48 protein-coding genes and 1 tRNA gene (2 of these 49 running past the window's edge) are annotated in these 57,671 nt (G+C 40.8%); 25 read left to right on the top strand and 24 right to left on the bottom strand.

The genetic code is table 11. The annotated features are described in order from the left end of the window. A protein-coding gene (locus tag ACP69Y_RS01085; protein WP_425915391.1) for a hemolysin family protein crosses the window boundary here: on the bottom strand, positions 1–604 show its 5' portion. 725 nt of this gene lie to the left of the window's left edge; the window shows 604 of its 1,329 coding nt (coding positions 1–604); its start codon is at positions 602–604; its stop codon lies off the left edge, out of view. A 128-nt stretch (positions 605–732) separates the two neighbouring features. Further along, positions 733–1,722: a LysR family transcriptional regulator gene (locus tag ACP69Y_RS01080; protein WP_131215443.1), complete on the bottom strand. Its 990-nt coding sequence runs from the start codon at positions 1,720–1,722 to the stop codon at positions 733–735. 799 nt (positions 1,723–2,521) lie between these two features. On the opposite strand from ACP69Y_RS01080, the gene ACP69Y_RS01075 reads away from it, so the two are divergent. Next, a complete protein-coding gene (locus tag ACP69Y_RS01075) occupies positions 2,522–4,123 on the top strand; it encodes an isocitrate lyase (RefSeq protein WP_425915389.1) in 1,602 nt (533 codons plus the stop codon). A gap of 155 nt (positions 4,124–4,278) precedes the next feature. On the opposite strand, the gene ACP69Y_RS01070 is transcribed toward ACP69Y_RS01075, so the two are convergent. Continuing rightward, positions 4,279–4,653, bottom strand: a complete 375-nt coding sequence (locus ACP69Y_RS01070; protein ID WP_425915387.1) for a diacylglycerol kinase — start codon at positions 4,651–4,653, stop codon at positions 4,279–4,281. Between the two features lie 543 nt (positions 4,654–5,196). Between ACP69Y_RS01070 and ACP69Y_RS01065 the strand changes: the two genes are divergently transcribed. The 3 genes from ACP69Y_RS01065 to ACP69Y_RS01055 all read left to right on the top strand — a co-directional run bounded on the left by ACP69Y_RS01065 (position 5,197) and on the right by ACP69Y_RS01055 (position 9,511). Next, the gene (locus ACP69Y_RS01065) at positions 5,197–8,298 is read left to right on the top strand and encodes a multidrug efflux RND transporter permease subunit (protein WP_425915385.1); all 3,102 of its coding nucleotides are present in this window, start codon (positions 5,197–5,199) and stop codon (positions 8,296–8,298) included. A gap of 252 nt (positions 8,299–8,550) precedes the next feature. Beyond that, positions 8,551–9,141 (top strand): DUF4112 domain-containing protein, encoded by a 591-nt coding sequence (locus ACP69Y_RS01060; protein ID WP_425915383.1) that lies wholly within the window; start codon positions 8,551–8,553, stop codon positions 9,139–9,141. Between the two features lie 19 nt (positions 9,142–9,160). Next, positions 9,161–9,511: a hypothetical protein gene (locus ACP69Y_RS01055; RefSeq protein WP_425915381.1), complete on the top strand. Its 351-nt coding sequence runs from the start codon at positions 9,161–9,163 to the stop codon at positions 9,509–9,511. 65 nt (positions 9,512–9,576) lie between these two features. Here the strand turns inward: ACP69Y_RS01055 and htpX are convergent, their stop codons facing one another. Then, positions 9,577–10,482, bottom strand: a complete 906-nt coding sequence (gene htpX, locus ACP69Y_RS01050; protein ID WP_425915379.1) for a protease HtpX — start codon at positions 10,480–10,482, stop codon at positions 9,577–9,579. A 142-nt stretch (positions 10,483–10,624) separates the two neighbouring features. Further along, on the bottom strand, positions 10,625–11,458 hold the full coding sequence (locus ACP69Y_RS01045) for a lytic transglycosylase domain-containing protein (RefSeq protein ID WP_425916048.1): 834 nt from the start codon (positions 11,456–11,458) through the stop codon (positions 10,625–10,627). A 532-nt stretch (positions 11,459–11,990) separates the two neighbouring features. On the opposite strand from ACP69Y_RS01045, the gene ttcA reads away from it, so the two are divergent. After that, positions 11,991–12,911 (top strand): tRNA 2-thiocytidine(32) synthetase TtcA, encoded by a 921-nt coding sequence (gene ttcA / locus ACP69Y_RS01040; RefSeq protein ID WP_425915377.1) that lies wholly within the window; start codon positions 11,991–11,993, stop codon positions 12,909–12,911. A gap of 214 nt (positions 12,912–13,125) precedes the next feature. Continuing rightward, on the top strand, positions 13,126–13,509 hold the full coding sequence (locus ACP69Y_RS01035; RefSeq protein WP_425915375.1) for an SCP2 sterol-binding domain-containing protein: 384 nt from the start codon (positions 13,126–13,128) through the stop codon (positions 13,507–13,509). 63 nt (positions 13,510–13,572) lie between these two features. Here ACP69Y_RS01035 and ACP69Y_RS01030 read toward each other — a convergent pair whose 3' ends face one another. Then, entirely contained in the window at positions 13,573–14,682 is a 1,110-nt protein-coding gene (locus tag ACP69Y_RS01030; protein WP_425915373.1) for a transglycosylase SLT domain-containing protein, read from the bottom strand. A gap of 365 nt (positions 14,683–15,047) precedes the next feature. On the opposite strand from ACP69Y_RS01030, the gene greB reads away from it, so the two are divergent. Beyond that, the gene (gene greB / locus ACP69Y_RS01025; protein ID WP_425915371.1) at positions 15,048–15,542 is read left to right on the top strand and encodes a transcription elongation factor GreB; all 495 of its coding nucleotides are present in this window, start codon (positions 15,048–15,050) and stop codon (positions 15,540–15,542) included. 90 nt (positions 15,543–15,632) lie between these two features. Continuing rightward, positions 15,633–15,722 (top strand) — tRNA-Ser (locus ACP69Y_RS01020). Positions 15,723–16,057: 335 nt separating this feature from the next. Here ACP69Y_RS01020 and ACP69Y_RS01015 read toward each other — a convergent pair. Then, complete coding sequence (locus tag ACP69Y_RS01015; RefSeq protein ID WP_425915369.1) at positions 16,058–17,023, bottom strand: LysR substrate-binding domain-containing protein; 966 nt, start codon at positions 17,021–17,023, stop codon at positions 16,058–16,060. 248 nt (positions 17,024–17,271) lie between these two features. Here ACP69Y_RS01015 and ACP69Y_RS01010 point away from each other — a divergent pair, with 248 nt between their 5' ends. The 5 genes from ACP69Y_RS01010 (at position 17,272) to epmA (ending at position 23,703) form a co-directional block, all read left to right on the top strand. Beyond that, entirely contained in the window at positions 17,272–18,495 is a 1,224-nt protein-coding gene (locus ACP69Y_RS01010) for an acyl-CoA dehydrogenase (RefSeq protein WP_425915367.1), read from the top strand. Positions 18,496–18,729: 234 nt separating this feature from the next. Continuing rightward, positions 18,730–20,133 (top strand): MFS transporter, encoded by a 1,404-nt coding sequence (locus ACP69Y_RS01005; protein ID WP_425915365.1) that lies wholly within the window; start codon positions 18,730–18,732, stop codon positions 20,131–20,133. Between the two features lie 47 nt (positions 20,134–20,180). Further along, entirely contained in the window at positions 20,181–21,410 is a 1,230-nt protein-coding gene (locus tag ACP69Y_RS01000) for a CaiB/BaiF CoA transferase family protein (RefSeq protein WP_425915363.1), read from the top strand. 236 nt (positions 21,411–21,646) lie between these two features. Next, on the top strand, positions 21,647–22,714 hold the full coding sequence (locus ACP69Y_RS00995; RefSeq protein ID WP_425915361.1) for a 4-phosphoerythronate dehydrogenase: 1,068 nt from the start codon (positions 21,647–21,649) through the stop codon (positions 22,712–22,714). A gap of 2 nt (positions 22,715–22,716) precedes the next feature. Then, the gene (epmA, locus tag ACP69Y_RS00990) at positions 22,717–23,703 is read left to right on the top strand and encodes an EF-P lysine aminoacylase EpmA (RefSeq protein ID WP_425916046.1); all 987 of its coding nucleotides are present in this window, start codon (positions 22,717–22,719) and stop codon (positions 23,701–23,703) included. Positions 23,704–23,852: 149 nt separating this feature from the next. On the opposite strand, the gene ACP69Y_RS00985 is transcribed toward epmA, so the two are convergent. The 6 genes from ACP69Y_RS00985 to ahcY form a co-directional block, all read right to left on the bottom strand. Further along, on the bottom strand, positions 23,853–25,088 hold the full coding sequence (locus ACP69Y_RS00985) for a multifunctional CCA addition/repair protein (protein WP_425915359.1): 1,236 nt from the start codon (positions 25,086–25,088) through the stop codon (positions 23,853–23,855). Positions 25,089–25,175: 87 nt separating this feature from the next. Next, positions 25,176–27,449 (bottom strand): NADP-dependent malic enzyme, encoded by a 2,274-nt coding sequence (locus ACP69Y_RS00980; RefSeq protein ID WP_425915357.1) that lies wholly within the window; start codon positions 27,447–27,449, stop codon positions 25,176–25,178. Positions 27,450–27,598: 149 nt separating this feature from the next. Continuing rightward, on the bottom strand, positions 27,599–30,460 hold the full coding sequence (locus ACP69Y_RS00975) for a bifunctional diguanylate cyclase/phosphodiesterase (RefSeq protein ID WP_425915355.1): 2,862 nt from the start codon (positions 30,458–30,460) through the stop codon (positions 27,599–27,601). Between the two features lie 150 nt (positions 30,461–30,610). Further along, positions 30,611–31,327: a 16S rRNA (uracil(1498)-N(3))-methyltransferase gene (locus tag ACP69Y_RS00970; protein WP_425915353.1), complete on the bottom strand. Its 717-nt coding sequence runs from the start codon at positions 31,325–31,327 to the stop codon at positions 30,611–30,613. A gap of 30 nt (positions 31,328–31,357) precedes the next feature. Next, positions 31,358–32,194 carry a methylenetetrahydrofolate reductase [NAD(P)H] gene (gene metF, locus ACP69Y_RS00965; RefSeq protein ID WP_425915351.1) on the bottom strand — a complete coding sequence of 279 codons (837 nt, stop codon included), beginning with the start codon at positions 32,192–32,194 and terminating at the stop codon, positions 31,358–31,360. 174 nt (positions 32,195–32,368) lie between these two features. After that, positions 32,369–33,751: an adenosylhomocysteinase gene (gene ahcY / locus ACP69Y_RS00960; RefSeq protein WP_425915349.1), complete on the bottom strand. Its 1,383-nt coding sequence runs from the start codon at positions 33,749–33,751 to the stop codon at positions 32,369–32,371. 236 nt (positions 33,752–33,987) lie between these two features. On the opposite strand from ahcY, the gene ACP69Y_RS00955 reads away from it, so the two are divergent. Next, positions 33,988–34,512 (top strand): cysteine peptidase family C39 domain-containing protein, encoded by a 525-nt coding sequence (locus tag ACP69Y_RS00955; protein ID WP_425915347.1) that lies wholly within the window; start codon positions 33,988–33,990, stop codon positions 34,510–34,512. Between the two features lie 420 nt (positions 34,513–34,932). Here ACP69Y_RS00955 and ACP69Y_RS00950 read toward each other — a convergent pair whose 3' ends face one another. From ACP69Y_RS00950 to radA, 6 genes are all read right to left on the bottom strand, one after another. Next, a complete protein-coding gene (locus tag ACP69Y_RS00950; protein ID WP_425915345.1) occupies positions 34,933–35,445 on the bottom strand; it encodes a tetratricopeptide repeat protein in 513 nt (170 codons plus the stop codon). Between the two features lie 89 nt (positions 35,446–35,534). Then, positions 35,535–35,873: a DUF3325 domain-containing protein gene (locus tag ACP69Y_RS00945; RefSeq protein ID WP_425915343.1), complete on the bottom strand. Its 339-nt coding sequence runs from the start codon at positions 35,871–35,873 to the stop codon at positions 35,535–35,537. Next, positions 35,870–37,684, bottom strand: coding sequence for a PepSY domain-containing protein (locus ACP69Y_RS00940; protein WP_425915341.1), 1,815 nt, complete (start codon positions 37,682–37,684; stop codon positions 35,870–35,872). Before ACP69Y_RS00940 ends, ACP69Y_RS00945 begins: the two co-directional genes overlap by 4 nt. Position 37,685: 1 nt before the next feature. Continuing rightward, entirely contained in the window at positions 37,686–38,039 is a 354-nt protein-coding gene (locus ACP69Y_RS00935) for a hypothetical protein (protein WP_425915340.1), read from the bottom strand. A gap of 418 nt (positions 38,040–38,457) precedes the next feature. After that, complete coding sequence (locus ACP69Y_RS00930) at positions 38,458–39,429, bottom strand: Tim44 domain-containing protein (RefSeq protein ID WP_425915338.1); 972 nt, start codon at positions 39,427–39,429, stop codon at positions 38,458–38,460. A gap of 114 nt (positions 39,430–39,543) precedes the next feature. Further along, positions 39,544–40,932, bottom strand: a complete 1,389-nt coding sequence (gene radA, locus ACP69Y_RS00925) for a DNA repair protein RadA (RefSeq protein WP_425915336.1) — start codon at positions 40,930–40,932, stop codon at positions 39,544–39,546. 283 nt (positions 40,933–41,215) lie between these two features. Between radA and ACP69Y_RS00920 the strand changes: the two genes are divergently transcribed. The 6 genes from ACP69Y_RS00920 (at position 41,216) to ACP69Y_RS00895 (ending at position 46,913) form a co-directional block, all read left to right on the top strand. Further along, entirely contained in the window at positions 41,216–42,619 is a 1,404-nt protein-coding gene (locus ACP69Y_RS00920) for an amino acid permease (protein WP_425915334.1), read from the top strand. 132 nt (positions 42,620–42,751) lie between these two features. Next, positions 42,752–42,970: an LPS translocon maturation chaperone LptM gene (gene lptM, locus ACP69Y_RS00915; RefSeq protein WP_425915332.1), complete on the top strand. Its 219-nt coding sequence runs from the start codon at positions 42,752–42,754 to the stop codon at positions 42,968–42,970. A 38-nt stretch (positions 42,971–43,008) separates the two neighbouring features. Next, positions 43,009–44,253: a diaminopimelate decarboxylase gene (gene lysA / locus ACP69Y_RS00910; protein ID WP_425915331.1), complete on the top strand. Its 1,245-nt coding sequence runs from the start codon at positions 43,009–43,011 to the stop codon at positions 44,251–44,253. Positions 44,254–44,266: 13 nt separating this feature from the next. Further along, positions 44,267–45,112, top strand: coding sequence for a diaminopimelate epimerase (gene dapF / locus ACP69Y_RS00905; RefSeq protein WP_425915329.1), 846 nt, complete (start codon positions 44,267–44,269; stop codon positions 45,110–45,112). Between the two features lie 257 nt (positions 45,113–45,369). After that, complete coding sequence (xerA, locus tag ACP69Y_RS00900) at positions 45,370–46,263, top strand: site-specific tyrosine recombinase/integron integrase (RefSeq protein ID WP_425916044.1); 894 nt, start codon at positions 45,370–45,372, stop codon at positions 46,261–46,263. 278 nt (positions 46,264–46,541) lie between these two features. After that, a complete protein-coding gene (locus ACP69Y_RS00895) occupies positions 46,542–46,913 on the top strand; it encodes a hypothetical protein (RefSeq protein ID WP_425915327.1) in 372 nt (123 codons plus the stop codon). Positions 46,914–47,097: 184 nt separating this feature from the next. On the opposite strand, the gene ACP69Y_RS00890 is transcribed toward ACP69Y_RS00895, so the two are convergent. The 3 genes from ACP69Y_RS00890 to ACP69Y_RS00880 are packed head-to-tail and all read right to left on the bottom strand — an operon-like array spanning position 47,098 to position 47,971. Then, positions 47,098–47,190: a GNAT family N-acetyltransferase gene (locus tag ACP69Y_RS00890; protein ID WP_425916042.1), complete on the bottom strand. Its 93-nt coding sequence runs from the start codon at positions 47,188–47,190 to the stop codon at positions 47,098–47,100. Further along, positions 47,168–47,467, bottom strand: coding sequence for a GNAT family N-acetyltransferase (locus tag ACP69Y_RS00885; RefSeq protein WP_425916040.1), 300 nt, complete (start codon positions 47,465–47,467; stop codon positions 47,168–47,170). The genes ACP69Y_RS00890 and ACP69Y_RS00885 overlap by 23 nt, the downstream gene beginning before the upstream one ends. 9 nt (positions 47,468–47,476) lie before the next feature. Then, positions 47,477–47,971, bottom strand: a complete 495-nt coding sequence (locus ACP69Y_RS00880; protein WP_086193624.1) for an Lrp/AsnC family transcriptional regulator — start codon at positions 47,969–47,971, stop codon at positions 47,477–47,479. Positions 47,972–48,085: 114 nt separating this feature from the next. Here ACP69Y_RS00880 and ACP69Y_RS00875 point away from each other — a divergent pair, with 114 nt between their 5' ends. The 5 genes from ACP69Y_RS00875 (at position 48,086) to ACP69Y_RS00855 (ending at position 55,448) form a co-directional block, all read left to right on the top strand. After that, the gene (locus ACP69Y_RS00875; protein WP_425915325.1) at positions 48,086–48,691 is read left to right on the top strand and encodes a LysE family translocator; all 606 of its coding nucleotides are present in this window, start codon (positions 48,086–48,088) and stop codon (positions 48,689–48,691) included. Between the two features lie 497 nt (positions 48,692–49,188). Then, positions 49,189–49,938: an electron transfer flavoprotein subunit beta/FixA family protein gene (locus tag ACP69Y_RS00870; RefSeq protein WP_131214952.1), complete on the top strand. Its 750-nt coding sequence runs from the start codon at positions 49,189–49,191 to the stop codon at positions 49,936–49,938. 17 nt (positions 49,939–49,955) lie between these two features. Beyond that, the gene (locus ACP69Y_RS00865; protein WP_425915323.1) at positions 49,956–50,888 is read left to right on the top strand and encodes an FAD-binding protein; all 933 of its coding nucleotides are present in this window, start codon (positions 49,956–49,958) and stop codon (positions 50,886–50,888) included. Positions 50,889–51,511: 623 nt separating this feature from the next. Further along, entirely contained in the window at positions 51,512–54,520 is a 3,009-nt protein-coding gene (gene gyrA, locus ACP69Y_RS00860) for a DNA gyrase subunit A (RefSeq protein WP_425915321.1), read from the top strand. A gap of 229 nt (positions 54,521–54,749) precedes the next feature. Beyond that, positions 54,750–55,448, top strand: coding sequence for a hypothetical protein (locus ACP69Y_RS00855; protein WP_425915319.1), 699 nt, complete (start codon positions 54,750–54,752; stop codon positions 55,446–55,448). Between the two features lie 38 nt (positions 55,449–55,486). Here the strand turns inward: ACP69Y_RS00855 and gltP are convergent, their stop codons facing one another. Together gltP and ACP69Y_RS00845 are read right to left on the bottom strand one after the other, a co-directional pair. Further along, on the bottom strand, positions 55,487–56,782 hold the full coding sequence (gene gltP / locus ACP69Y_RS00850) for a glutamate/aspartate:proton symporter GltP (RefSeq protein WP_425915317.1): 1,296 nt from the start codon (positions 56,780–56,782) through the stop codon (positions 55,487–55,489). Between the two features lie 271 nt (positions 56,783–57,053). Further along, on the bottom strand, positions 57,054–57,671 hold the 3' portion of the coding sequence (locus ACP69Y_RS00845) for an ABC transporter permease (RefSeq protein WP_425915315.1). The gene runs 495 nt beyond the window's last position; the window shows 618 of its 1,113 coding nt (coding positions 496–1,113); its start codon lies off the right edge, out of view; the stop codon is at positions 57,054–57,056.

Below are 57,671 nucleotides of genomic sequence, written 5' to 3'. Positions count from 1 at the left end.
AATGATGTTCTTGCTTTTGCAATACACCGGCTTGTGCACCAGCATCCATCACTGCAGAAATATCTGCAAAGGTAATGTTGTCGTCACGGATAGTATTAATTTTAAACAAGCGAAACAATAAATTAGCGATGGCATTGATAACCCAAGCCAGCGGTTTGCAAATTTTAATAAAAATTTGAATTGGGTTAATTACTGAAACCGCAATTTTCTCTGGTGCAATCATGGCCATGCGTTTCGGCATTAAATCTGCAAAAAGAATAAAAAGCGAGGTAACTAAACTAAAGGAGAGGATAAAGCCAATGTTTTCAGTCCATGGACCTTGATAAATGCGATTCACAAAATTTACGATATAAGGGCGAAATGCTGCTTCACCCAAAATACCACCGAGAATGGCAACCGCGTTTAAGCCAATTTGCGAAGCCGCAAAGAAATCAGCTGATTGTTCCTGTAGGTCTAAAACTTTTTGGGCGCGTTCATCGCCCGATTCTGCAAGAATTTTAAGTTTGACCTTACGTGCACCGGCAAGTGCAATCTCCGTTAATGATAGAAAACCGGCTCCCGCAATCAGTATCACGATGATGAGGATATTCTGGAAAAGGCTCACGAATCCACCTGTTGATCATCATTATTATGGAATGTTTTTAACACAAAAGAACTAGAGGTAGTGAGCAAATTACTACCTAGGTTATTACAGTATAATCTTAAAAAAGAAGAATTTAAGAATTTTTACGATTAATAGTGAGAAAATTGTGAGTTATTGCTTAAAAATTCACGATTTTCTTCTTCAATCATTTGACGGGCTACATACAGAATAAGCTGACGCAACCAGCGGTGTGCAGGATGATGGTGCAACAACGGACACCATGCCATTTTTAATTCAAATTCTGGAATATAAAACGGTGGATCTTTAAGCAGCAGATTTGGATTGTTCGATTGTAATTTTGCAATACGGCTTGGCAGCGTGGCAATCAAGTCAACATTGGATGCCAAAAGTGCAGGCATTTGATAATGACGGGTAAAGACAGAAATCTTACGTTTTTGACCAATACGTTCTAAAGCCTGATCAATCCAGCCAAGACCGGCTTGTTTATCAGGATTGACACCAAAGCCAACACCCATACCCGTTTTAGATACCCAGATATGTTGTGCATCTAAATAGCTTTTAAGATTTAAGTTTGCGCTGGCAGGATGCTTGTTGTTGAGTAAACAAGAAAAACTGTCACGCCAAACCAAGACTTGGTGGAAGCTTTGTGGAATTTCATTGAATCTGTTAATGGCTAAATCAACTTTACCTTGTTCCATGTCACGGTAAGACACGTCACTTGGGGTTAAAAAGTCGAGAACCACATTTGGTGCTTCTGAACGCAACGCTTTAACCAGACGCGGAACTAAAGTCGCTTCGGCATAGTCAGAGGTCATGATACGGAAAACGCGATTCGAGGTATAAGGGCGGAATTCTGTACGAGGTTCCAAAATCATGGATAAATCAGCAAGAGCATCTCGGATACGCGGCTGAAGCTCTAAAGCACGTTCTGTTGGGGTCATGCCTTCAGAAGAACGAATTAAAAGCGGATCATTAAATAAATTACGTAGACGACGTAAAATATTACTCATAGCGGGTTGGGTAACGCCTAATTGTTCTGCTGCGCGGGTTACATTTTTTTCACGTAAAAGAACATCAAGGTAAATTAATAGATTGAGATCGACCCGCTCCAGATTCATATAAGAAATACCGATAATAAAACCATGAAATTATAGTGATTATGCCATAAGCGGTAAGGCTTGTGTAGGAAATATGATGAAAAAAAAACCGGTATAAAAGTGAATTTATTATAATTCTAGTCATTTTAGAGGGTGCGAATTCTTGATGATTATCCATTGGTTTTTAAGCAGATTAAAATATAAATTTGATGATTTACATTACTTCAATAGGGGAGTTTAAAGTCTAATTTTCGACTTATACAATTGCATCAAATAGACGAGTTCTAATTGTATTGATTTCAATTAAATGGAATGGCTTTGAGGCGAAAAGCTATATTTCATAAATCTATAATGAATAAGCAAAGTGATCTGTTGCAGCTAAGATTGTGAATAGAGAAAAGATGAGAACTTATTACTTGATGAAATAAAATACAATTGTATTATGTGAAATAATGGCGATAAAAGAAAAAAATTAGATAAAAGTCAGAAGAATTGTCTTTTTTATTAAACCCTATACTTAGGTCTAATGAAGAATAAACAAGCATATTGATTATTTGTTATACAAAAAAAGACTTTTTCTATTTTAAATATAGTCTTAAAAATTAATATCTTATAAAATTTAACGACAATTATAATTAGACTTTAATCGACATATTTTTTAAATAAATACTGAAGATTCCTGAAGACTATTGGATTAATTTTTTCAGTCAAACTAAGCTGTGTCCATTGCAACGAAGTGCTCTAAATCTGAACAAATCAAAATCTTGCAGATTTAGTCCTTTGATTGATGAAATCCTAAAATTATATACAGGAAAATATCATGACTACATACCAAACAGCGATTGACGCAATCCGCGAATTAAAAGCAAAATTCGGCAACACTTGGCGCGATATCAGCCCAGAAGATGCCGCGCGTATGCAAATGCAAAACCAATTCAAAACTGGTTTAGATATTGCTAAATATACTGCTGCTATTATGCGTCGTGATATGGCTGAATATGATGCTGATTCTAGCAAATACACTCAATCTTTGGGTTGCTGGCACGGTTTCATCGCACAACAAAAAATGATTGCGAACAAAAAATATTTCGGTACAACTGACAAACGCTACATCTACTTATCTGGTTGGATGGTTGCTGCACTTCGTTCAGAATTCGGTCCACTTCCTGACCAATCTATGCACGAAAAAACTTCAGTACCTGCATTGATCGAAGAAATCTACACGTTCCTTCGTCAAGCTGATGCGAAAGAATTAAATGATTTGTTCCGTGCGCTTAAAAAGGCAAACGAAGCAGGCGATACAGCTAAAGCTGCTGAAATTACTGCACAAATCGATGGTTTCCAAACTCACGTTGTACCAATCATTGCGGACATCGATGCTGGTTTCGGTAACGAAGAAGCGACTTACTTACTTGCTAAGAAAATGATCGAAGCGGGTGCTTGTGCACTACAAATCGAAAACCAAGTATCTGATGCGAAACAATGTGGTCACCAAGCTGGTAAAGTAACAGTTCCACACGAAGACTTCATCGCTAAGATCCATGCACTTCGTTATGCATTCTTAGAAATGGGTCTTGATGACGGTATCATCGTTGCGCGTACTGACTCTGAAGGCGCTGACTTGACTCAAAAAATCCCAGTGGTTAAAGAGCCAGGCGACATCGCTTCTCAATATATCGGTTTCTTGGAAACGTCTGAAATTGACATCGCTGATGCGCAAGAAGACGAAATCCTGATCAAACGTAACGGTAAATTACACCGTCCTAAACGTTTACCTTCTGGCCTTTACCAGTTCCGTGCTGACACTCAAATTGACCGTGTTGTACTTGACTGTGTATCTAGCCTTCAAAACGGTGCTGACTTACTTTGGATCGAAACTGCAACGCCAAACGTTGACGAAATCGCTCACATGGTTAACCGTGTACGTGAAACAGTTCCAAATGCCAAGCTTGTTTACAACAACAGCCCATCATTCAACTGGACTTTAAACTTCCGTCAACAAACTTATGACCGTTATGTTGCTGAAGGTAAAGATGTATCTGCATACGACCGTGCTAAATTGATGAGCGCTGAGTATGACGAAACTGAATTGGCTGCTGACGCTGATGAAAAAGTACGTACATTCCAAGCAGATGCTTCTCGTGAAGCGGGTGTGTTCCATCACTTGATCACACTTCCGACTTACCACACAGCTGCTCTTTCTACGCATGAGCTTGCTAAAGGTTACTTCGGCGATCAAGGTATGCTTGCTTATGTTGCTGGCGTACAACGTAAAGAAATCCGCGGTTCAATCGCATGTGTTAAACACCAAGCAATGGCTGGTTCTGACATCGGTGATGATCACAAAGAAATCTTCGCTGGTGACAACGCGCTTAAAGCGGGTGATGACTCTAAAAACACAATGAACCAATTCGGTGGTTAATCCTCCCGAATGATTCAAAAAGAACCCTGCGAAAGCAGGGTTTTTTATAGCTGATCAAAACAGAATATAAAAAAGAGAACATAAAAAAAGAGAACATAAGAATATGTTCCCTGTATTGTTTTATATAGCAAATATCTTAATAGGTGGCGAAAATCTTAGGGCACTAAAATAAGCAGCCAGCTAAAGAAAATAATCGCCAGTGCGACGAATTGCGCAGCGCTGCCCATGTCTTTGGCATTTTTAGACAATTCATGTTTTTCTAAAGAAATACGGTCTACCACTGCTTCAATCGCTGAATTAAATAATTCAACAATCAGTGCCAATAAACACACTGCAATCATCACGGCTTGTTCTACACGGGATACATTAAGAAAAAAACTCGCAGGAATTAGAATCAAATTTATAAATACAATTTGACGAAAGGCAGCTTCATTCATGAATGCAGTTTTAAAACCCGAAAAAGAATAATGAGTGGCATGGATAATACGCTTAAAACCGGTTTTGCCTTTAAAGGGGGAATATGAGTTCATAACTAAAAATTTTCATCAATTTCAGACACCATAGAACAGATTTATTAAACAGAGATTAATTTCAAATGCTTTATGATTAAATTTTCTTATGATAAAAATATGTAACATCAAAATGTTAAGAATAGTTCTTTTGCATCTATCATGTTGCGATCTCTCTCAATTTGAATCCTAAAAACTATATTCTTGGGTGATGTTTCTATGAGCTGAGTGAATCTAATTAAATTTAGATTGAATTAAGGGTTGCTTATATTGAATTGAATAAAGTGAATCTATTTTCAGCTGTTGAAGGTGGATTTAAAAAGCAATACTGTTCAAGCAAGAATTAACAGTCTGATGAAAAAAAGAAAGGGAACGAAGTGTAGGCTAACTTGAGATCAAATGACATATCTTCATAGTTTCTCCTTATTTATGACAAAAATTGTTTTTTCTGTTAAATGTTATTGTATTTTGATTTTTAGTCACTGAATATCAACCTTAATAAGCGATCTTAGAATTCATTCTAAGGTATAGCAACATCACTTCTTTAACCTGCGATCAAGTCATATGCTGTCGAAATTTTTTATTCAACGACCTATTTTTGCCGGTGTACTGGCCATTATTGTGATGGCTTTTGGGCTTTTTGCGGTGCTGAATTTGCCTGTGGAGCGCTATCCTGATATTGCACCGCCACGCATTACGGTGAGTGCAACCTATAATGGTGCTTCAGCAGAAACAGTCGAAGAAAGTGTTACCCAAGTTTTAGAACAGCAAATTAAAGGTATTGATCATCTGCTTTATTTTAGTTCAAGTAGTGATTCATCGGGTCGTAGTCGAATCAGCATTAGTTTTGAAAATGGTACAGATCCTGATACCGCACAAGTTCAAGTACAAAATGCAATTAATGGGGTAGTGAATCGCTTACCTGAGGATGTACAACGTCAGGGGGTGAATGTATTTAAGTCACTTGGCGACACCCACATGGTCATTGGCTTGTACGACGCCTCCGGTAAAAGTGACAATATTGCACTGTCAGATTATATGATGACGCATTTGGAAGAAGATTTGGCGCGGATTGAAGGCGTGGGTGAAGTTGATGTTTTTGGTTCGCAATATGCAATGCGGATTTGGTTAAATCCCTTAAAATTAAAACAATACAATTTAATGCCCAGTGATATTCGGGCAGCAATTGAAGCACAAAATACTCAAGTCGCTGCTGGGGCAATTGGTGATTTACCAACTTCCAAAGATCAATACCTAAATGCCAAAGTGACTTCAGGCTCACGTTTGAAATCCGTGCCTGAATTTGAAAATATTATTGTCAAATCTGCCCGCGAAGGAAGTTTTATCTACTTAAAAGATGTCGCACGTATTGAGTTAGGTGCAGAAAATTATCAATCATTCAATACTATTAATGGCTTTGAATCTGCCGGGATGGGAGTCTCTTTAGCTTCGGGTGCTAATGCTTTGGCCACTTCCGCCTTTATTAAATCTGAAGTTGATCATCTTTCCACGCAATTGCCTGAAGGCTACAAACTGGTTTATCCACGTGACAACACCCCCTTTGTACAAGAATCCATTAAGGAAGTGGTGAAAACACTGTTTGAAGCCGTACTGCTGGTGATTGCAGTGATGTTTATCTTCCTGCAAAACTGGCGAGCGACTCTTATCCCCGCCATTACCGTACCTGTGGTCATTTTAGGTACCATGGCGGTGCTCTATGTGCTAGGTATGAGCATTAATACCTTAACTTTATTTGCCTTGGTATTGGCGATTGGACTTCTGGTCGATGATGCCATTGTGGTGGTTGAAAACGTCGAGCGCTTGATGCATGAAAAGCAATTAACGGCGAAACAAGCGTCGATAGAGTCCATGCAAGAAATTAGTGGCGCATTGATCGGGATTACCCTGGTACTGACTGCTGTATTTATTCCTATGGCATTTTTTGGTGGCTCAACCGGAGTAATTTACCGCCAATTCTCAATTACCTTGGTTGCAGCCATGGCTTTATCTCTGGCCGTTGCACTTATTTTAACGCCAGCTTTATGTGCACTGATTTTAAAACCGAATCCACAGCCGGCCAAATGGGCGCTATGGTTTAATCAAAAATTAGATGCGTTAAAACATCGTTATTTAAAATTATCCACTCTTACCATTCAGCATAAAGCGATTTGCTTAGTCATTTTTGTCGCACTCATCAGTGTCTTTGCTTTATTTTATCGTGCCTTGCCGACCAGTTTTATTCCAAGTGAAGACCAAGGCATTTTAAGCGTACAGTTTAAATTGGTCGATGGTGCACCCATGTCGAAAAGCCGTGAAATTGGTGAACAGATTCGACAATATTTTCTTGAGCATGAAAAAGACAACGTGAATTTGGTGATGATTCGCTATGGGCGTAATTTTTCCGGCACGGGACAAAATCTGGGTCAGGGTTTTATTGCCTTAAAACATTGGGATGAGCGTTCCGGTGAAGAAAACTCGGCACAAGCAATTCGCGAACGTGCTTTAAAACATTTTAAAAAAAATCCCAATGCACAAATTAATGTCAGCATGCCATCTTCGGTCAGTGGTTTAGGTCAAACTGATGGACTGGATTTTTGGATTCGCGATGTGAATGGTCAGGGACGTCAATTTTTGGACATTCAATTTAAGCAATTGCAGGAACAGGCAAAACAATATTCCACTTTTGAAAATCTGGATAAACGTTCTAATCCAGATAAAGCCGAACTGAAAGTTAATGTAGACCAGAAACTGGCTATGGCCAACGGCCTCTCACAATCTGCAATTAACAGTACCTTGTCCAGTGCCTGGGGCGGGAGCTATATCAATGACTTTATAGATCGTGGCCGGATTAAACGCGTGATGATGCAGGGCGATGTCGAATTCCGTTCCAAGCCTGAAGATTTGCAGTATTGGCATGTACGCAATGATCTGAATCAGATGGTGTCATTCAGCAATTTTGCCAATGTGACCTGGAGTGGTGGCCCTGAAGTGGTGAATCGTTATATGGGTTATACCGCGCTGCAAATGGAAGCCGATACCGCAAAAGATGTGAGTTCAGGTGTTGCCATGCAAGATGTTGCCAGGCTGGTCGGGCAGCAGCCGGGTATTGATGTGGCTTGGAGTGGTCTATCTTATGAAGAAAAACAATCCAGTAATCAGGCGATGTTACTGTACTTAATCTCGATTGGCTTTATTTTCCTATGTCTGGCTGCACTTTATGAAAGTTGGTCGATTCCCACCGCAGTGATGAGCGCTATTCCTTTAGGGATTGGCGGAAATATCCTGTTTAGCTATTTTGTCGGTTTTCCTAACGACATTTATTTCCAGATTGCTTTACTCACTACCATTGGCTTGTCATGTAAAAATGCCATTTTAATTGTGGAATTTGCATCACTGGCTCAGGATCGAGGGCGCAGTATGATTGAAGCTGCCTTGGAAGGAGCCAGTCTGCGTTTGCGTCCAATTTTGATGACTTCACTTGCCTTTGGTGCAGGGGTAATTCCATTGGTCTTCGCCTTTGGTGCGGGAGCGGCCAGCCGCCAGGAAATCGGAGTAAGTGTTTTAGGTGGGGTGATTTTTGCGACCGTGTTGGTACTGATTTTTATTCCATTTATGTATGTGCTGATCCGGACTGTATTTAAGGGCAAAGCTCAACAGGAATCTTAAACAATCTCCATCATCTCATAGGCATTATCCTAAAGATGCTTATTGGGTGATGGAGTGCTGCACTTATGAGCCATGCAGCAAGAGTCGGATGATAAAAAGTCATATGTGCAAAGATAGGGTTCTGGCTATTCATGCCTATTTGTCATTTTCGATCATTGAACTGCCGTATTAATCATATCGATACAAATTCGATTAATAAGATATGGTGTAATCTCAAGTGTTTAGATAATGCTTTCCTTGGAATTAAGGCCTATGCCAGAGCAACAACAAAAAAAACTCAGCCAGCAAGAAGTGGTGCGCCTAGAACGGGATTTAGCCAAGTTTGCCAATATGATGGACTCAGTAGTGCGTATTCCATTTACCAAACAAGGGGTCGGGGCAGATGCTGCTTTAAGTACTATTCCCATTGCTGGAGATGTCGCAGGTTTTGTCTTGACCTGTTATGCCATTTATAAGGCCAAGCAAATAGGAGTGCCACAAAGCAAGCTTAGTCCGGTGATGAAACTGGCTATGCTGGATGCGGTGGTGGGCTTTATTCCGGTGGTTGGAACAGTTTTTGACATCTTTATACGTCCAAGCCGAAAAGCTTTAGCGATTGTGCATGAGCATATTCGAGAGGAATATCAGATTCGCAGTGACTCGCATGTGGTTCACCCATTTCTGCATGAAAGCCTGGAAAATAAACAGCAGAACTCAGCCTTTTGGCGAAATCCTGTGGTGGCTTGGTTGTGGTTACATATCCCTGATCTTTTAGGTGCAATCGTTTTAGTATTGATGCTGATTGCGATGTGGTTTGGTCTGAGCTGGTTATGGCAATGGTTTCAAGGATTGAATACTTTTTGATTTTTAGTGGATAAAATCTATGGATTATATTGCCGCAAATTTACCGTCGATCAATTTTGACATGACATGTGATTTTTATCGCATGCTCGGTTTTCAATGTAGCTATCAATCCAGTCAATGGATGATTCTAAATCGGGACAGTTTGAGTTTAGAGTTTTTTCATCATCCCAAGCTAGAGCCGGAAACTTCTTGGCATAGTGCATGTATTCGTGTTCAGGATTTAACTGCACTTTATCATGCTTGGCAGAGTTTAAATTGGTCTGCATTTGCACCAGCGCGAATCACTGCTATAGAACACTTAACTGAAATAGAGATGTTCTATGTGATTGATATCAATGGCAGCCTGTTACGCTGTATTCAACAGCATTAAAAAGCCTCCATGTGGAGACTTTTTGATATTCAATTTAATTAACCAATATTTTTAATCAAACCATATTATGGGCAGTTAAGCTGATGTAATGCTGCTACACGTTGTTCAATGGTTGGGTGAGTTTGGAACAAAGCCGCCAAGCTGAAACCTTGTTCTTTACCTTCCGCAATTGCAAACGCTTTCATTTCCTTAGGCATTTGATCAGGCAGTTCTGATTCTGCTTGTAAACGTAATAATGCAGAAATCATGGCTTGTTTCCCGGCTAAACGTGCACCCGCTTCATCGGCACGATATTCACGCTGACGCGAGAACCACATCACGATAGAAGATGCCAAAATACCAAACACGATATCCAGTACGATGGTAATACCGAAGTAGGCCAGACCCGGTGCTTCGCCGTCTTCACGACCAAACACATTACGGTCAATAAAGTCACCCACCACACGTGCAAAGAACATCACGAAGGCATTAACGACCCCTTGTATCAAGGCAAGGGTCACCATGTCACCATTGGCAACGTGACCAATTTCATGCGCAAGTACCGCACGAAGTTCGTCTTTGTTCATTCGTTCGAGTAAACCCGTTGAAACGGCTACTAAAGCGTCGTTTTTGTTCCAACCTGTGGCAAAAGCATTGGACTGATAAGAAGGGAAAATCCCCACTTCTGGCATGTTAATACCAGCGCGTTGCGACAATTGCGCAATTTCTTGTAATAACCATGCTTCTGCTTGGTTACGAGGCGCATTCGGGTCAATTAATTCTGTCCCAGTGGTTTTTTTCGCCATCCATTTTGACATGAACAGGGAGATGAGAGAACCAACCATACCGAAGACAAAACAGATGACCAATAGGTTGCCTAGATTTAAGCCACCCGCGCCATGGTAACTACCGACACCGAAGAGTGACAAAATAATGCCAGCTACAACCAGTACCGCGAGGTTGGTAAGCAAGAACAAACCAATCCGCATCATTGAGAGAATCCTCTTATAATAGAAAAATAATCTGATTTATGAATCAAAAATCATGTTAGTAAATATGAGGTGAAAGTCTTAAAAATTCAAGAAGAAAAAAAGTAATTCTGTTGGATGATGCCGCTTTAAAAAAATAACTTTATTAGTCGCTAATTGAAATTTTTGCTGAAGCCGTGGCATGTGCCGTGGCATATGAGCCAGAAGGGGCGTCGGTAAAACTTCCATCAGAGGCCATAATGATTTGGCGTTGCGCACTATAGTACGGTGTCGAGCTGGAGGAAGACTCATCAGGGGAAGATTGTGCAATAATTTTCCCATTATCAGTAGGGTAGTTACTGCTGGAGCTTGTACTGCCCGCAATACCGTTAGAGTACAAGTTGCTATAACGGCTGCTGACCCGTCTTACATAATCCTGCGTTTCTTTAAAGGGAGGGATGCCGCCATATTTTGCCACATTACCTTCGCCCGCATTATAGCTGGCTAAAACCAAGGAGGTATTACCGTTAAAGCGTTTCATCAGCCAAGACAAATATTTTGCCCCACCCATAATATTTTGATGAGGATCATAAGCATTTGAAACATTAAAGCGTCGCGCCGTTGCTGGCATCAGTTGCATTAATCCTTGTGCACCGACTGGAGAACGAGCATTAACATTAAAGCCAGATTCAGTATGCATAACTGCTTTAATCAAGCCTTCAGAAATACCATGTTGTGACGCTGCTTGTTTGATAATCGGGTCAAATGCATTTTTATTTCGACTATAACTGGGCAAAACCGAAGCTTCTGAACTTCCCCAATTACTATAATTATGCATATTACTGTCAGGGTAGTAAGTCTTTTTTTCTACTTTTAAATGACTATAGCGGCTCTGTTTATTGGTGAGCAAGGTGGTCCCATTTGATTCTTTTAACTGATAAATGGTTTGACCGGCATAACCGCTCGATGCAACAAAACCAACTGTTACACACCCCAACATATAAAGACCGATACTTACAATGTTATTTTTCATTTTTTTATTTAGAAAAAAATCTGCTCCAAACAGTTCAACAGGAGTTTAACAAAAAAAAACAGAATAAAAAGCTTTGTAGAATTAATTTCTCAACAAGTTTGTAAAAAGCAAGTGCTAATTGTAGAGAGAGTAATCAAAAAATATTTTAATTTTTTTTAATCAGGATAACTTGACACTACTAAGATCTTGATTTTTATTAATATTTAAATTGATCAAAAAATGACCAATTTAAATAGAAGCCTTAAATAATAGGACAGACACCTTGTCAAGCCTTTTGAAATCCACAAAGTTATCCACAGGTTTTGTGGACAACTGTGGAAAAGTACAATTGGTAAGCATTGTGCATAAAATTTGAACTCTAACGTCTAAAATAACACTTGCTTGATTACGTGAAAATGACAATGAAGATCAATTTTCAGAATTTACATTCTTTTGGTGCTTGTTAACTCTGAATCGGCTAAAATTGCGCGGTATTTTTATTTATGGGTAAATCTCGTCTATGTACTCGCCAGTTGAGTCCGAACAAGGATTTAATTTCAAACCAGAACTGCCAACAAGTTCGGCATATTACCGTTTGTTGAAAAAGCTTCGCCGCCAAGTCGGTCATGCCATTCGTGATTTTAAAATGATCGAAGAAGGTGACAAGGTGATGGTATGTATTTCTGGTGGTAAAGACAGTTATACCTTGCTGGACATAATGTTGCAGTTCAAACGAATTGCACCAGTAAACTTTGATGTTGTTGCGGTAAACCTTGACCAAAAGCAGCCCGGTTTTCCTGAAGATGTCTTACCACGTTATTTGGAAGAAAATAACATTCCATATTACATTCTGGAAAAAGACACCTACAGCATTACCAAAAAGCTGACCCCTGAAGGTAAAACGTATTGTGCGGTGTGCTCGCGTTTACGTCGTGGTTCACTGTATGGTTTTGCCCAAGAAATTGGCGCAACCAAAGTAGCGTTAGGTCATCACCGTGATGACATTATGGCAACTTTCTTCTTAAACCTGTTTCATGGCGGCAGCTTAAAAGCCATGCCACCGAAACTGTTGTCATCTGACAAGAAGAATATCCTGATTCGTCCACTGGCGTATGTGGAAGAAAAAGACATTATTAAATATGCAGAAATGCGTCAGTTCCCGATTATTCCGTGTAACTTGTGTGGTTCACAGGAAAATTTACAGCGGGCCATGATTAATAATATGTTGCGTGAATGGGATGCACAGTATCCAAAGCGTTTACATAGTATTTTTGGTGCTATGCAAAACGTATCGCCTTCACAATTGGCTGATCGTGAACTGTTTGACTTTGAAGCTTTAGATGCACAACGTGAAATTGATTTTACCGGTAGCTGTTCAACAGAAGATGAACCACAAAGCAAACGTATCAATATGGTGAACTTAGGCTTCGCTGCTGAATAATAGTTGTGGTAGACATCAGTTTTAGGATTGGTGTCTATTTAGATGTTTGATTCAGTTAAATAATGTATTAGAAATATAAAAATTGAACGTATCGTGCAAAAAACTTTAAGCAGAAAACAATTTTACATGCTATAACAGGCGTCAAGCACAATAGCTTCACAAAGATGTTGTCTGGATAGGCGACACAAATGAACAAATAAATTGAGGAAACATCATGCCTACCTTTTTAACTGATGATTGGTTTTCAACTGTAGAAACATTAACTGCGCAAGCGGGTGATTTAAACTTGCCACCTGCACTGGCAAATTTAGCAATCAACTTAGTGGTTACAGATGTACAAGGCAATACAGAATTGTCTATGGATGGTGGGGCAATCAAAAAAGGTCTATCTCCAAATGCGAAAACTACTTTGAATATGGATGGTGAAACCCTTCGTAAAGTGTTCCTGGAATTTGATATGGCTGCTGCTATGCAAGCATTTATGACCGGAAAAATTAAGGTTCAAGGCGATATGTCACAATTGATGGCTTTACAAACTGCCAAGCCAAGCCAAGAACAAAAAGACTTATTTAAGAAAGTGCTTGAGCAAACAACTTAAGAAATTTTAAGCATAAAAAAGCTTACCCAAGGGTAAGCTTTTTTATAGATAGAACATATTAAATTAAATGTTCACTAACTCTGAAGTCTTAATATGTTCTAAATAGGCGCGGATACGGGTTACATATTGCACTGCCTGACGATAACGTCCATTGCTGGCCTTATTTTTATCTAAATAACTGTACAGATTAACCCAGTTATTTGGATTTTTACCTTGTGCCCGAATTCGTTTCTGAATCTGATTTACTGCACCTGGCCCCATATTATAAGCCACAAGCGCGTACCAGTTACGGTCAGGGAAAGGTACGTTTGAATAACGGCTTAACATCTGGTCGTAATATTTTGCTCCACCTTCAATACTTTGGGTAGGATCGGTGCGGTTACTGACACCCATGGCCTTTGCTGTATTGTTGGTTAGCATCATCAAACCACGAACACCGGTAGGCGAAACGGAATTAGGTTTCAGGTAAGACTCCTGATAGCCAATGGCTGCTAACAGATGCCAATCTAAATCATATTTAGCTGCGGTATTTTTAAAGCTGGCTTTATAAATCGGCATACGCTTATTCAGATCACGCTGAATACTATCCCAGGCTTGTTCTTCTACTACATTCTGATTATAAAATGAAGCAAGTTGTCGAATTGCACCCGACTGTTTGCCTTTGCAGACAAAACCACTTGCAGTCTGGGTGAGTGGATCATCTGAATGTTTAAACACCCAGTTCAGGTTGGTATTCAAGCCATTTTTTTGCAAGCTGCCCATATCACCACAGGTTGCAGAAAAAGAAGTTAAACGCTTCTGTTCAATTGAACTGATATCTGCAGTGGTCATTGCAAAGTTGGCTTTACCTTGGGATACCCATTTGAGTGCAGTCGCATTATCCGGTACAGTTTTAAAGATCAGCTTAACATTCAAGCTGTTGGCATAGTTGCGTGCCAGGTCATAACCGAAACCATGTAGATGCGCGCCATCTTTAAATACGGTGGTCGAATTTTCGACTGAAACGACGGTGAGTTGCTTGCCGTTGACTACAGAATCGTACTGGTACGACTTACTTGCATTAATACTATGAAACGGAATTAACAGTGTACTGAACGCCAGAATTTTTAATGAGAGAGAAGATTTTAAAGAGTTAAGGCAAAGCCTCACCCCAGAAGTTGAACTACTGTGCATGTTGTCTCCGCTACAGGTAATTTATGCCCTAAAAAGCAAAGGCGCACATGCCTCAAGCTTTTTCAAGTTTGATAAATTCAATAAAGGTAGGGCAGTCATGACGTCATTCAAAAATGACATTGGATTAAAAGGAGAATAATGTAGAATTTCTACATAGATTAAAAAATAGACGATTTGAGAACATGCGCGAATAATAAGGGTGAAAAATAAACTTGTCAAATTTTGTACTAAACTTTTTTGAGATATGTAACATAAGGAATTAATTTAATTGAAGAATTAATTTTATAAACTTTAGTTATGTGTAAATAGCGGATAAAATAGGCCATTATTGTAAACAAAATGTCAGTAAAATATCAAAAAACACTATGAAATCTAACTTAATTACACGTTCCGGGCATGACAAATTAGTCGCAGAATTACAACATTTGTGGCATGAAGAACGGCCAGAAATCACCCAAAAAGTGAACTGGGCGGCGAGTCTGGGCGATCGTTCGGAAAATGCTGACTACCAGTACAACAAGCAAATTTTACGTAAGATCGACCGTCGTGTTCGTTACTTGGGCAAGCGTCTAGAAGAGCTTAAAATTATTGATTTTTCACCTGAGCAAGAAGGAAAAATATATTTTGGCGCTTGGGTGGAAATTGAGAATGAAGAAGGCGAACAAAAAACTTTACGTATTGTTGGCGTGGATGAAATTTATGATCATCATCCGCAACATATTTCGATTGATTCGCCGATGGCTGGCGCTTTACTGGGTAAACAAGTCGATGATGAAGTTGAGGTGCTGACCCCCTTAGGTAAAAAACAGTGGTATATCAATCAAATTCGTTATGAAAAGCCTGAAAATTCAGCAAATTAATATATTTTGTTTTTATTTTAAGCGGTTGATAGGAAAAACAGAGAAAAGTATTTGCCAAGATGGGATTTTATTTATATCATAGCCGCCATTGGAAGCGTGGCAGAGCGGTTTAATGCACCGGTCTTGAAAACCGACGAGGGTGCGAGTCCTCCGTGAGTTCGAATCTCACCGCTTCCGCCAAATTCAAAACCCCGATCATTGATCGGGGTTTTTTATTGCCCAAATTTTTTTATTCATAAAAAACTAAAGAATAAATAAAGAAAAAAATTTGAATAATATTATGGGGTAATAGAATTGATGAACATCAAGTAGATATCGATGTCATCGATTAAAAAATCAAATGTGAAAGTCTTTAAGTTAGCACTTATTGAGATTTGATTACTGTGAGTGATCGAGAAAGGGAAATTAGCTTCGCAAAGTACAAAATACACAGTAGAGCATGACTTCAAAAACATAATTTAGCTTCATTATTGATATCTAAGCTGAACTAAACAAAAGCGTATAGATGGAGTATTTTATTCTTCTATATTTCTATCATCATTTTTGGTTGATGAAAGCAATAATTCTTGTTGAATCCAATCAATAAATTTTTGGATCAAAGGAGAAGACGCTTGACTAGAATGCACTAAATAATAAGAACGGCTTCCTTCGAGTTTTTTACTTGATGCAATGACCAATTCTTTTTTTTGAAGTTCTGACTCGATCAGGATTTGTGGAATGAGTGCCGTCCCCATTGATTGTTTGGCCGCTACGGCTAACATGGAAAACAATTCATGCCGATGACCCGTGTCAGATTTCGGATGAAAAATTTGATGGGTTTTAAACCATTCCTGCCAAATGCCGGGGCGGGTGGTCTGTTGTAAGAGCGGAAGTTGGGTGAGTTGTTCAGGGCTTAAATCATAGCTATATTCATTAATCATTTGTGCATCTGGGAAGTTTTTTAAAATAAGCTCGGCAGAGCAAACCACAATAAGATCTTCTTTCATTAAATAATGGGTTTGTACGCCTGGCCAATGCGCAATTTGCTGAGGTGTCCCTGCATATATCGCCGCGTCAAAGATGGTTTCATTAAATAGAAAGGGCTTGGTGCTGGTTTCCAGATGTACGGTAATTTCAGGATAAATTTCATTAAAACGGTGCAATTTGGGGAGCAGCCAACAGGTTGCAAAAGTCGGAACCACACCTAATTTTAATGTTCCCCCTAGACCCTTGTGCGCCATAATATCTAAAGTGCTTTGCTCCAGACCCAATAAATAGGGTTTGATCAGACTGTAATATTGCTGTCCTGCAAGGGTCAGTTCGACGCCATGTCGGGTGCGGGTGAATAATTCAAGCTTTAGAAATTCTTCCAGTTGTTGAATTTGCCGTGACACCGCACTTTGGGTAATACACAGTTCCTGTGAGGCATGCGTATAACTGGCATGTTTCGCCGCAGACTCAAAACACAATAAACCTTGTAAAGATGGGATGTGACGACGCATAGATAAATCCTTTTATCTGAACCAGATATTTTAAAATGACATATGAAGATGCGAAACCTATTCAACTTTAGTCTAGAAATTGAGTAATATCTCAAAAATACAGTCGCTAAATCCATTGTTATCTATCTGCTTAAAATAAGATATGCGTAAAGGGTATATCTGCATGAAAATTTATCGTTTGAAAGAATCTTTTTTCCGCCCTAGCATCGAGTCAGATAAATACAACATGATATCGAGCAGAGGAAGCGATGAATCAAATGATCAATACCAAAAAAACAGCAAAAGTTCAATTTAACTGGCAAGACCCGTTTCTTATTGAGCAGCAACTCACAGAAGAAGAGCGCATGATTCGCGATTCTGCCCATGCCTATTGCCAGGACAAATTGTTGCCGCGTGTACTGGAACAGTTCCGTCATGAACAAACCGATGCTTCAATTTTTCGTGAGATGGGTGAGCTGGGTCTGCTTGGCCCCACCATTCCGGAAGCTTACGGTGGCGCAGGATTGAACTATGTCAGCTATGGTCTGGTGGCACGTGAAATTGAATATGTCGATTCGGGCTACCGTTCCATGGCCAGTGTACAAAGCTCGCTGGTGATGGTGCCAATCAATGAATTTGGTACTGAAGAACAGAAACAGAAATACTTGCCAAAACTGGTTACCGGTGAATACATCGGCTGCTTCGGCTTGACTGAACCGGATCATGGTTCCGATCCGGACAGCATGATTACCCGTGCCAAAAAGGTAGACGGCGGTTATCGCATATCCGGCGCAAAAATGTGGATTACCAATAGTCCGATTGCCGATGTATTTGTGGTTTGGGCCAAAGAGGTTTCCAAAGAGGGCAATGTCGGCGAGATCCGCGGCTTTATTCTGGAAAAAGGCTGGGAAGGGCTTTCTGCTCCAGCGATTCACGGTAAGGTCGGCTTGCGTGCCTCGATTACCGGTGAAATCGTGATGGATAATGTCTTTGTACCTGAAGAAAATGCATTTCCAGAAGTTCGCGGTTTACGTGGTCCATTTACCTGTCTCAATAGTGCGCGATACGGGATTGCCTGGGGCGCAATGGGGGCTGCAGAATTTTGCTGGCATACCGCACACCAATACACCATGGACCGCAAACAGTTTGGCCGTCCACTGGCTGCGAATCAGCTGATTCAAAAGAAACTGGCTGACATGCAAACTGAAATTGCCTTGGGTTTACAGGTTGCCCTGCGTTTTGGCCGGATGAAAGATGAAGGTATTGCATCAGTTGAAGGAACTTCCCTGATCAAGCGTAATAACTGCGGCAAGGCGCTGGATATCGCACGACTGGCACGTGACATGCTTGGCGGTAACGGTATCAGTGACGAGTTCGGGGTGGCACGTCATCTGGTCAATCTGGAAGTGGTGAATACCTATGAAGGTACGCATGATGTACATGCCCTGATTTTAGGTCGTGCGCAGACAGGAATCGCTGCATTTTGTAATTAATTGAGTTCTTCAATTCAGGATGTCTATTCGTGGGTATCCTAGAGATGTTTTGTCTCAAAAAAAATTAATAATTAACTTAAATTAAAGGATTCATCGTGAAACATTCTTGTAAATCTGTGCATTTGCACGCTTAAAGTTCAAATAGATGATAGAAAAACAATAAAGAACTGAAGGCCAATGTAGAGAAACACTAAGACTGCCGATGACTCATTTGGGAAAATGAGGGATATGGAAATGAATAATGATATGAATGCTGGAGCAGGAACGCTCAGCAGAAAATTACCCTCCAATATAGGTACAGCGCACCGCATTCATAAAAACACCTGGAAAATTGCATTTGTTTTTGCATTTATTTCTCTGGTGATTGATGGTGTCGACATCATGCTGTTGTCATTCAGCTTGACCAGTTTAAAAGCTGAGTTTGGATTGACTTCATTTCAAGCGGGTATGCTGGGAAGTTCATCACTTGCAGGAATGGCGCTTGGCGGGATTACTGGAGGATGGGCGTGTGACAAATTTGGCCGGGTAAAAACCATTGCCTGGTCTGTGGTTTTCTTTTCAATCATGACCTGTATTTTGGGTTTTACTCAAAGTTATGAGCAGTTCATGATTCTACGTTTTATTGGTGCATTTGGATTGGGTTCGTTATACATGGCGTGTAATACGCTGATGGCGGAATATGTTCCCACCAAGTACCGTACTACTGTTTTAGGCACATTACAGACCGGTCAAACAGTGGGTTATATCGTAGCGACTTTGTTGGCAGGGGCAATTATTCCTGATCATGGTTGGCGGATGCTGTTTTATGTGACTATTATTCCTGCTGCTTTCGCGCTTATCTTCATGCGTTTTGTACCTGAACCTGCATCTTGGCAGGAAGCAAAAATAGAACAGTTTAAACGTAAAGAATTGAAAATTGAGCCTACAGCTGAAGCAATCACTGCAAAAGCTCCTTCTGAAAGTGTTTATAAACGTATTTTTGGGCATACCCAGCACCGCAAAATGTTCTTGTTGTGGATGAGCACTGCTGCTTTCTTACAGTTTGGCTATTACGGCGTCAATAACTGGATGCCAACCTATCTAGAAACTGAACTGAATATGAACTTTAAAGCTTTAACAGGCTATATGGTCGGTGCATATACAGCGATGATTCTGGGTAAAATTATTGCTGGCTATGCCGCAGACAAATTGGGTCGCCGGGCAACTTTTGTCTTTGGTACTGTTGCAACAGCTGCATTTTTACCTGTGATTATCTTTTTTAACACGCCAACCAATATTGCTTACCTGTTGATTACTTTTGGTTTCCTTTACGGAATTCCATACGGTGTAAATACAACCTATATGGCGGAAACCTTCTCGACCGATGTACGCGGTACAGCCATTGGCGGTGCATATAACATGGGCCGTTTAGGTGCGGCGATTGCACCAGCGACCATCGGGATTATCGCGGCAGGCGGCTCGTTCACCATGGCATTTATTGTAATGGGTGCAGCCTACTTTATTGCGGGTGTGATTCCAGGCTTGTTTATCCGTGAACGTCAGTATGATCCACAGCAATCTTCATTGGTGACGGCTACAGATGCAGAAGCTAAAACCCCGAGTACTGTGGTAACCACAGACGCAATTAGTGCTAAATAATAAGAATAGCCAGCAGCGTCGTCGTCTGCTGGCTTTTGGAGTAGAACATGGGTGCATTACAAGGAATTCGAGTTTTAGATTTAAGCCGTGTACTGGCAGGTCCATGGTGTGGGCAGATTCTGGCAGATTTGGGCGCTGAGGTGATTAAAGTTGAACGTCCGCAAGTGGGGGATGACACCCGTATGTGGGGACCACCGTGGATGCTGGATAATCAGGGCACTGCAACCCGCGAATCAGGTTATTACCAATGTGCCAACCGCAACAAATATTCAGTTGCCATCGATATTGCAAGTCAACAAGGTCAGGAACTGATTCGGGAAATTGCCAAAACGGCCGATGTGGTGATTGAAAACTATAAAGCCGGTTCATTAAAAAAATATGGCTTAGATTATGCGTCTTTAAATGAACTGAATCCGAACTTGGTCTATTGCTCGATTACCGGTTTTGGGCAAACGGGACCGCGTGCAGAAGAGCCCGGTTATGACTTTATCATTCAAGGCATGTCTGGGTTGATGAGCATTACCGGTGAAAAGGACGAGTTGCCCGGTGGTGGCGCGCAAAAAGTCGGTGTAGCCGTGGTCGATATTCAAACAGGTTTATATGCAACCGTTGCTATTCAGGCCGCTTTACTGGCACGTCAGCATACTGGTCGTGGTCAATATATCGACTTCTCCTTACTCGATGTTCAAGTCGCTACACTTGCCAATCAGGGCATGAATTATCTAACTTCGGGCGTATCTCCAAAGCGTATGGGAAACCATCATCCTAATATTGTGCCGTATCAAACTTTTAAAGCCAAAGATAAGGAATTTATTATTGCTTGTGGCAATGATAAGCAGTTTAAAGATTTATGTATCGCGATTGGATTACCGGAAATATTGCAAGACCAAAAATTTCAACGTAATCAGGATCGTGTTAAACATCGGAATGAACTGATTCCACTACTGTCAGAATATTTCTTGGCTAAAAATGCACAAGAATGGGTAACGGCAATTCATGCAGTTAAAGTGCCGGTCGGGGTGATTAACTCAATAGAAGATGCATTGAATGAGCCACAAATTCGATCTCGAGACATGGTGGTGGATGTCAAACATCCATTGAATGATCATTTTAAAATGATTGGTTCACCGATTAAATTATCTAATACACCGGTTGAATATAAACATGCTGCGCCACAGTTAGGTCAACATACACAAGAAATTTTATCGCAGTTTAAAACTCAGGATGAATTAATGGCTTTAAAAACCGCAGGTATTATTGATGGTGAGGTGGCTTAGTTAGCATTATTCACTACTATTTTGTTTGCTCCTTTGACCGAATTTTTTACAGAATTTGGTCTTTTTTTTGGAGGGGAAATTGTATTTTGGTTGGGGCTTACTGAGGATGAAAGATATTAAAATTTTGGATATTCATTTACTTATATCGCTTAAAGAATCAGCTCTATAATTAACTTACATAGTCAGATTTGCCGCTAAGCGTTATCATAGCGGTCTTCACGTCATTGGAACGCGCTATGAAAATCGTTGCAGATGAAAATCTGGCCTTTACCGAATATTTCTTTGCAGATTTTGGAGAAATTCAGCAAGTAGCAGGGCGCAGTTTAACCCATGCAGATGTACAGGATGCTGAAGCCTTACTGGTGCGTTCTGTGACCCAAGTAAATGAACCACTTATTCAAAATACTCCACTGAAATTTGTCGGCAGTGCCACCATTGGTACCGATCATTTAGATATTCCTGTGTTAGAAAAATGTCATATTACCTGGTCAAATGCGGCAGGGTGTAATGCACAGGCAGTGGCTGAATATGTGATTACTGCCTTGTTATATTTACAACCGAATTTAATCGAGAAAAATGAAAAGTTTACTCTCGGTATTATTGGCTTGGGCAATGTCGGTTCACGTTTGGCCTATATGGCAAAATTGCTTGGCTGGAATGTGATTGGTCATGATCCTTTTGTGAGTCGTGAACATATCCAGCAAGTTGAATTAGAAGAATTATTAAAAACAGCAGATGCCATTTCCACGCATGTTCCCCTAACCAAAACCGGGAATCATCCAACTTTTCATTTGATTAATGCCGATGCGTTGGGGCAGATGAAACCTGAAGCGATCTTAATTAATTCAGCACGTGGACCCGTGGTCGAGGAAGCGGCCCTGATTGCGGATATTCAAAAGACCAATCGCTCAGTGGTGTTAGATGTATTTGAACATGAACCAGAAATTTCAGAACAACTGTTAAAGCTGATTCGTTTGGTGACCCCGCATATTGCAGGCTATAGCCTGGAAGGCAAAGCACGTGGCACGCAAATGATTTATGATGCCTTTTGCAAAACTTTTAATTTTGTAGCGGATAAGCAGTTTGAAACTCAGCTGCCTGTATGTGAGCAGTATTTCGAGAATCAGGATTTAAAACAAGCGCTAAAACAGCATCTGATTCACATTTATGATATTGCACGTGACGCAGCCAACCTGCGTGCCTGTTTAAAAGACGGTAAAGTGGATCAAAAAGCCTTTGATTATTTACGTAAAACCTATCCCTTACGCCGTGAATGGGCAGCGCACGGAGGCCCGAAAGCATGAGTATGGTAAATACAGCAAGCATCAATTATCAACCTACCTGCGATATCAAAGCACTAAAAGCTCGCGCCAAAATGTATGCACAAATTCGGCAGTTTTTTGCTGAACGTGATGTGCTTGAAGTGGAAACGCCCATATTGTCCCAAGCCGGTGTCACCGATGTGCATCTAGCATCTATTCAAGCTCAACGGCATCTCGGGGGGCGCAAACAAACTCATTATTTACAGACTTCACCTGAATTTGCCATGAAGCGATTGCTGGCCAGTGGCAGTGGTTCCATTTACCAAATTTGTAAAGTCTTTCGTGATGATGAACATGGGCGCAAACACAATAGTGAATTCACCATGCTGGAATGGTACCGCCCAAATTTAAGTTTGAAAGAATTGATGTTTGAAGTGACTGACTTACTCAATGTGACTTTGGCGCATCGTTTTGGTGAAGTCCGTCCAACGATTTTAAGTTATAAACATGCCTTTATGGACCGTCTGGATCTCAATCCATTGCAAGCCAGCTTAAAGCAGCTCACAGATTGCTGTAATCGTGTGGGTTTAAATCTCGATTTGGGTGGTGATCGCTTGGGTTATATCGACCTGTTATTTTCACATATGGTTGAACCGAGTTTGGGTTTTGATACGCCGGTATTTTTAACCGATTTCCCCCCTGAAATGGCATCACTCGCCAAAGTTAAAGTTGACGAAGAGGGTGAACAGGTTGCAGCCCGTTTTGAACTTTATATTGAAGGCTTAGAGTTAGCGAATGCCTATGATGAACTGATTGATGCAGAAGTGTTACGTTCCCGTTTTGAAGCCGATAATCTTGAGCGTGAAAAGCTTGGCTTGCATGTGATGCCGATTGATGAATATCTACTGGCTGCTTTGCCGCATATGACCGAATGTTCAGGCATCGCTGTAGGCATTGATCGTTTATTGATGGTTGCGACTGAACAAATGAAACTTGAAAAAGTCATTACTTTCCCTGCGGATGTTTCTTGATGTAAATAATCTCCCTAAATCTCTCTTTAATAAAGGGGAAATTTTGCTCTCCCTTTATTAAAGGTGAGCAGCATTGCTGTGCAAGAGGGAGGTTTTTTATCATCCTCGTGACATAAAAAAGCTTCTCTTTTGAGAAGCTTTTTTATGAGCTATACCGCAGCAACAATCTGTCGGGCTTTCAATTCTTCAATTGCTTGAATACGCCGTTGAATCAACATTTCCCCAATATCAGGACCACTAATATCAGGTGGTAAATCCTGGGCTTTAATGCTACGAACCACTTCCATTGCATCTAACACATATTGTGATTGCGGATATTCACGATCTTCTAGACCTAAACGACCACGTGAATCACATTCACAAGCTTGAACATATGCTTCCACACGTTCAGGACGGCGTAATACATCTAAACGTTGTAATAACCGCCATAAAGTGCCCGGTTTAAGATTCAAAGCTTGATGACATTTTAAATGCTCTTTACATACTGCAAGGGCGAGCTGTTTGGTATTGGTGGGAACCTTAAGACGATCACACACTTCGGTAACCGGTTTTATGCCACGTTCTTCATGCATGATATGACGCGGTAATTCCTCTGTTGGCGTGAGGGCTTTTCCTAAATCATGAACCAGAACAGCAAAGCGTACATCGAGTGAATAGTTGGCTTTACAGGCTTGCTGTAGTGACATCATGGTATGAATGCCGCAATCAATTTCCGGATGATATTCAGGACGTTGTGGAATGCCGTACAACGCATCTAATTCAGGAAATAGCACTTTTAAAGCACCACAGGCACGTAGCACTTCGAAATATTCGTCGGCGTGATTTTCCATCAAGGCACGAGAGGTTTCTTTCCATACCCGTTCAGGCGTCAATGCCTGTAATTCACCCGATTCAGCCAGTTGTTGCATGAGCGCCAAAGTTTCAGGTGCAACCTTAAATCCAAGTGCTTTATAACGTGCGGCAAAGCGTGCAATGCGTAGAACCCGCAATGGATCTTCTACAAAAGCCTGAGATACATGACGCAATATCCGCTGGGTTAAATCTTGCTGACCGTTATAAGGGTCGTATACATTGCCATCTTCATCCATTGCCATCGCATTAATGGTCAGGTCACGACGGATCAGGTCTTCTTCAAGGGTAACACTGACATCAGTATGAAATTCAAAACCATGATAACCCAGACCTGATTTTCGTTCGGTACGGGCTAAAGCATATTCTTCTTTTGATTGGGGATGTAGAAAAACAGGGAAATCTTTGCCCACTGGCTGGTAGCCCTGAGCAAGGAGTTGGTCAGGTGTTGCACCCACAACGACATAATCTTTTTCGTGATAGGGGTGGCCGAGTAAGTGATCACGTACTGCACCGCCTACTAAATAAACTCGCATGAAAAAACCTCTATTCTTCAAGCAATCATGCTACAGAATAGAGGTTTTCTCAAGTAAAGAACCTTAGCTTTTTGCTAAAGTTGAATACTAGCCTTCTTGTGACTGTTGAATTTCAGCAACTGTCAACGCCGTCATATTCACCACACGTCGTGTTGTTGCAGTCGGTGTCAAGATATGCACAGGTTTTGCAGCACCCAACAAAATTGGGCCAATCGTTACATTGTTACCTGAAGTTGCTTTCAACAGGTTAAATGAAATGTTTGCTGCATCAAGATTTGGCATGATAAGTAAGTTTGCAGAGCCTTTAAAACGTGAGTTCGGGAATGCAAAATGACGAATATTTTCATCCAGTGCAGCATCACCGTGCATTTCACCTTCTACTTCAAGTTCAGGTGCAATTTCACTTAAAATTTCAAATACTTTACGCATTTTTTGTGCGCTTGCATCCGTCTGGTCAGAACCAAAGCTTGAATGCGATAACAACGCAATACGTGGAATTACACCAAAACGACGCACTTCTTCAGCCGCCAAAATGGTCATTTCCGCCAACTGTTCAGCTGTTGGGTTGGTATTTACATAAGTATCGGCAATGAACAAGTTGCGATCTTGAAGCATTAATGCATTCAGGGTAAAGAACGTGCTGCGACCTTCTTTTAAGCCAATCACGTTTTTCACGAAATCTAGGTGAATGTCATAGCTTGAATAGGTACCGCACAGCATGCCGTCTGCATGACCATGTTTCACTAACATTGCAGCAATCAGGGTAGAACGACGACGTGCTTCACGATGTGCGTATTCAGGTGTTACGCCCTTACGTTGCATGATTTGGTAATAATCATCCGCAAATAATTCGTAATCTGGGTTTTTCTCCTGATCCACAATTTCGATGTTTACCCCGTGTTCAAGACGCAAGCCCAATTTCTTGATGTTTGCTTCAATGACCGCAGTACGACCGACAAGAATCGGGAACGCTAAACTTTCATCTACCGCAATTTGTACTGCACGAAGCACACGAAGATCTTCACCTTCAGCATAAGCAATACGCTTAGGCGCTGTTTTTGCTTGGGCAAAAATTGGTTTCATCATAAATGCAGAGTTGTATACAAACTCAGACAATTTTTGACGATATGCAGAGAAGTCTTCGATTGGACGAGTCGCAACACCAGAATCCATCGCTGCTTTTGCTACTGCAGGTGCAATTTCAAGAATTAGACGTTGATCCAGTGGGCGGGGAATAAGGTATTCACGACCAAATGATGCAGATTTTTCACCATAAGAGGCGGCATCTGCTTCAATGTGTGCCATACGTGCAATCGCATGTACACAGGCAATTTTCATTTCTTCGTTAATGGTAGTTGCGCCAACGTCTAAGGCACCACGGAAGATATACGGGAAACAAAGCGCATTGTTTACCTGGTTTGGATAGTCTGAACGACCAGTCGCCATAATCACGTCAGGACGAACTTCATGCGCATGTTCAGGCAGAATTTCTGGATCTGGATTTGCCAAAGCAAAAATGATCGGATTTTCCGCCATGACTTTAACCATTTCTTTGGTTAAAATGCCTGCCGCTGAAAGTCCCAAGAACATATCTGCACCAGCAATTACATCTGCCAGTTGCGTGCCTTCAATGTCTTGTACATAACGTTTTTTTGATTCATCCAGATTGTCACGTTTAGTCGTAAGCAGACCGCGTGAATCGGCAACGGTAATGTTCTGTTTACTTGCACCTAAAGCGCAAAGCAAATCTAGGCAAGACAATGCAGCTGCACCCGCACCAGAAGCGACAATTTTAATCTCTTCAATTTTTTTGCCAGTCAGTTGTAAGGCATTGAGTAAAGCTGAACCAACAATAATTGATGTACCGTGTTGATCATCATGGAACACAGGAATATTCATGCGTTCACGAAGTTTTTTCTCAATATAGAAACATTCTGGTGCCTTGATATCTTCAAGGTTAATACCACCAAAAGTTGGTTCTAATGCTGCAATAATATCCACAATTTTGTCTGGATCATTTTCTGCAATTTCCAGGTCAAATACATCTACACCTGCGAATTTTTTAAACAGTACGCCTTTACCTTCCATGACCGGTTTAGACGCTAAAGGCCCGATATTTCCGAGACCTAACACTGCCGTACCATTTGTAATGACAGCCACTAAGTTACCGCGTGCGGTATAGAGTGCTGCTGTTGATGGGTCACGTTCAATCTCTAAACATGGTGCTGCAACACCTGGAGAGTAGGCAAGTGCAAGGTCATGTTGATTGACCAGCTGTTTGCTTGGCGTAACACTGATTTTTCCTGGTGTTGGATATTCGTGGTAGTACAAAGCTTGCTGTTTTAATGATTGATCGTCCATCTGTATCTCTATTGTTGCTTGAGTTGCCCAGCCCGAGCTGGTGGTGGTTTTTTGCTTAATTTGATTGAATATAACATTTGTTGTGACCTTAGCACAGTCGCGAATCTGCCATTTTCAAGCAAACTGATATTTAGGCGTGTCGACTTATATTAAGAAGGTATAAGTCGATGTTGTTCCAGGAAGATGGTTGCTTCACTTTCAGGCAAGGGTTTTGAAAATAAGAAGCCTTGCGCAATGTCACATTCCAGATCTTGTAAGTATTGCATTTGTTGCTCTGTTTCAATGCCTTCTGCAACCACGATCATCCCCATAGCTTTGCCCATGGCAATCATGGCACTGACAATGGCTTCTTGTTTATTTTGTCCAATTCTAGAAACAAAGCTACGATCAATTTTCAATATATCAATTGGAAAATCAGCAAGATAAGATAGGGAAGAGTAACCCGTTCCAAAATCATCTAAAGAAATATTGATCTTCCGTTTTTTGATTTCATCGAGCAGATTTTTAACGGTGACTGAATTTTCAAGTAACGATGATTCGGTAATTTCAAGTTCTAGGCTGCTGCCCGAAATTTTATAAGTCTCAATGGCATGATCGAGGTCTTCGAGTAGCTGTCCACGTTGCAATTGCTGTGCAACTACATTGACTGAGACACATATATTATTAAAGCCTAAATCACTCCAGTTCCTAATTTGTTTAGCGGTTTGTTGTATAACAATTCTGCCAATATCCGAGATCAAACTGGTTTGCTCTGCAAGGGGAATGAACAAGTCGGGTGGAATAATACCTTTGCTTGGATGGTTCCAGCGAACCAACGCTTCAAAACCATAAATGTTCTGGTCGCTAAAATTAATTTTTGGCTGATAGTAAACAATCAGTTCATTATTGTTAATGGCGAGTCGTAAATCACGTTCCAGATAAATTCCTTGCTCAAGTAAGGCGGTATTTTTATTGGAGTAAAAACGGATGGTATTACCCCCTAAGCTTTTTGCTTCGGTCAGTGCCTGTTCAGCACAATTATTTAGATAATCCAGCTGACGGCCATTTTCAGGGTAGAAAGCAATTCCCATGGACAGGCTGATAATATGATCCTGACCAAAAATGTTAAATGGCAATGAAAATGCTTTGCTCATCCGTTCAGAGTGGTGCTGAACCGATGGGCGAATATGTGAGATTTCATAGACAATGGCAAAGTCATCGCCATTTAAATGCGCTACAAATAAGGCTTCAGCATTGGTAAGCCGGAGTCGTTGCGCCACCTGACGTAATAGTTCATCTCCGCCGCTATTACTCAGAAATTCATTCAATGGTCTGAAGCGATCAATATTTAGACGAATCACAGCGAGTTGTTTAATTGAATCCTTTTGACTGACTAAATATTGATGTAATTGATAGTTGTAATAAAAGCGATTCGGTAAATCGGTCAGTGGATCGTAATTTTCTAAATAGGACAAACGCTGTTCTTGGAGTTTACGTTCAGTTAAATCAGAGACGATACCAATATAGTGCGTGACACGATTTTTTTCATCGCTAATCGCATTAATTCGCATCCAGACTGTAAGTTCTTTACCAGAAAGAAATTTTTCATTTAGCTCGCCATCAAACTCACCCATTTTATGTAGCTGGTCAATAAGGGAAGAATGACTGCTTCTTTGTTTTGGTTTAAAATTTGCAGCAATATCAAATAAATGTTTGCCAATAATTTGCTCGTGATTGAAACCTGTTAACTGTTCATAAAATGGATTGACATCGATATAGCAAAGTTTCTCATCTAGAATAAAAATCCCTTCAGCCGCTTGTTGCAGTACATTTGCAGCAAATTTTAAACGTTCCTGATCAGTACGCTCCTGATGGATATCACGACGGATACCGACCATACGCAATGGCCTTTGGTTATTCGGGTCACGGCTTATGACTCTGCCAATATCATGAACCCATTTCCATTTGCCATGGCTGTTTTGAAGGCGATAAGTGGCTTCATACAGATCGGTTTGACCGCGTAAGTTTTGCTTCATCGAGGTTTTGAAGTGTTCGATATCATCGGGATGAATGATGTTTTTCAGCTGATGATGATGTTGTTTTGAAGGTTTTAAGGTCTTTTGGTGCTTATAGTCGGTCACTAGAATTTCACGATCTTTGATATTCCAGTCCCAAGGCCGAAGTCCCGCAATTCCATGGGCCAACATAAGATTGTGTTGCTGATTCTCTAAATCAGTATTCATTTTAGCAATATCAAAAGTTCGTTCTTTGACTTTCTGTTCAAGTAATTGATTATTCAGTTGAAGTTGTAATTCAATATTTTTGGATTTATTAATTTCAGTTTTTAATTGCTGGCATAACTCATCTGTCCAGACGACTTGTTGTTCGGCATTTTTAACCAAACGATTATTCTTGGAGTAAAGCGCTGAAATGCGTTTATGAATACGCGAGCTTATATTTGCACAAAGTAAAATAACAATAAGGATGAAGTTGAGTGACAAATGAAATAAATGATTAGAAGTTTCTGTTGTAATAAACTGTGAGGCCAGGTAGGGAAAAAGTGCTGGAATAAAGGCCAAACAAAAATAATTTAAACGTTGGGTTAATAAAGTCAGGGCAAACGCCTGGCTGACAATCAGTAATAGAGCTGAAAGAATTAAAGCATTAACGTAGCTGAAATTAGGGTTATATTGCGGTAGATAGTAGTAAATCAGACTAACACCCACAGCAATACAACACCCTATTGCCCAACACTGAAATTGCAGCCAGCGATGAGCATGATTTAGTGCGAAATTATGTGGCTTAAAATAAATACTGGTAATGAGTAAACTTAGACAACTCAAGAGTTCGGTAGTAATAAACCATAAATTGAAATAGAAAGATGGTTTTGTAAAATAAAATTGGTAAATGCAATAGACATATAAGGAAACGATTAAAATACTGACGAGAAAGAATTGACTGAGTCGAATCGTATTTGTAATTTGAGCAGCACTCACATGCTGTTTAACATACTCATCTTGAATATCTGGCATACAAGCAGAAACCTTATTTTTGTTTTGCGATAAATTATTTTCTAAATATTAACCATGTCTAAAAAACCAAGTTTTATTTTAAATCAAGATTAATAATGTTATTTAGAAAAATCAATCGAATCAGGTAGTATTTATCTAAAATCGGATGAACTATACAGTTAATTTATAATTTAAAATAGATAAAGCTACAATTGGGGCGGTTTCTGTGCGTAAAACGCGATTGCCAATACACCAATTAACAAATCCAGCATTGTTGGATAATTGTATTTCAGCCTCGCTGAGTCCACCTTCAGGACCAATGAGTAGTGCAATATCAGGTGTGGCATCAGCTAAAACATCGACTTGATCTTTATTAGGTGCAAGTACTAATCTTGTGGTCGGGAGTTCACTGGCTAACCAGTCTTGCAAAGACAGCGGCGCTAACACTTCAGGAACTTTATTCATTCCGCATTGCTCACAAGCAGCGATGGCAATGCCTTGCCAGTGATCAATCTTCTTTTGATCACGGTCATATTTAAGACGCATCTCGCAACGCTCTGAGGTGAGGAGCTGAATTTCTGCAACACCCAGTTCAACTGCTTTCTGAATTGCATAATCCATGCGATCACCTTTACTCATCACTTGCCCAAGCAAGGCTGTAAATCCAGGTGTGCGGTCATCAGGGTTGAAGGCATCAACAGAAACACTTGCTGATTTTTTTAAAACTTCAACCAGCGTCACTTGGTATTCACCACCTTGTCCATTGAACAAGGTGGCTTTTTCACCGACTTGTGCACGTAATACTTTTACCCAATGATGAAAAACCGTTTCGGTTAATTCAACATTCATATCAACCGCTAAATCAGCTTCAATATAAAAACGCGGCATTTAAGTATTACTCACAAATCAAATTAAAAATTAAGCTAAACCAAGATCGAGCACGAGTTGACGTGTTGGATCTGTCGTGTTCATGGTATAGAAATGCAAACTTGGTGCACCGCCTGCAAGCAAACGTTCACACAATTTCACCACAACTTCATGACCAAAGGCCTTAATGCTGGCAGCGTCGTCACCATAGGTGGCTAATTGCTTGCGAATCCAACGCGGAATTTCAGCGCCTGTCCCATCTGCGAAGCGAATTAGATTGCTTGCATTGGTAATAGGCATAATGCCGGGAGCAACTGGAATATTCACGCCTTCTTTTTGAATACGATCTACAAAGTAGAAGTATGCATCTGGATTAAAGAAGAACTGGGTTAATGCTGCATTGGCACCGGCATTGGCTTTTTCGACAAAGTGTTGAATATCTTTGTCAAAGCTGTCCGCTTGTGGATGCATTTCAGGATACGCTGCGACTTCAATGGTGAAGTGATTACCTGAATGTTCACGAATAAAACGAACCAGATCCTGAGCATAAGGCAATTCGCCCAAGCCGACCTGACCAGAAGGTAAGTCACCACGAAGCGCAACAATACGATTGATGCCTTGTGATTTGTATAAATCAAGCAATTCTGCAATACGGGCTTTGTCATCACCAATACAAGACAGGTGAGGGGCCACGGGAGTGCCTTTGCCATTGAAGTCATTGATTGCAGCGAGTGTGCGTTCACGAGTAGAACCACCAGCACCATAAGTCACTGAAAAGAATTCAGGATTTAACAGTTGTAATTCTTTATGAACAACACGAAGTTTTTCCGCACCGACATCAGTTTTGGTCGGAAAAAATTCAAACGAAATTGGGACACGTTTGGTCATTTTTCAAATCCTTTTTTATAAATACTTTTGTTTTTTATTGCCCTCATCCCGACCTTCTCTTGCGCTTCACTTTAAAGCAGTGCTTAAAGTTAGCTCAGGGAGAAGGAGGACCTCAATTCGAATTAAATTGAGAAAGTTCCTCTCCTTTTAGGAGAGGTTAAGAGAGGTCAAAACTTAGTATTTATAAGTCTCAGATTTGAATGGACCTTCAACTTGTACGCCAAGGTAGTCAGCTTGTTCTTGAGTTAATGTAGTCAATACACCACCGAAACCAGCAACCATTGCAGCAGCAACTTCTTCATCCAATTTCTTAGGAAGAAGTTCTACACGAATTGCAGCTTGTTTTTGCTCTTCAGGAAGATCAGCAAATTTTTCAGCGAACAAATGCATTTGAGCCAATACCTGGTTAGCAAAAGAACCGTCCATCACACGTGATGGGTGACCCGTTGCATTACCTAGGTTAACTAAACGACCTTCAGAAAGAAGAATCAAATAGTTGTTTTCATCTTCTGAACGATAAACCTGATGTACTTGAGGCTTAACTTCAACCCACTTGTAACCACGTAAGTAGTTAGTATCGATTTCAGTGTCAAAGTGACCGATATTACACACCACTGAACCTGCTTTTAATGTATCTAACATTGCAGCGTCACATACGTGGTAATTACCGGTAGTCGTTACGATCAAGTCAGTGTTTTGAAGAAGGTCAACATTGATGTCTTCTTTCTTGCCCGTTTGCACACCATTTTTGTATGGGGATACAACTTCATAACCGTCCATACATGCTTGCATTGCACAGATTGGATCGACTTCAGTTACGCGAACAATCATGCCTTCTTGACGAAGTGATTGCGCAGAACCTTTACCTACGTCTCCATAACCGATGACAAGCGCACGACGACCAGACATCAACATGTCAGTACCGCGTTTGATTGCATCGTTTAGAGAATGACGGCAACCGTATTTGTTGTCGTTTTTAGATTTAGTAACTGAATCGTTTACGTTGATTGCAGGAATTTTCAAAGTACCGTCACGTAACATTTCATAAAGACGTTGCACACCCGTGGTGGTTTCTTCAGTCACACCGTGAATTTTAGCAATCAATTCTGGGTATTTTTCATGAACAACAGCAGTCAAGTCACCGCCATCATCCAGAATCATGTTGGCATCCCAAGGTTTGCCGTTTACATTAATTTGCTGTTCAAGACACCACATGTATTCTTCTTCAGTTTCACCTTTCCAGGCAAAAACAGGAATACCGCGCGCAGCAATTGCAGCGGCAGCATGGTCTTGAGTAGAGAAGATGTTGCATGAAGTCCAGCGAACTTCAGCGCCCAATTCAACCAGAGTTTCAATTAAAACTGCAGTTTGAATGGTCATATGGATACAGCCGAGAATTTTCGCGCCTGCAAGTGGTTTTGCTGCTGAGTAGCGTTTACGCAAACCCATAAGCGCTGGCATTTCTGCTTCAGCAAGTTTGATTTCTTTACGACCGTATTCAGCAAGTGAAATATCGGCAACTTTATAATCTGTAAATGAAGCATTAACCGCGTTCATCAGGATCTCCTAGGATAAAAATAGATTGGATCGTTATGTTCGCGGATGCCGTTTTTGATCAAAACCTGTATTTAACAGAAGCTTTGACCGGATCGTCGAGCCTAGCGATTCCACATTTATATGCCTGTGAAAAAGTCGCAGCATCCCTCGACTAGCGGGCTATTGTACTTTGAAATTGATTTTGTTCCAATCGCAAATTGATTATTATCAGCACAATCATATTTTGGATGAAAATTATGGCTTTAGAAATGCCTGAAGAATTAGCGAATCTAGAAGCAAATGGCGGAATTTTTGCGGTATGGATGTTGCTGCAACACTTAGGTATCGATGCCGATATTCAGCAACTTGTAGATGTATGTGGGTATGATTCGGCAAATGGCACGACCACCATAGGCTTAGCTGTAGGGCTAAAAAAGTTTGGTTTCAATGTTCAGTTTTATACCGATCATGATCCCAGTCTTCAAGAGAGTGAAAAACTCAGTTACCAGGAAGCTGAACAACTGGGTTTATCTATTTTACCTGCGTTAAATTATGAGCAAATACAACAAGCGTTTGATCAAAATAAATTTGTGATTGTCTATTACGACACATTAGAAGGCGTGGGTAATCATTCATTTGTTTATGATGTAAATGCGGATGAAATCTGTTTCTTTGACAGTTTTGATGCTATGCCTGCGACTATATTTGAACAACAACGTAAAGTGGAAGGGATTTGTCAGCAAGTAATTGTTGTCGAAGTAAATGATTATATCGAGAGTTAATATTTAAAAACTGCATAAAACAAAAGCCCATTATTTGATTAATACCAGTCAATTAAGAAATTGGCTGGCATTTTCTATTTTTAATTCATCATGTTATTTGATACGCGGATACGTCATTTGCAACTGTCTGAGGTATGAGGTGCATTGCACCGCAAGATTAAAAGTTACTGTTTCTGCGATAGACTTGCTACTCGGTGGTAGTAGACGAGTTTTGCGATGAAAAGACTTTAAATAAATTATTTAAAGTCTTTGTAAGATGTTTTTCTTGCCAAGCTTCGCAAGGAACAAAAGAACTGAACAACTCCAAATAATTGATTTTAAAAGATAAGACTCCACTGTGAATAAACCAAAAGTTAAGGAGTTTATGATCAAACCCCTTAACTGATCAGCATTAGTTATTTGAGGGGCTTTTTAATCCAGTTATTCTTCAGCAGATTGAGCTTTATCATGCCAATAATCGGCTTTTTCATCATCCACATCTACACCCAAACCGTGCTCATAAATGCAGGCCAAATCACGCATGGCTTGAACTTCACCCAGTTCAGCGGCTTGCTTGACCAATTCAACAGATTTGGTCACATCTTTTTCTACTACATCGCCGCGACGGTAAAAATTCGATAACTCTAAAATAGCAGCTGCATGTTTATGTTTCGCTGCTTGTTCTAACCAGCGGTAAGCATGTTCAAAATAGGTTTTTGCTTCTTCAGGATCTTCTTCCAGCATGTCTTTTGCATAAAATGCATAACCTTCACCCAGCCAGTACATGGCTTCAACATGACCCAGTTGAGCGGCTTTGAGTGCCCATTCTTCGGCAAGTGCAACATGTTCATCATCTTCACTTTGCATATAAATTTCAGCAAGCTCGAATTGTGCATCACGATTGCCTGCCATCGCACGGTTAAAAAGTTCGGTTGAAATAGGGAGATCAGACATTAAAAAAATCCAAAGCACATAATTGCTATAGCCTAAATGTTTGCCACAAAAAAGCCAATCCGAAGATTGGCTTTTTACACTGTTCAATTTTAGATTAAACAGGTGAACGTGCTGATAATCCAAATCATTGCGGTTGCAATTGCGATTTTCTTGATCTTGGATTCAAAATAACTCAAACACAATCCGACAAATAAAGCGGAGAAGGTGAGTACACCCACCCAATAACTGATCATGCTGCTTAAAGTGCCTTGGTAAATACACACTACTAAAGCAAGGAGCTGCAAACCCCAACCAGAAATACTGGCAAGCCGTGTTTTAGATTTATCAAGCTCGCGACCAAAGATTTGCTTTTGATGTTTGGACATTGAACTGGCTAAGGCAAAGAAAGCCAAACTGGTTAAAGACCAAATCACAAGAAATCCAATCATTGTTCAGACTCCTGTGCAGTTGCATTCACTGTTGCTTTTTTGGCGGGCAATCCTTTATGGTTGTTCACTTTTTTATACGAATAGAAGAATAAAATTGCGAGTAACCATGCCATTAAATCAAATGATGCAATCATCCATTGACCATGGTGAATTGTGTTCCAAATCGCTTGACCACCAGTCATAAAATTCAGTACTGGCAATAAGGCGAAAGCGAGAGTCGCAAAAACCAGCTGTTCCATCCATGCCTGTTTATGACTGCGTAACATGGCATGAACCAAAGAAATGACCCATACCATAAAGAAGGTACGAATTTCCCAGTTCAAGCGCATGTCCATATCGGCAGGAATAAAACGGTTGGCATAGAAATACGCTGCACAGGCAATCGGTAAACCAATAATGGCTGCAATATTGGTCACTTCAACCACACGGTAGCCAAATGATTTATAACCCTGCTTTTGCTGCTGGGGTGCACGTTTTATACACCATAAAACCAGACCGGTAATAATCATCAATGTGCCGACAATACCCGACAAGAACAGCAACCAACGCAGTGCCAAATCCACACCGCGTGCTTCATGCAATACGGTCATCACATTGTAAATGCCATTTGAAATGGAAGGATTACGCAGTTTTGCACTTTCATCAGTGATATTTTTACCGCTCACACCATCAAAATCCAAGGTTTCATAAACATTCCGATGTGCCACGCTGACTGCATGTAAGGCGCGGAGTTCAATTTTGGCCTGATCGGTATTGGGAGAAACAATGCTGAGGCTAGAAACCGGATTGTTATTCCATTCTTTGTTGGCTTGTATAAGTAAAGGGGTCAAGTCAGTTAGTGGAGCAGGGTGACTTTCTGATCTTCTGGAACGACCTTCGACGCGACCTTGACGTTCACCGTTTTCAGCTTTGTTCCGGTTTTCACGGCCTTCACCAAGTGCTTGTCGATTCGTAGTCATTTCACCGCGCTGACTAGCTTCACGGTTTTCACCACGACTTTGGCGCTGACCATTTTCAGCCGTTTCTTGATTTTTACTCCCTTCACCCCGTGCTTGATTTTCAGAGTTTTCTTGAATCAGGGCTTTACGCTGTTCTTGCAGGAACTGACCACGATTCTCATAAATCTGGTTGACTCCCCAAGGCATCAGCGTAAACAACAGCAATAAAAGACCACTGAAAGTGATCATGATGTGAAAGGGGAGTGCAAATACTGCTGTGGCATTGTGCGCATCTAACCATGAACGTTGCCCTTTACCTGAGCGGAAGGTAAAAAAATCTTTAAAGATTTTTTTATGGGTAATCACACCACTGACAATCGCGACCATCAACAACAACGTGGCAATACCGACAATCCAGCGTGCCCAGATACGAGGCAAGCCATACAATTCAAAATGGAAACGATAGAGAAAACTGCCGCCTCTAGTTTCGCGTGCTTCCAGCACTTCACCTGTTGCACTATCTAAAGTAATCCGTTCGCCACCACGACGTGCACGCGGATCTTCACCAATTTTACGAATATTCAATACCGTGGTGTTTTGACGCGAGTTAGGTAATTGAATACTCCAACTGCCTGCATCAGGATGGTTTTTTTGTAGATAATTGAGTGCCACTTGGGTTTGCTGAATCTGCGATGCGGGTGGAACAGATTGGTGTAATTCAGGTTTCATCCAGGTGGTTATTTCATTCTGGAAAAAACTTAAAGTTCCGGTCAGGAAAATGGCATACAGCAACCAGCCTAAAATCAAACTGGCCCAGGTATGTAACCATGACATGGACTGGCGCGGACCTTCTACTTTGGCATCGACTCGCATGTCAGTTTCCTAAAAATTTATAAATAACAAACAACAAGATGCCGGGAAGAATAATCCCCAGACTTGCATTCAGGGTTTTATTGACCATAAATATCCAGATGAATGCAGCGGTATGTATAGTAAAAGCCAACAGTGTGGCAGACATGGCGGCACTCGTACCGTACTCCATAAAATATTGCGCAATCACTATGGCAGACAAGGCAGCAAGGACGTAACCTCCCAATAGCGCCAGTGCAAAGCGATACACAATCATGCAGCGATAAGCCAGTAGAGATGATTTATTTTTTACTTTTGCAGGGGACGAAGATATAGCGACTGGCGTAGTCAGCGGATCCATTTGAGAGCTTTTCATCATTAGAAAGTAAATAAATTTGGATTAGAGGGTATAATAATGAAAATGATAACAATTATTGTTTGTATTTAAAATATTGACAAATCTAAAATTTGAAAATTTAAGCGAAAAAAATGATTTTCTGATAGCAAACTAGTTATTTGTTTAAATTAAAATTTTTCTAATATTAAAGATGTTATCCGATTTTTTAATTACTGCTTTTCAACGAATCTAGTGAGCAATACATCAATTTTAAGTTTGAGTTCTAAAGAGAAGAATAAAACCAGTGGAGATAAATTTTAAAATAGCTGAGGTATTGAATTTATTACTTCAATGGCATGATTTAAATACGAGGGGGAGGAGAAAATTAAAAACATGATTAAATTTAAGAATCATCATAAAAAAACAGCGACCGAAGTCGCTGTTTTTAGCTCAAAAGACCTTAAGCCTCTTGTTGAATACCGGCAACCAACCAGTCCTGGTTAGAACCTGCAGGCTTGGTGAAATGCCAAACTTCTGCAAAAGGCTGCGGTAAGCTGTTTAACTCTTCGCTTACAGTACCCGTGAAACGAACGCTTACCACATACTGACTATTTTCAGTTGAAGAATCTGTAACCATGGCATTCAGGTTTGAGAATTCAGCAACATCCTGGTCTTGGTTCGCCATAATGTCGTTATACATAGACTGATAAAGATCAGGCGTTAAATAGCGTTGAATTTCAGCAATGTTACTTGCTGTATTCATTGACTGAATATGGTTGAAACGCTGACGAGCAACACGCAAGAATGCAGCAGGTTCAGTACCATCTAGCAATTGATTACCATTGCTGGTTGAGGCATTACCAAATGGAGCTTGAGTTGCTGCACCTGCAGAACCACCTACTGACTGACCAAAAATATTGCTGTTGTCATTTGATGTACGTGGCGCCGCATTTTGTTGACCAAACGGTGCTGTATTTCCAGCATTGTTTGGTGCATAAGGATTGTTAGCGGCTAGTTTTTTTTTTGCTCCGAATTTACGGAACAAGAAGAATGCGACTGCAGCTGCTAGAAGAATCCAGATCCAGCTTGGAAGTCCGCCTTTTTCTTCCTGCTGTTGTGCTGTAGCCTCAGCACCACTTGCAGCAGGTTTATCATCTGCCATTGCATTTGCTGCAACTGCACCAATCGCAGCACCAGCAACACCAGCAGCAACCATTTTACCTACGCCAGAACCTGATTTTTGAGCAGGCGCGGTAGTCGGTTGTGGGGCAGGAGTAACTTGACGCGGTTGTTGGTAAGATTGGCTTGGAGCAGCAGAACGACTCATGCCGTGGCTTTTACCACCACCTGCACGTTTTGCTTCAGCCATTGGTGCAACTACCAAAGCGGCCATTAAAAGACCTGCCATCAAACCACGCTGTCGAACTTCCATCGAATTTTTCCTAAATAAAAAAATAAATTATAGCCCTATAGTTATGCAGTCATTTGCACCGAATTTCAACATCAAAATGGTGTTTTTTTTACATAATCTTTCATATGTTCAAGCTTAAGCCAATTCTTCACTTAAGCTCATGGCTTCGCTTAATGCTTCGTGTAAGCGTGCTACAGAAATGATCTGCACATTTGGAATCGGTTTTTGTGGCGCATTGCCTCTTGGCAAAATAATATATTTAAAACCATGCTTAACGGCTTCTTTTAGACGTTCCTGACCATTCGGCACCGGGCGAATTTCACCCGATAGTCCAACTTCACCAAACACCGCCAGCTGCTGAGGTAATGCTTTACCACGCAAGCTTGAAGCACAAGCCAGTAAAACCGCCAAGTCAGAACCAGTTTCGGTAATTTTTAAACCACCAACCACATTCACATAGACATCTTGCCCAGCAGTTTGTACGCCACCATGACGATGCATCACTGCAAGCAACATATTCAGTCGGTTTTGTTCCAAACCCAGCGCGACTCGGCGTGGCTGACCATGTGCATCATCCACTAAAGCTTGCACTTCAACCAGGAGTGGGCGCGTACCTTCACGGCTAATCATGACAATCGAACCAGGAATGGCTTCATCATAACGACTTAAGAAAATAGCAGATGGATTGGAAACTTCACGCAAGCCTTTATCGGTCATGCCGAACACGCCCAACTCATTGACTGCACCAAAACGGTTTTTCACCGCACGAATCATGCGATAACGTGAGTCAGACTGGCCTTCAAAATACAAAACGCAATCGACCATGTGCTCTAAAACCCGTGGACCCGCTAAAGCACCTTCTTTGGTTACATGCCCCACAAGAAATAATGAGGTGCCACTATTTTTAGCAAAACGGGTCAGTAATGCGGCAGATTCACGAATTTGGGAAACACCGCCCGGTGCAGATTGCAGGGTTTCAGTGTAAAGCGTTTGAATCGAATCCAGAATGGCAACGGCAGGACGCACTTGCGCCAAAACTTCACAAATCCGCTCCACACAGGTTTCCGCCATGACTTGAAGATGCTCGGTGGGTAACTCTAAGCGGTGGGCACGTAATGCTACTTGCGAAAGTGATTCCTCACCAGTGACATAAAGTGCAGAACTTTTTGCAGATGCCATATGAGTGGCGGTTTGTAAAAGAATCGTGGATTTACCAATTCCCGGATCACCGCCAATCAGCACCACAGAACCCGTCACCAAGCCACCCCCCAGAACACGGTCAAATTCACTAATCCCAGTCGCTAAGCGTGATTCATGTGAAACGGAAACTTTATTTAAAGTAGTAATAGTCGCCGCTTGACCTGCATATCCACCTATTTTCGGTTGTGCACGATGGGTCACGGTTGGCTCAACGCGGACTTCAGTCAGACTATTCCATTCGCCGCAATCTGTACATTGACCCGCCCATTTAGGGTGGTCAGTTCCACATTGTTCGCAACGGTACACAGTTTTGACTTTGCTCATTGAAGTATTATCTATATAAATAAGAAGATTGAGGAGAAATGTAGCAATAGCCGTATAGAAATACAATTTTTTGCATAAAATTTCGCCAATCTTTATCTTGGCACGTAAACTGCTAAATTTAAGGGAAATGAACTGAGGAACACAAAAGGGATTGAATTTGAATGAAAAATCGACAGAAACACACTTAAGTTTGAAAAATATTAAATAATCGCTCAAAAACTTTATTTATTTTTTTTGATTTGAGCTACTTTTATCACACGAAATTTGAGAGACGAAAATAACAATGTCAAATGAAAACCATAGTTCATCTGCTGCAGATGGTGAACTTCAACGAAGTCTGTCGAATCGGCATTTGCAACTTATTGCGATTGGCGGAGCAATTGGTACAGGCTTATTCATGGGCTCGGGTAAAACCATTAGCCTGGCCGGACCTTCAATTCTGATCATTTATATGATTATTGGTTTTATGGTTTTTTTGGTCATGCGTGCGCTTGGCGAATTGTTACTGTCTAACCTGCAATACAAGTCTTTTATTGATTTTGCGACAGATTTAATCGGTCCTTGGGCAGGTTATTTTGTCGGCTGGACCTATTGGCTGTGCTGGATCACCATCGGTATCGCTGATTTATCCGCGATTATTTATTACCTGCAATTCTTTAACGGAGGGCTGCCGTTTACGCCTGGCGAAGGGGTCATGATCAGTGTTGCGGCCATTGTCTTTATTATGGGTTTGAACCTGGTCACGGTAAGATTATTTGGTGAATTAGAGTTCTGGTTTGCCTTAATCAAGATTATTGCCATTGTGGTGCTGATTGCTGCCGGTTTATGGATGATCTTTACCGGATTTACCTCTACCGCAGGTGAGGTGGCTTCATTTACCCATCTCTGGTCACATGACGGAATATTCCCAACTGGAGTAACCGGCTTTCTGGCAGGCTTCCAGATTGCGATCTTCGCCTTTGTAGGTGTAGAGCTGGTCGGTACAACTGCAGCTGAAACCAAAGATCCAGAGCGCAACTTGCCTAAAGCGGTCAACTCGATTCCGATTCGTATCATCATTTTCTACGTATTGGCATTGGTGATTGTAATGTCGGTCACGCCATGGAATAAAATTGATCCAACGATTAGTCCGTTTGTAAACCTGTTTAGCCAAGCCGGTATTGCAGCAGCAGCGATTATCATGAATCTGGTGGTGCTATCTTCAGTCATGTCCTCCATGAACAGTGGAGTGTTCTCGACGAGCCGTATGTTGTTCGGTCTTTCACGTGAAGAACAAGGTCCAAAAGCATTTGGTCATTTAAATAAGCGTGCTGTTCCTGCAAATGCATTATATTTCTCTGCGATCTGTTTATTACTTGGTGCTGCACTTCAGTACTTTGTACCGAATACCGTTGAAGCCTTTACTCTGGCAACCACGCTTTCCACGATTTTGTTCATCTGTGTATGGTTGATGATTATCTGGAGTTATATTGTTTATTATAAAACCCGTCCAGAACTGCATGCCAAATCAACCTTTAAATTACCGGGTGGATTATTTACCTGTTGGGTGGTGATCATCTTCTTTATTGGCATGATTTATGTCTTGTCTTTGGAAGCAGATACCATGAAAGCGCTGATGGTGAGTCCAATCTGGTTCATTATTTTGATTATTGGTTACTTTGGTTTCTACAAACCGAAACATAAATAAGCCTTTTGTTTGTGAAAACGCCAGTTTGAAACTGGCGTTTTTTTTTAACTAGCGATAATCTCTAGCGTTTAGCCCTTTGGTCACGGCGGTGATCGAGTTATACTTCTTCGAAAACATAGGATAGGTGGTCAGATGCGTCTTGTCATTTGCTACATCAGTTTATTGGCAACAGGTTTTGCCTTGGTCGGTTGTGGTCAATCCGGAGCTTTACAGTTGCCGAATGATCAGAATTACGACAAGCGTTCGAAATATTTGTTATATCCCAATGTCGATTCAAAACAGCAATCTTCGCCTAAGGAGGAAGCATCTCCGGTACAAGAGCTTCCTGCTTCATCTGCTGAAACGAATTAATTTTCAATATCTAAACGCGTCATCGAAAGGATAGGTTCATGAGTTTTACCCGCATTAATGGGGTTCTGCACGCAGAGCAATGTTCGTTGCAACAACTTGCGCAGCAATTTGGCACGCCACTTTATGTTTATTCAAAAGCCACTTTTGAAAAGCATTACCTCGATATGGATCGTGCATTTAGCTTTATCGATCATCAAATTTGTTTTGCGGTAAAGTCGAACTCTAATATTGCGGTATTGAATGTACTGGCGAAGCTGGGTGCAGGTTTTGATATTGTCACTGGCGGTGAGCTGGCTCGTGTGCTGAAAGCGGGTGGGGATGCAGCTAAAATTGTGTTTTCCGGTTTAGGTAAATCAGAAGCGGACATTAAAAAAGCGTTGGAAGTCGGTATTTCCTGCTTTAACGTTGAATCCTATGCCGAACTGGATCGCATTCAAAAAGTGGCGGCTGAACTGGGTAAAAAAGCCCCGATTTCTTTACGGGTCAATCCAGATGTCGATGCCAAAACCCATCCCTATATTTCGACGGGTTTAAAAGAAAATAAATTCGGTATTCCGTCGGACAGCGTATTTGAAACCTATCAATATGCAGCATCTTTGCCAAATCTGGACGTCGTCGGTATCGACTGTCATATCGGTTCGCAATTGACCGAAACGCAACCTTTCGTGGATGCGCTTGACCGCGTGATCATGATGATTGAAAAACTAAAAGAACTCGGTATCCATCTAAAACACATCGACATCGGTGGTGGTTTGGGTGTGACTTATAGAGATGAAGTTCCGCCAACCGTTGTCGAGTATGCCAATGCGCTGAAACCGGCTTTAGAAAAACTCGGTTTAAAAGTCTATATGGAGCCGGGACGTAGTATTTCTGCCAATGCAGGGGTGTTGCTGACTAAAGTTGATTTGTTGAAACCGACCAATCATCGTAATTTTGCCATTATTGATGCGGCAATGAATGACCTGATTCGTCCTGCTTTGTACGAAGCATGGATGGATATTCAGGAAGTAACTCCACGTTTTGACGTTGAAGCAAAAGAGTGGGATGTGGTCGGTGCAATTTGTGAAACCGGTGACTTTTTGGGTAAAGAGCGCAAACTTGCCCTTCAAGAAAATGATGTGCTTGCGGTATTGGGTGCAGGTGCATACGGTTTTGTAATGAGCTCGAACTACAATAGTCGTGGTCGTGCTGCTGAAGTGATGGTTGATGGTGATCAGGCCCATTTAATTCGTGAGCGTGAAAGCATTGAGTCATTATGGGATAAAGAACGTTTATTGCCTTAAGGAGTAATGCAAGATGTTTTTAGAATTTACTAAAATGCATGGTCTGGGCAATGACTTTATGGTGGTTGATCTCATCAGCCAGCGCGCTTACTTGGATACCATGACCATTCAGCGATTGGCAGACCGTCATTTTGGGATTGGTTTTGATCAGCTGCTCATTGTGGAACCCCCCGATTTACCCAATGTCGATTTCAAATATCGTATCTTTAATGCGGATGGTTCTGAAGTCGAGCAATGCGGTAATGGTGTTCGCTGTTTTGCACGTTTTGTGCATGAACGTCAGTTGACCACAAAGACTAAAATTAAAGTGCAAACCAAAGCCGGGATAGTTGAGCCTGAACTGGGTCAGAATGGCTGGGTTCGAGTGAATATGGGTTATCCAAAATTCTTGCCGAACCAGATTCCATTCCTTGCTGATGAGCCTGAAAACTTGTACAGTTTAGCCTTAGCCAATGATGAGAGTATTATCATTGATGTGGTGAACATGGGGAATCCGCATGCAGTGACCATTGTTCCGGATGTGCTTACGGCTGATGTTGCTGGCATGGGACCTCAAATTGAAGCACATGAGCGGTTTCCGCAACGCGTCAATGCCGGTTTTATGCAAATCATTGATCAAAATCATGCGCGTTTACGTGTGTTTGAACGTGGTGTAGGCGAAACACTGGCGTGTGGTACAGGTGCTTGTGCAGCTGCTATTTCAGGCATGCGCCGTGGCTTGCTTGCTAATACGGTAGAAATTGAACTTGCCGGCGGCAAGTTGCAAATTGAATGGAAAGAGGACGATGTGGTCTGGATGACCGGTCCAACTGCAAATGTCTATGAAGGCCGTATTGATTTAAGTTTTTACCAACAATAAAACCCATGATTTGACTCAAAAAGCACTGTCAGCATGATGGTGCTTTTTTATCTGAGAAATCATTCATTGTGTAAAGAGCTATGAAACCGCTAGAATCAAAATGAAAGGGCATATCCTATGATGTGCTTGATGATTAAATCTAAAAGCGGTTTAAGCATAAATTCTATAATTGTCGTTAAGAGCACCGATTAAATACAGTGAGAAAAAACGTGATTGATCCAGAGATGCAGATACGTTCTCCTGCTGATTTATTGCTGATGTGGCTAAAAGAAAGACAAATTCAAAATCAGTCCAAACATACTTTGCAGGCTTATGAACGTGATGTTTCGGATTTTTTAAATTTTTGTGAAACCAAAAAACTCAATCTGGCAGATGTTGAATCGACCGATCTGCGTGAATACTTGGCCCAAAAAGTTGAACAGCAGCAACTGAGTTCCAGCAGTTTGCAACGTCTTTTATCTTCTATTCGGCAATTCATGAAATGGGCCGAGCAAGGGCAATATCTGGCTTTTAATCCTGCCGATGATTTTCAGTTGAAACGTTTGCCTAGACCGCTACCGGGTATGGTGGATATTGAAACCATCAATCAAATTTTAGATCAATCCAAACCTGAAAAACCAGTCGAACAACAAATGTGGTTACGCGATAAAGCGATCTTGGAATTGCTGTATTCTAGTGGTCTGCGACTGGCTGAAGTACAAGGCTTACGCATTAAAGATATCGATTTTAATCGGCAGTTATTACGCATCACCGGTAAAGGCAATAAAACCCGTGTGGTGCCTTTTGGTTCTAAAGCCAAAGATGCGGTGATGTTGTGGCTGAAAATTTATCCTTTATGGAATGGCGACTTTGTCCCTGACGCGAATGTGTTTATTACTCAAAAAGGCAACCCGCTGGGCGCAAGACAAATTGAAAATCGGGTTAAATTACAGGCGCAGCGTGCCGGAGTAAATGTCGATTTGCATCCGCATTTACTGCGTCATTGTTTTGCCAGTCATATGTTGTCAAATAGCCGAGATTTGCGCGCGGTTCAAGAAATGTTAGGGCATAGCAATTTAACAACCACGCAAATCTATACTCATGTTGATTTTGACCATTTGGCGCAAGTTTATGATCAGGCACATCCGCGTGCGCAACTCAAAAAATCGTAGTCAATATTTAAAGCGATCTAATTTTTGTCTTAACCTCATTCTGGATTTTTTAAGTCACAGAATATAAATTAATGAAACTTAAATATATCTATAGGTAGTATTGCGGAATATTACGGGCGTTTTAAACTATTGTAGAATAATAAAAAGCCAATTTATCAGGTATAAAAATCAAGTATAAACACGAACCAGATGGCATGAATAATGCAAAGTGATGAAATTATTTATTATTTTAGTGGATGTTGCACAAAGTTTGGAAGTCGAAAATGATAGGAAAAACAATGATTTCAGATATTCAAGAAAAGTATGATCGATTGAGTACCGAGCAAAAAGAGATTTTTGCAGGCTATGGTCTGCGTCAGGTGAAGCATTTTGTTGAAATAAGTTTGCCCACTATTGAGCCATCTTTGCCAGAAAACACTCACGTCCAAGGTATCAATGCAGAAGGTAAGGTACAGGCTGTCAATACAGAAACGCAACAAGGCTATATCTGGATTTCAGACTTGCAGTGGCAAGAGCGGCCGATTGCTACAGTGGATGTGGACTTAAAACAGGACTTTTTAGAGGTGTGGCAAATATTTAATCTTCAGGAATACGATCTGATCGATTTAAGCCATATTCACCGTGATTTTTTACAACATTATCATGTTTAATTGGCTGTTTTGGTTCGCCTAAATTGAACGGCATTTATTTGACAAAGCACATGTCTTTGCAAGACTACTGTTATCTGAAGTCGGATAATTAAAGTCGTTTTTAAGTTGCATGCTTAAGCGTTACATAACGGTTTGGGAGTTGGTGGTTTGTACTGCAGTGAATGTAACCACTTGGTTTAGCTTGTCAATCAAAAACAAATTTTAAACAAGCAGTCGCAGCTTTGGTCGCAAAACCATTGCCCCAATATTTCTGCTCAAGTCGCCAAGCGATTTTGATACAGGGCGAAAATGTAAATTGACTGGGCTGAGCATGTAATCCTGTGAAGCCAATAAAATCCCCCACCTTGTTTCAACTCGACCGCACCGAATCCCCAACCTTGAGTTTCGATAATCCTTTGAAATTTATGCGCTAGAGCATCACTTTGTTCCCGAGTTAAACAATGGGGAAAATAACGCATCACTTCAGTGTTAGAGTTCAGTAGATAAAACGGCTTGGAATTAGAGTCTTTCCATGATCTTGAAATTAAACGCGATGTCGCAAGCTGTACACTCATCATACTGTCTTAAAGATCATCCAGTGGAAGTTGGAAACTCTGTTTAATAATTTGACTGGGTAAATCAGTTTTGACACTGGTAATGCCATTTTTCTTGGTTAAATGCGTGGACTGAAATTTGCGGTAACTTTCCAGGTCGGGTACCACCACTTTTAGCATGGCATCACATTCTCCTAAAATAATATAACACTCCATCACTTGAGGCAGTTCTTTCATTGCCTCAATAAAGCAGTCAATGGTTTCAGCATCCTGACCCACCAGCCAGATACGCGAAAACAAAATCAGTTGCAAGCCAATTTTTTGCGGATCAACCACCGTGGTGTAGTTCTGAATTACTCCGGCTTCTTCGAGCAATTTCACCCGACGTAAACACGAAGAAGGTGACAGCCCAATTTCACGGGCAAGATCGTTATTTTGCATACGACCATTATTTTGCAGTGCACGAATGATATTTTTATCGGTACGATCGAGCTTTACTGAAATAGATTTGGAAGATAATTTCATAAATCAGAATATAATTCGAAAAATAATTAAAATTATAGAATAAATTGAAATCCTATTTTGTGGTATTTATTCGATACTAATTTTCACTTTCTCATGTACCAAGGGAAAAAGGAAATGTCTGTATTTGCACTGTTCGCCTTAACGGTTATCCCGCTTATTTTTACACCTGGACCAGATATGTTATTTATCTTGTCACAAGTGATGGGAAAAGATGCAAAAGCAGGCATGATGGCAACGGTCGGGGTTTGCCTGGGATATTTGGTGCATTCTATTTTGGTGGCGCTCGGCATTGCAGCCATTATTGTTTCCTTTCCGGTGTTATTTGAAACCATTCGCTGGCTCGGAATTGCTTATCTCTTATTTTTGGCCTTTGGTTTAATCAAGTCGGTTTTTAGCAATAAAAAATTGGCGATTGAAAACAAAAGCACATCGAAACCGATTCAAAAAGGTTTTTTTACCGCTTTGCTGAATCCAAAAGGCATGTTGATTTACTTTGCGATTTTACCGCAGTTTATTAATAAAAGCGGTGACACGGTGACTCAAGGTTTGATTCTATCGTTTATTTTTATTGGATTAATTTTTGTCGTGTACTGCAGTTTAAGCGTAATTTTTGCCAAAATTACCCAAAAGACCCAGATTGATGAACGTAAACAAAAATGGATTGATGGTAGTTCCGGCGGTTTATTAATGCTTGCGGCAACCTGGTTAAGCATTAATTAACAGCTTATAAAAAGCATGTCACGATGGCATGCTTTTTAAGTAGCAGCGAATTTGTAAATTAAAAGTAATTTATTACAAGTTTATTCTAAAAAATGAACGTTTTTGCTACAGGGATAGGAGGAGAAAGCTTCCTGTCTGTCTTAAATGACAGTTCACAATTTGGTCAGGTGTGCACGAAAGTGCAGCTCCTGCAGCTACAAAGTAATCGAAAACGAGGATTAAATCAGAACTTCTGATGATATTGATCAGATAAAAACATAATAAGAATCAATGGTTAAAAATAAATAAATAGTGAGATAATTCATCTTAATAAAAATACTTCAAAAAAATATGAACGCCTAGTTCAAGTAATTTTACGCATTTTTACAGCTCTTTCGATAATTGTGACTTGACCGAAATGCCATACGCATTGCAAGATAGGGCACCTAAAAATTTTAAGTGAAGAGTTATTATAACTTTTCTCAACATTTACTTTTGCTGAAACAGCCGAGGATTACATGAAGGCTCTTGTTGCTGTAAAACGTGTGGTTGATGCCAACGTTAAAGTTCGCGTTAAACCGGACAATAGTGGGGTAGACCTGACTAACGTTAAAATGTCGATCAACCCATTCTGTGAAATCGCAGTGGAAGAAGCGGTTCGTTTAAAAGAAAAAGGAACAGTTTCAGAAATCGTTGTGGTTTCTATCGGTCCTAAAGAAGCACAGGAACAAATCCGTTCTGCCATGGCGCTGGGTGCGGATCGCGGTATCCTGGTAGAAACTGCTGATGAGATTGGTGCACTTGAAGTGGCTAAGATCTTGAAAGGCATTGTAGAACAAGAAAAACCGGAACTGATCCTTCTCGGTAAACAGGCCATTGATGACGACTCGAATCAGGTCGGTCAGATGCTGGGTGCTTTACTGGGTGCCGGTCAAGGTACATTTGCTTCTGTCGTGAATGTTGCTGGCGATAAAGTTCAAGTTACGCGTGAAGTGGACGGCGGTTTACAAACGGTTGAATTGAACCTGCCTGCCATTATCACCACGGATTTGCGTTTGAACGAGCCACGTTATGCGGCCCTTCCAAACATCATGAAAGCGCGTAAAAAACCGCTTGATGTGAAGTCTCCTGCGGATTATGGCGTTTCAGCGACAACTAAACTTAAAACAGTGAAAGTTGAACCACCAGCAGAGCGTAAAGCTGGCGTACAAGTGAAATCTGTGGACGAGCTTGTTGAAAAACTTAAAAACGAAGCGAAAGTGATCTAATACAGAAGGATAATATCATGAGTATTTTAGTTATCGCTGAGCACGACAATAAAGCACTAAACGGTGCAACTTTAAACGTTGTTGCTGCAGCTCAAAAAATCGGTGGTGATATCACTGTATTGGTTGCGGGTTCTGGCGCTCAGGCCGTTGCTGACCAGGCGGCTCAAGTTGCAGGTGTAAGCAAGGTTTTACTTGCTGACAACGCGGCTTATGCACACCAGTTGGCTGAAAACGTAGCGAAACTTGTTGCCGAGTTAGGCAAAGGTTATAGCCATATCCTGGCTGCCTCTACCTCGAATGGTAAAAACGTACTGCCACGTGCGGCTGCATTGTTAGACGTCAGCATGATCACGGATATCATTGCTGTTGAAAGCCCAACGACTTTCAAACGTCCAATCTATGCCGGTAACGCCATTGCAACGGTTGAATCTTCGGAATCTGTTGTGGTTGCCACAGTTCGTGGTACTGCATTTGATCCTGTTGCGACCACAGGTGGTTCTGCAGCAGTTGAAGCGGTCAGCGACGTTCAGGATGCTGGCATCTCTACGTTTATTTCTGAAGAGATTGTTAAATCTGAACGTCCAGAATTAACCGCTGCCCGTATTGTGGTGTCGGGTGGTCGTGGTGTGGGTTCAGGTGAAAACTATCACAAAATCCTTGATCCGTTGGCGGACAAGCTCGGTGCTGCTCAAGGTGCTTCACGTGCTGCAGTGGACGCAGGCTTTGTTCCTAACGACATGCAAGTGGGTCAAACGGGTAAAATCGTTGCGCCTGACCTGTACATTGCTGTCGGTATTTCCGGTGCGATCCAGCATTTGGCAGGGATGAAAGATTCTAAAGTGATCGTTGCGATCAACAAGGATGAAGAAGCACCAATCAACGCAGTAGCGGATTACTGGTTAGTGGGTGATTTGAACGCTGTAATTCCTGAATTGGTTTCTAAAATCTAATTCCTGAATTACGTTCAAAAAAACGCTCTTGGCTTCCAAGGGCGTTTTTTATTATTAAAAATTTCTCAAATAGCTCAGGCTTGATTAAATCGAATGGGGGCTTAAACTAAACCAAATCCTGATTGATTAAGCAAAATTTATTATTTTCAAGACTGTAGAGTTCTTTCTTTACCCATTTAATTTTTCCCATAGGGATAAAAATAAGGAAAGTGAAATATTTATGAAATAGGTCTAACTTTAAACTTATGCTATTCCAATGTAATCAAAGGGATTTATTGATAGGTGACTCATCATTAATTTTCCACGAGGATGCATGAGTAAAAAGGACAGTTAAAGGGCACAAAATGATGGGCTAATAGACTGTCTTGATTTAAATTAAACAGTACGAAAAAATGAACTAATTCACATAAAAATCATACAAATAAAAAAGATTAAAAAATAAACGATAAATTGAAGAAAATTAACAAGATTAAGAGGCTTGATAAGAGACAAAAATAAGAGAATTTATGCTATAATTTACGGCTGTATTTAGACTTTAACTCAGCTTGTTTTGAGTTAATTTTTTGCTAGATTGATTATATAAAACGAGCAGTTCCAAATACTGTTTGTAATAAGGAGTATGCATGAGCCTATCGGAAATCCGACCGATTGCCATTGAGGATGAACTCAAAAGCTCATATCTCGACTATGCCATGAGTGTTATTGTTTCTCGTGCATTACCAGACGTGCGAGATGGCTTAAAACCGGTGCATCGTCGTGTGCTTTTCGCTATGCACGAGTTAGGCAATGACTACAACAAAGCGTATAAAAAGTCTGCCCGTGTGGTGGGTGACGTAATCGGTAAATATCACCCGCATGGTGACTCAGCTGTTTACGAAACCATTGTTCGTATGGCACAAGAATTTAGCTTGCGTTATCAATTGGTCGATGGTCAGGGTAACTTTGGTTCTGTGGATGGCGATAGCGCTGCGGCAATGCGTTATACCGAAGTACGTATGCGTAAGCTCACGCATGAACTTTTGGCTGACTTGGAAAAAGATACAGTCGAATGGGAAGACAACTACGACGGTTCTGAGCGTATTCCTCAAGTCATGCCGACCCGCGTACCGAACTTGCTGGTTAACGGCGTTACCGGTATTGCGGTGGGTATGGCGACCAATATGGCGCCGCACAACATGACTGAAGTTGTGAATGCTTGCCTTGCTTATGCTAATGATCCGAATATCAGCATCGAAGGTTTGATGCAGCATATTTCTGGCCCAGACTTCCCTACAGGCGGTATTATTTACGGCAAATCGGGTATTGTGGATGCTTACCGTACCGGTAAAGGCCGTTTGCATATTCGTGGTAAATATCACTTCGAAGAAGATCCGAAGAACGGTCGTACCACCATTGTATTTACTGAAATTCCTTACCAAGTCAATAAAGCAAAAACCATTGAACGTATTGCTGAACTGGTCAAAGAGAAAAAACTTGAAGGAATCTCGGAACTTCGTGACGAGTCTGATAAAGACGGGATGCGTATTGCAATTGACCTGAAGCGTGGAGAAAACGCTGAAGTGATTGTAAATAACCTGTTCCAGAACACTCAACTTGAAAACTCGTTTAGCATCAACATGGTCTGTCTGGACAACGGTCAGCCGAAATTGATGAACTTAAAAGACATCATTGCGGCGTTTATCCGTCACCGTCAAGAAGTGGTCACACGTCGTACCATGTACGAGTTACGCAAAGCGCGTGAACGCGGTCATATCTTGGAAGGTTTGACGGTTGCTCTGGCAAATATTGATACCATTATCGAAACCATCAAGACTTCTGCCAATCCGGCTGAGGCACGTGAGCGTTTACAAGCGGGTGAGTGGTCTGCTGGTGGTGTGGTTGCATTGCTTGAAAAAGCAGGTTCAGTTTCTGTACGTCCTGAAATTATTGAAGGCGAAGACCTGTCTAAGCCGTATGGGTTTGATGGTGGTATTTACCGTCTTTCACCCACTCAGGTCGGTGCAATCTTAGAGTTACGTCTACATCGCTTAACCGGTCTTGAACAAGACAAGTTGCATGCTGAATATTCTGAAATTTTAGCGCAAATTGCTGAATATACTGCCATTTTGAATGACTTTAATTTGTTGATGAACGTCATTCGTGAAGAGTTGGCACTTATTATTCAGCAATATGGTGATGGACGTAAAACATCTATTGTTGAATCACGTATCGATTTCTCTCGTGAAGATTTGATTCCTGAAGAGCAAATGGTACTGACTGTTTCTAAAACAGGTTATGCGAAAACTCAACCATTGTCTGACTATACCGCTCAGCGTCGTGGCGGTCGTGGTAAGTCTGCAACTTCAATGAAAACTGATGATTACATTCAACACCTGATTGTGACATCAAACCATGCGACAGTTCTATGCTTTACCAATGTCGGTAAAGTCTATCGTCTGAAAGTATACGAAGTGCCACAAGCGTCTCGTGGTGCAAAAGGTCGCCCAATGGTGAACTTGTTGCCGCTAGATGCCAATGAAACTATTACAGCGATTCTGCCTGTAATTGATGCACCGAAGAAATTTAAAGACCGTCTGGTCGATTTCCAGGCATTTGTAAAAGCCAATGCTGCGAAACTTCAAGAAAATGAAGTCATCAATTCGCATTTTGCTGAACTTGAAGCGGCTTTAGCCGAGCTTGAGGATGGTGCAGACGACTTATCTGATGCATTACGTATTCAATTGAAACAATTGGGTGTCGAGCTTTCTACGACTGATCTGGACGATGAAATCATTGCTGACTTTGCACAGCAAGCTGAAGCAGTTCGTAAAAACTTCTATGTGTTTATGGCGACCGAGTACGGTACGATTAAACGTGTAGAGCTTGAACAGTTTAGTAATGTTCGTTCAAATGGTTTACGTGCGATTGAGCTGAATGGCGATGATACCTTAATTGGTGTTGCAATTACCGATGGTGAACAGCAAATCATGTTGTTCTCAAATGAAGGTAAAGCAATTCGCTTCGCAGAAACTGATGTTCGTTCAATGGGTCGTTCTGCCAAAGGTGTACGCGGTATGCGCGTGACCATCGGTGCAGCCGCGCTGCTTGAAGATGCGGAAACTGAGGTAGATTCAGATGATGAAGATACTTCAGATTCGGCATTAATCAGCCGTATCGTGTCACTGGTGGTGGTACCGGAAACTGGCGAGGTGCTTTGTGCATGTGCCAACGGTTACGGTAAACGTACCCCGGTGGGTGAATTCCCAACCAAAAAACGTGGTGGTAAAGGTGTGATTGCAATTAAAACATCTGAACGTAACGGTGAATTGGTCGGTGCAGTATCCATTGATGAAAGCAAAGAGCTGATGTTGATTTCTGATGGGGGTACGATGGTTCGTACACGTGCTTCAGAAGTTGCTACAACAGGTCGTAATGCACAAGGCGTTCGTCTCATCCGTTTAGGCAATGAAGAAGTCTTGGTCGGTGTTGTTTCTGTTGAAGCCGTTGAAGAAGAAGAGTTTATTGAAGGAGTTGAAGGCGAAGAAGTTGTTGCCTCTGAAGCTTTGATTGATTCTGAAATTTTGGTTGATGATGAAACGATTGCTGATGAAGCTGAAAGTGAATCAGATTTAAGAGATTCTGACGAAGAATAAGTTTTGACTTAAAAAGAAGGGCGCTTAGGCGCTCTTTTTTATAAAAGAAGATAATCTAATAAAGATTAAAACGGTGGGGATATGGATCAAAAGACATTGGAACAAATAGCAGAGTTTATTTGTGGAAATAATTTAGAGTTACATCCTGAATATAGAAAAAGTTCCCAATTAACTCAGTTTTTCATAATGTAGGTTTACCGTTTGTTCATGATGGATCACCACGTTCTCGATGGGTTTTAGAAAAATAAATGGAATAGGTAAAGATCAATTAGCTAATGTACTGAAAAGACTTGCATCACCAAGAGAGTATGCCGGAGATAAGGAAAGAGTTTTTAAAGCTTTAAAAACTCTAAATAGCATATTATATGTCGAAGGCTTTGAAATATATCTAGAAGGTATTGAACCTAAGTTTAGAAAGATTCAAATAGATTTTAATGAAAGCAAATTAGAAAAAGAAAGAGAACTAAAACCCTTACCTGCACCAAATTTCCTTGCTTTAGGGCTTGAAGTTGGTGTGGGAGAAATATTAAAAAGTAGATGGGATGAAGTTCAGAAATGTATTGATGCTAATGCTCATCTTGCAGCAGTAATTTTAATGGGAAGCATGCTTGAAGGTATTTTATTAGGTGTATGTCAGAAAAATATGATTGAAGCAAATAAGGCAAATTGTGCCCCAAAAGATAAAAATGGGAAAACTAAGCATTTTGCTGACTGGAAGTTAGCAGAGATGATAGATGTAGCTCATCAAGGAGGACGGGTAGATATTGATGTTAAAAAGTTCTCTCATTCTTTGAGGGAATTTAGAAACTTGATTCATCCTTACGAACAAATGATGAATAGGTTTAACCCTGATAAAGATACGACAAATATTTCATGGTTAGTCGTTCAGGCAGCTATTAATGACTTAGCTTGCAAGCTTAAGACATAAAAAAGGAAGCCGAAGCTTCCTTTTTTGATTTTTATGAATTAGGCAGCTTGTTTCATTTCAATTTGATAATCTTTTTGTTTTTCAGCATCAAATTGGCCTTCCCATTTACTGATCACAAGAACAGCCAACGAGTTACCAATCACATTTAAAACAGTACGTGCCATATCTAAAATACGGTCAATACCCGCAATAAATGCCAAACCTTCAAGTGGAATGCCCACACTACCCAATGTCGCCAACAGCACCACGAAAGACACACCCGGAACACCAGCAATTCCTTTAGAAGTAATCATTAAGGTAAGAACCAAAATGATTTGCTGAGTCATACTCAAATCAATACCGTAAAGTTGCGCAATGAAAATAGCCGCAATACTTTGATATAAGGTCGAACCATCCAGATTAAATGAATAACCGATTGGAATCACGAAACTGGTAATCGACTTAGGTGCACCGTACGCTTCCATTTTTTCCATGATACGCGGTAAGACGGTTTCAGAACTGGCAGTGGAATAGGACAGAATCAGTTCATCTTTTAGAATTTTAATAATTTCCCAAATGCTGAAACCACAGAATTTAGCAACAAGTCCTAAAATGACAAAGATGAAGAAGAAAATAGCGCCATAAACTAAAACAGCCAACTTCACTAATGGAAGAAGGGAGCTAAAACCAAAGTTCGCAACGGTTACCGCAATCAAGCCAAATACACCAAAAGGTGCAAAAAGCATAATCATATGCGTTACTTTGAACATGGTTTCAGAAATAGCATGCAACACATCAATCAGTGGTTTTCTGGTCTCTTTAGCCAACGACCCCAAACCAATACCGAAGATCACAGAGAAGAAAATGATTGGCAGCATATGCCCATCAGTCAGTGATCCAAAAATATTGGAAGGAATTAAAGATAAAATGGTATTAACCAGACCATGAGAATGGCTACTCACTTCTTGTGTGGTTTGCTGATATTGAGAAATGTCAGTTTGCGTCAAACTCGACATATCAATACCGGCACCCGGCTGGAACACATTCGCTGCAACGAGACCAACAATAATCGCAACTGTGGTAATAATTTCAAAATAAACAATCGTTTTGAAACCCAGCTTACCTACATTTTGACCATGACTTGCATTGGCAATACCTAAAATCAGCATTGAAACTACAAGTGGAATCACAATCATTTTAATCAAATTAATAAAGATTGAACCCAAAGGACTCAGCAGATTATTAATCAGAGTTTCACGATATTCGGGAGAATAATGTAGAAAAGAGCCTACAAGCACACCTAAAATGAGCGCAATAACGATTTGCCAAGCAAGACTAATCTTAATCTTCTTCATGCTAAGCCCTTAAAATCAAATATTTAAAGAAAAAAATGCTGTAATAACGCTGTCGACATCATAAAGACATGTTAATAGGAGCATGGGAATGAATAATATAAAAAATATTCATGGAATATGAGCAAAGGGCTATTTTGCATTGATTGCAGCAGGCAATCTAATATTTTTTCTTCACAATCTGTTCAATAGGCTAAAAAACTTTCAGTTTTAGTTGGATATTCGATCTATTTGTTAAGTTTTATTTACTAATCTTATGCAATATAACGCTAGATCATGATTTTTTATGGTCGTGGGTCAGTCGGAAATATCCCCAAACCAATAATATGGCTGCAACGGTCGCCAGATAAATCATTTTCGGAATCACGATATTTAAAGGTACGCCCATTTGGTTTAATTGAATAAACATTTGAATACCTTGGGTCGAAGGTAAAATATTTCCCAACCATTGCATCCACGGAGGCATGGCTGAATGTGGCCAAGCTGTTCCTGAAAGTAAAAACAGCGGAATAGAAGTGAAGACAATCACATGGCCTGCACGTTCAGGCATATCAAAAAAGGAGGCGATGACCATGGTCAAACCAATCACGCAACTGATAAAAATCGGTACGCCAATCAGCATGCCAAAGAAATTTCCACCATGTGGATAATCATAAAGCCAAAAAGTAAAACCAAATAAATAGAAACAACCCAAGCAGCCAATGGTTAAAATGGCACTAAAGATCGCAAAAAATTCAGTCTTGTTCGGTCGCCAGTTTTGCAGTCGGTAACCTGCAATCAGCATACTTAAACCTAAAACAATTGTCTGATGGATAATTAAGGGGGCAATTGCAGGAAAAATATAACTGCCATAACCGGACATAGAGTTGAATAACGGAATTTGATGAACGGA

This window comes from Acinetobacter sp. TSRC1-2 (assembly GCF_049895885.1).
GTDB lineage: Bacteria > Pseudomonadota > Gammaproteobacteria > Pseudomonadales > Moraxellaceae > Acinetobacter.
The sequence above is the reverse complement of the archived record's forward strand: the minus strand, read 5'-3'. Positions and strand labels throughout refer to the sequence as shown.

Excerpts from the sequence above, each read along its gene's own strand:
- ACP69Y_RS01080 (WP_131215443.1), bottom strand. The coding sequence starts at position 1,722 with ATGAATCTGGAGCGGGTCGATCTCAATCTATTAATTTACCTTGATGTT.
- ACP69Y_RS01075 (WP_425915389.1), top strand. The coding sequence starts at position 2,522 with ATGACTACATACCAAACAGCGATTGACGCAATCCGCGAATTAAAAGCA.
- ACP69Y_RS01070 (WP_425915387.1), bottom strand. The coding sequence starts at position 4,653 with ATGAACTCATATTCCCCCTTTAAAGGCAAAACCGGTTTTAAGCGTATT.
- ACP69Y_RS01065 (WP_425915385.1), top strand. The coding sequence starts at position 5,197 with ATGCTGTCGAAATTTTTTATTCAACGACCTATTTTTGCCGGTGTACTG.
- ACP69Y_RS01060 (WP_425915383.1), top strand. The coding sequence starts at position 8,551 with ATGCCAGAGCAACAACAAAAAAAACTCAGCCAGCAAGAAGTGGTGCGC.
- ACP69Y_RS01055 (WP_425915381.1), top strand. The coding sequence starts at position 9,161 with ATGGATTATATTGCCGCAAATTTACCGTCGATCAATTTTGACATGACA.
- htpX (WP_425915379.1), bottom strand. The coding sequence starts at position 10,482 with ATGATGCGGATTGGTTTGTTCTTGCTTACCAACCTCGCGGTACTGGTT.
- ACP69Y_RS01045 (WP_425916048.1), bottom strand. The coding sequence starts at position 11,458 with ATGTTGGGGTGTGTAACAGTTGGTTTTGTTGCATCGAGCGGTTATGCC.
- ttcA (WP_425915377.1), top strand. The coding sequence starts at position 11,991 with ATGTACTCGCCAGTTGAGTCCGAACAAGGATTTAATTTCAAACCAGAA.
- ACP69Y_RS01035 (WP_425915375.1), top strand. The coding sequence starts at position 13,126 with ATGCCTACCTTTTTAACTGATGATTGGTTTTCAACTGTAGAAACATTA.
- ACP69Y_RS01030 (WP_425915373.1), bottom strand. The coding sequence starts at position 14,682 with ATGCACAGTAGTTCAACTTCTGGGGTGAGGCTTTGCCTTAACTCTTTA.
- greB (WP_425915371.1), top strand. The coding sequence starts at position 15,048 with ATGAAATCTAACTTAATTACACGTTCCGGGCATGACAAATTAGTCGCA.
- ACP69Y_RS01015 (WP_425915369.1), bottom strand. The coding sequence starts at position 17,023 with ATGCGTCGTCACATCCCATCTTTACAAGGTTTATTGTGTTTTGAGTCT.
- ACP69Y_RS01010 (WP_425915367.1), top strand. The coding sequence starts at position 17,272 with ATGAATCAAATGATCAATACCAAAAAAACAGCAAAAGTTCAATTTAAC.
- ACP69Y_RS01005 (WP_425915365.1), top strand. The coding sequence starts at position 18,730 with ATGAATAATGATATGAATGCTGGAGCAGGAACGCTCAGCAGAAAATTA.
- ACP69Y_RS01000 (WP_425915363.1), top strand. The coding sequence starts at position 20,181 with ATGGGTGCATTACAAGGAATTCGAGTTTTAGATTTAAGCCGTGTACTG.
- ACP69Y_RS00995 (WP_425915361.1), top strand. The coding sequence starts at position 21,647 with ATGAAAATCGTTGCAGATGAAAATCTGGCCTTTACCGAATATTTCTTT.
- epmA (WP_425916046.1), top strand. The coding sequence starts at position 22,717 with ATGGTAAATACAGCAAGCATCAATTATCAACCTACCTGCGATATCAAA.
- ACP69Y_RS00985 (WP_425915359.1), bottom strand. The coding sequence starts at position 25,088 with ATGCGAGTTTATTTAGTAGGCGGTGCAGTACGTGATCACTTACTCGGC.
- ACP69Y_RS00980 (WP_425915357.1), bottom strand. The coding sequence starts at position 27,449 with ATGGACGATCAATCATTAAAACAGCAAGCTTTGTACTACCACGAATAT.
- ACP69Y_RS00975 (WP_425915355.1), bottom strand. The coding sequence starts at position 30,460 with ATGCCAGATATTCAAGATGAGTATGTTAAACAGCATGTGAGTGCTGCT.
- ACP69Y_RS00970 (WP_425915353.1), bottom strand. The coding sequence starts at position 31,327 with ATGCCGCGTTTTTATATTGAAGCTGATTTAGCGGTTGATATGAATGTT.
- metF (WP_425915351.1), bottom strand. The coding sequence starts at position 32,194 with ATGACCAAACGTGTCCCAATTTCGTTTGAATTTTTTCCGACCAAAACT.
- ahcY (WP_425915349.1), bottom strand. The coding sequence starts at position 33,751 with ATGAACGCGGTTAATGCTTCATTTACAGATTATAAAGTTGCCGATATT.
- ACP69Y_RS00955 (WP_425915347.1), top strand. The coding sequence starts at position 33,988 with ATGGCTTTAGAAATGCCTGAAGAATTAGCGAATCTAGAAGCAAATGGC.
- ACP69Y_RS00950 (WP_425915345.1), bottom strand. The coding sequence starts at position 35,445 with ATGTCTGATCTCCCTATTTCAACCGAACTTTTTAACCGTGCGATGGCA.
- ACP69Y_RS00945 (WP_425915343.1), bottom strand. The coding sequence starts at position 35,873 with ATGATTGGATTTCTTGTGATTTGGTCTTTAACCAGTTTGGCTTTCTTT.
- ACP69Y_RS00940 (WP_425915341.1), bottom strand. The coding sequence starts at position 37,684 with ATGCGAGTCGATGCCAAAGTAGAAGGTCCGCGCCAGTCCATGTCATGG.
- ACP69Y_RS00935 (WP_425915340.1), bottom strand. The coding sequence starts at position 38,039 with ATGATGAAAAGCTCTCAAATGGATCCGCTGACTACGCCAGTCGCTATA.
- ACP69Y_RS00930 (WP_425915338.1), bottom strand. The coding sequence starts at position 39,429 with ATGGAAGTTCGACAGCGTGGTTTGATGGCAGGTCTTTTAATGGCCGCT.
- radA (WP_425915336.1), bottom strand. The coding sequence starts at position 40,932 with ATGAGCAAAGTCAAAACTGTGTACCGTTGCGAACAATGTGGAACTGAC.
- ACP69Y_RS00920 (WP_425915334.1), top strand. The coding sequence starts at position 41,216 with ATGTCAAATGAAAACCATAGTTCATCTGCTGCAGATGGTGAACTTCAA.
- lptM (WP_425915332.1), top strand. The coding sequence starts at position 42,752 with ATGCGTCTTGTCATTTGCTACATCAGTTTATTGGCAACAGGTTTTGCC.
- lysA (WP_425915331.1), top strand. The coding sequence starts at position 43,009 with ATGAGTTTTACCCGCATTAATGGGGTTCTGCACGCAGAGCAATGTTCG.
- dapF (WP_425915329.1), top strand. The coding sequence starts at position 44,267 with ATGTTTTTAGAATTTACTAAAATGCATGGTCTGGGCAATGACTTTATG.
- xerA (WP_425916044.1), top strand. The coding sequence starts at position 45,370 with ATGTGGCTAAAAGAAAGACAAATTCAAAATCAGTCCAAACATACTTTG.
- ACP69Y_RS00895 (WP_425915327.1), top strand. The coding sequence starts at position 46,542 with ATGATTTCAGATATTCAAGAAAAGTATGATCGATTGAGTACCGAGCAA.
- ACP69Y_RS00885 (WP_425916040.1), bottom strand. The coding sequence starts at position 47,467 with ATGAGTGTACAGCTTGCGACATCGCGTTTAATTTCAAGATCATGGAAA.
- ACP69Y_RS00880 (WP_086193624.1), bottom strand. The coding sequence starts at position 47,971 with ATGAAATTATCTTCCAAATCTATTTCAGTAAAGCTCGATCGTACCGAT.
- ACP69Y_RS00875 (WP_425915325.1), top strand. The coding sequence starts at position 48,086 with ATGTCTGTATTTGCACTGTTCGCCTTAACGGTTATCCCGCTTATTTTT.
- ACP69Y_RS00870 (WP_131214952.1), top strand. The coding sequence starts at position 49,189 with ATGAAGGCTCTTGTTGCTGTAAAACGTGTGGTTGATGCCAACGTTAAA.
- ACP69Y_RS00865 (WP_425915323.1), top strand. The coding sequence starts at position 49,956 with ATGAGTATTTTAGTTATCGCTGAGCACGACAATAAAGCACTAAACGGT.
- gyrA (WP_425915321.1), top strand. The coding sequence starts at position 51,512 with ATGAGCCTATCGGAAATCCGACCGATTGCCATTGAGGATGAACTCAAA.
- ACP69Y_RS00855 (WP_425915319.1), top strand. The coding sequence starts at position 54,750 with ATGGGTTTTAGAAAAATAAATGGAATAGGTAAAGATCAATTAGCTAAT.
- gltP (WP_425915317.1), bottom strand. The coding sequence starts at position 56,782 with ATGAAGAAGATTAAGATTAGTCTTGCTTGGCAAATCGTTATTGCGCTC.